Origin of the sequence: Grimontia sp. SpTr1 (assembly GCF_947387585.1) — a bacterium.
GTDB classification, from domain to species: Bacteria; Pseudomonadota; Gammaproteobacteria; order Enterobacterales; family Vibrionaceae; genus Enterovibrio; species Enterovibrio indicus.
Map to the genome: position 1 here is coordinate 57,473 of NZ_CANDOD010000013.1, position 57,671 is coordinate 115,143.

General features: G+C 50.2%; 49 protein-coding genes (2 of these 49 running past the window's edge). 40 read left to right on the top strand and 9 right to left on the bottom strand.

Annotation, left to right across the window (positions count from 1 at the left end; translation table 11 throughout):
* The 7 genes from icmH to QL223_RS17610 all read left to right on the top strand — a co-directional run.
* On the top strand, positions 1-186 hold the 3' portion of the coding sequence (icmH, locus tag QL223_RS17580) for a type IVB secretion system protein IcmH/DotU (RefSeq protein ID WP_002538789.1). It extends 606 nt beyond the left edge of the window; only the last 186 of its 792 coding nucleotides appear in the window; its start codon lies beyond the left edge, outside the window; it ends in the stop codon at positions 184-186.
* An 11-nt stretch (positions 187-197) separates the two neighbouring features.
* Positions 198-2,813, top strand: a complete 2,616-nt coding sequence (tssH, locus tag QL223_RS17585) for a type VI secretion system ATPase TssH (RefSeq protein ID WP_002538790.1) — start codon at positions 198-200, stop codon at positions 2,811-2,813.
* 3 nt (positions 2,814-2,816) lie between these two features.
* Positions 2,817-4,367 (top strand): sigma-54 dependent transcriptional regulator, encoded by a 1,551-nt coding sequence (locus QL223_RS17590; protein WP_002538794.1) that lies wholly within the window; start codon positions 2,817-2,819, stop codon positions 4,365-4,367.
* A gap of 1 nt (position 4,368) precedes the next feature.
* Complete coding sequence (gene vasI / locus QL223_RS17595; RefSeq protein ID WP_051997508.1) at positions 4,369-5,049, top strand: type VI secretion system-associated protein VasI; 681 nt, start codon at positions 4,369-4,371, stop codon at positions 5,047-5,049.
* Between the two features lie 11 nt (positions 5,050-5,060).
* Positions 5,061-6,461, top strand: a complete 1,401-nt coding sequence (gene tssA, locus QL223_RS17600) for a type VI secretion system protein TssA (protein WP_002538801.1) — start codon at positions 5,061-5,063, stop codon at positions 6,459-6,461.
* Positions 6,462-6,482: 21 nt separating this feature from the next.
* On the top strand, positions 6,483-10,028 hold the full coding sequence (gene tssM, locus QL223_RS17605; RefSeq protein WP_281545465.1) for a type VI secretion system membrane subunit TssM: 3,546 nt from the start codon (positions 6,483-6,485) through the stop codon (positions 10,026-10,028).
* A 72-nt stretch (positions 10,029-10,100) separates the two neighbouring features.
* Positions 10,101-11,375: a type VI secretion system ImpA family N-terminal domain-containing protein gene (locus tag QL223_RS17610; protein WP_281545466.1), complete on the top strand. Its 1,275-nt coding sequence runs from the start codon at positions 10,101-10,103 to the stop codon at positions 11,373-11,375.
* 42 nt (positions 11,376-11,417) lie between these two features.
* Here the strand turns inward: QL223_RS17610 and QL223_RS17615 are convergent, their stop codons facing one another.
* The gene (locus tag QL223_RS17615; RefSeq protein ID WP_002538804.1) at positions 11,418-12,089 is read right to left on the bottom strand and encodes an oligogalacturonate-specific porin KdgM family protein; all 672 of its coding nucleotides are present in this window, start codon (positions 12,087-12,089) and stop codon (positions 11,418-11,420) included.
* 493 nt (positions 12,090-12,582) lie between these two features.
* Positions 12,583-14,109 (bottom strand): DEAD/DEAH box helicase, encoded by a 1,527-nt coding sequence (locus QL223_RS17620; RefSeq protein WP_281545467.1) that lies wholly within the window; start codon positions 14,107-14,109, stop codon positions 12,583-12,585.
* A 256-nt stretch (positions 14,110-14,365) separates the two neighbouring features.
* Between QL223_RS17620 and QL223_RS17625 the strand changes: the two genes are divergently transcribed.
* From QL223_RS17625 to QL223_RS17735, 23 genes are all read left to right on the top strand, one after another.
* On the top strand, positions 14,366-15,682 hold the full coding sequence (locus tag QL223_RS17625; RefSeq protein ID WP_281545468.1) for a paraquat-inducible protein A: 1,317 nt from the start codon (positions 14,366-14,368) through the stop codon (positions 15,680-15,682).
* A gap of 13 nt (positions 15,683-15,695) precedes the next feature.
* On the top strand, positions 15,696-17,369 hold the full coding sequence (gene pqiB / locus QL223_RS17630; RefSeq protein ID WP_281545469.1) for an intermembrane transport protein PqiB: 1,674 nt from the start codon (positions 15,696-15,698) through the stop codon (positions 17,367-17,369).
* Positions 17,366-17,956, top strand: a complete 591-nt coding sequence (locus QL223_RS17635; RefSeq protein WP_281545470.1) for an ABC-type transport auxiliary lipoprotein family protein — start codon at positions 17,366-17,368, stop codon at positions 17,954-17,956. Before pqiB ends, QL223_RS17635 begins: the two co-directional genes overlap by 4 nt.
* A 72-nt stretch (positions 17,957-18,028) precedes the next feature.
* Positions 18,029-18,520 carry a tyrosine-protein phosphatase gene (locus QL223_RS17640; RefSeq protein WP_281545471.1) on the top strand — a complete coding sequence of 164 codons (492 nt, stop codon included), beginning with the start codon at positions 18,029-18,031 and terminating at the stop codon, positions 18,518-18,520.
* 438 nt (positions 18,521-18,958) lie between these two features.
* The gene (locus QL223_RS17645; RefSeq protein WP_281545472.1) at positions 18,959-20,914 is read left to right on the top strand and encodes a phage tail sheath C-terminal domain-containing protein; all 1,956 of its coding nucleotides are present in this window, start codon (positions 18,959-18,961) and stop codon (positions 20,912-20,914) included.
* 68 nt (positions 20,915-20,982) lie between these two features.
* The gene (locus QL223_RS17650; protein ID WP_046303131.1) at positions 20,983-21,510 is read left to right on the top strand and encodes a phage tail protein; all 528 of its coding nucleotides are present in this window, start codon (positions 20,983-20,985) and stop codon (positions 21,508-21,510) included.
* Between the two features lie 10 nt (positions 21,511-21,520).
* Entirely contained in the window at positions 21,521-22,327 is an 807-nt protein-coding gene (locus tag QL223_RS17655; protein ID WP_281545473.1) for a hypothetical protein, read from the top strand.
* 13 nt (positions 22,328-22,340) lie between these two features.
* Complete coding sequence (locus tag QL223_RS17660) at positions 22,341-23,177, top strand: hypothetical protein (RefSeq protein ID WP_281545474.1); 837 nt, start codon at positions 22,341-22,343, stop codon at positions 23,175-23,177.
* A complete protein-coding gene (locus QL223_RS17665) occupies positions 23,174-24,481 on the top strand; it encodes a DUF4255 domain-containing protein (protein WP_281545475.1) in 1,308 nt (435 codons plus the stop codon). Before QL223_RS17660 ends, QL223_RS17665 begins: the two co-directional genes overlap by 4 nt.
* Complete coding sequence (locus QL223_RS17670; protein ID WP_281545476.1) at positions 24,478-26,490, top strand: ATP-binding protein; 2,013 nt, start codon at positions 24,478-24,480, stop codon at positions 26,488-26,490. Before QL223_RS17665 ends, QL223_RS17670 begins: the two co-directional genes overlap by 4 nt.
* Positions 26,483-28,126 (top strand): DUF4157 domain-containing protein, encoded by a 1,644-nt coding sequence (locus QL223_RS17675; RefSeq protein ID WP_281545477.1) that lies wholly within the window; start codon positions 26,483-26,485, stop codon positions 28,124-28,126. Before QL223_RS17670 ends, QL223_RS17675 begins: the two co-directional genes overlap by 8 nt.
* Positions 28,127-28,134: 8 nt before the next feature.
* A complete protein-coding gene (locus QL223_RS17680) occupies positions 28,135-28,344 on the top strand; it encodes a hypothetical protein (protein ID WP_281545478.1) in 210 nt (69 codons plus the stop codon).
* Positions 28,345-28,968, top strand: coding sequence for a hypothetical protein (locus tag QL223_RS17685; RefSeq protein WP_281545479.1), 624 nt, complete (start codon positions 28,345-28,347; stop codon positions 28,966-28,968).
* Positions 28,969-28,983: 15 nt separating this feature from the next.
* Complete coding sequence (locus QL223_RS17690) at positions 28,984-29,328, top strand: LysM domain-containing protein (RefSeq protein WP_281545480.1); 345 nt, start codon at positions 28,984-28,986, stop codon at positions 29,326-29,328.
* Positions 29,328-30,455 carry a hypothetical protein gene (locus QL223_RS17695; protein WP_281545481.1) on the top strand — a complete coding sequence of 376 codons (1,128 nt, stop codon included), beginning with the start codon at positions 29,328-29,330 and terminating at the stop codon, positions 30,453-30,455. The genes QL223_RS17690 and QL223_RS17695 overlap by 1 nt, the downstream gene beginning before the upstream one ends.
* A complete protein-coding gene (locus QL223_RS17700) occupies positions 30,452-30,967 on the top strand; it encodes a phage baseplate assembly protein V (RefSeq protein WP_046303122.1) in 516 nt (171 codons plus the stop codon). Before QL223_RS17695 ends, QL223_RS17700 begins: the two co-directional genes overlap by 4 nt.
* Before the next feature lie 13 nt (positions 30,968-30,980).
* Positions 30,981-31,304, top strand: a complete 324-nt coding sequence (locus tag QL223_RS17705; protein ID WP_281545482.1) for a hypothetical protein — start codon at positions 30,981-30,983, stop codon at positions 31,302-31,304.
* Positions 31,305-31,318: 14 nt separating this feature from the next.
* Entirely contained in the window at positions 31,319-31,684 is a 366-nt protein-coding gene (locus QL223_RS17710; RefSeq protein ID WP_281545483.1) for a GPW/gp25 family protein, read from the top strand.
* Positions 31,681-34,200, top strand: a complete 2,520-nt coding sequence (locus QL223_RS17715; RefSeq protein ID WP_281545484.1) for a baseplate J/gp47 family protein — start codon at positions 31,681-31,683, stop codon at positions 34,198-34,200. Before QL223_RS17710 ends, QL223_RS17715 begins: the two co-directional genes overlap by 4 nt.
* 1 nt (position 34,201) lies before the next feature.
* Positions 34,202-36,886, top strand: a complete 2,685-nt coding sequence (locus QL223_RS17720; protein WP_281545485.1) for a hypothetical protein — start codon at positions 34,202-34,204, stop codon at positions 36,884-36,886.
* Positions 36,883-38,970, top strand: a complete 2,088-nt coding sequence (locus QL223_RS17725) for a hypothetical protein (protein ID WP_281545486.1) — start codon at positions 36,883-36,885, stop codon at positions 38,968-38,970. The genes QL223_RS17720 and QL223_RS17725 overlap by 4 nt, the downstream gene beginning before the upstream one ends.
* A gap of 10 nt (positions 38,971-38,980) precedes the next feature.
* A complete protein-coding gene (locus QL223_RS17730) occupies positions 38,981-42,316 on the top strand; it encodes a DUF6519 domain-containing protein (protein WP_281545487.1) in 3,336 nt (1,111 codons plus the stop codon).
* 15 nt (positions 42,317-42,331) lie between these two features.
* A complete protein-coding gene (locus QL223_RS17735) occupies positions 42,332-42,742 on the top strand; it encodes a hypothetical protein (RefSeq protein ID WP_281545488.1) in 411 nt (136 codons plus the stop codon).
* Between the two features lie 98 nt (positions 42,743-42,840).
* On the opposite strand, the gene QL223_RS17740 is transcribed toward QL223_RS17735, so the two are convergent.
* Together QL223_RS17740 and QL223_RS17745 are read right to left on the bottom strand one after the other, a co-directional pair.
* Positions 42,841-43,932 carry an arabinan endo-1,5-alpha-L-arabinosidase gene (locus QL223_RS17740; RefSeq protein ID WP_251882132.1) on the bottom strand — a complete coding sequence of 364 codons (1,092 nt, stop codon included), beginning with the start codon at positions 43,930-43,932 and terminating at the stop codon, positions 42,841-42,843.
* A 338-nt stretch (positions 43,933-44,270) separates the two neighbouring features.
* Positions 44,271-45,179 (bottom strand): LysR family transcriptional regulator, encoded by a 909-nt coding sequence (locus QL223_RS17745; RefSeq protein ID WP_281545489.1) that lies wholly within the window; start codon positions 45,177-45,179, stop codon positions 44,271-44,273.
* 405 nt (positions 45,180-45,584) lie between these two features.
* Between QL223_RS17745 and dctP the strand changes: the two genes are divergently transcribed.
* From dctP to QL223_RS17765, 4 genes are read left to right on the top strand one after another with little or no spacing between them, the layout of a single operon-like run.
* A complete protein-coding gene (gene dctP, locus QL223_RS17750) occupies positions 45,585-46,589 on the top strand; it encodes a TRAP transporter substrate-binding protein DctP (protein ID WP_281545490.1) in 1,005 nt (334 codons plus the stop codon).
* 17 nt (positions 46,590-46,606) lie between these two features.
* Positions 46,607-47,143: a TRAP transporter small permease gene (locus tag QL223_RS17755; protein ID WP_281545491.1), complete on the top strand. Its 537-nt coding sequence runs from the start codon at positions 46,607-46,609 to the stop codon at positions 47,141-47,143.
* Positions 47,144-47,155: 12 nt separating this feature from the next.
* Positions 47,156-48,457, top strand: a complete 1,302-nt coding sequence (locus QL223_RS17760) for a TRAP transporter large permease (RefSeq protein ID WP_002538842.1) — start codon at positions 47,156-47,158, stop codon at positions 48,455-48,457.
* Positions 48,458-48,462: 5 nt separating this feature from the next.
* Entirely contained in the window at positions 48,463-49,245 is a 783-nt protein-coding gene (locus QL223_RS17765; RefSeq protein ID WP_039850013.1) for an alpha/beta hydrolase, read from the top strand.
* Here the strand turns inward: QL223_RS17765 and QL223_RS17770 are convergent.
* Positions 49,242-50,132: a homocysteine S-methyltransferase family protein gene (locus tag QL223_RS17770; RefSeq protein WP_281545492.1), complete on the bottom strand. Its 891-nt coding sequence runs from the start codon at positions 50,130-50,132 to the stop codon at positions 49,242-49,244. The genes QL223_RS17765 and QL223_RS17770 overlap by 4 nt on opposite strands.
* 95 nt (positions 50,133-50,227) lie before the next feature.
* Positions 50,228-51,478, bottom strand: coding sequence for an L-methionine/branched-chain amino acid transporter (gene yjeH, locus QL223_RS17775; protein ID WP_281545493.1), 1,251 nt, complete (start codon positions 51,476-51,478; stop codon positions 50,228-50,230).
* A 186-nt stretch (positions 51,479-51,664) separates the two neighbouring features.
* Here yjeH and QL223_RS17780 point away from each other — a divergent pair, with 186 nt between their 5' ends.
* The 3 genes from QL223_RS17780 (at position 51,665) to QL223_RS17790 (ending at position 54,067) form a co-directional block, all read left to right on the top strand.
* On the top strand, positions 51,665-52,108 hold the full coding sequence (locus QL223_RS17780; RefSeq protein WP_002538847.1) for an Lrp/AsnC family transcriptional regulator: 444 nt from the start codon (positions 51,665-51,667) through the stop codon (positions 52,106-52,108).
* A gap of 319 nt (positions 52,109-52,427) precedes the next feature.
* The gene (locus QL223_RS17785) at positions 52,428-53,438 is read left to right on the top strand and encodes a D-cysteine desulfhydrase (protein ID WP_281545494.1); all 1,011 of its coding nucleotides are present in this window, start codon (positions 52,428-52,430) and stop codon (positions 53,436-53,438) included.
* Positions 53,439-53,824: 386 nt separating this feature from the next.
* Positions 53,825-54,067, top strand: coding sequence for a hypothetical protein (locus tag QL223_RS17790; RefSeq protein WP_002538849.1), 243 nt, complete (start codon positions 53,825-53,827; stop codon positions 54,065-54,067).
* Positions 54,068-54,082: 15 nt separating this feature from the next.
* On the opposite strand, the gene QL223_RS17795 is transcribed toward QL223_RS17790, so the two are convergent.
* Both QL223_RS17795 and QL223_RS17800 read right to left on the bottom strand, forming a co-directional pair.
* Positions 54,083-54,706, bottom strand: coding sequence for a heme-binding beta-barrel domain-containing protein (locus tag QL223_RS17795; RefSeq protein ID WP_281545495.1), 624 nt, complete (start codon positions 54,704-54,706; stop codon positions 54,083-54,085).
* Positions 54,707-55,025: 319 nt separating this feature from the next.
* Entirely contained in the window at positions 55,026-55,637 is a 612-nt protein-coding gene (locus QL223_RS17800; protein ID WP_002538851.1) for a TetR/AcrR family transcriptional regulator, read from the bottom strand.
* Between the two features lie 180 nt (positions 55,638-55,817).
* Between QL223_RS17800 and QL223_RS17805 the strand changes: the two genes are divergently transcribed.
* Together QL223_RS17805 and QL223_RS17810 are read left to right on the top strand one after the other, a co-directional pair.
* The gene (locus QL223_RS17805) at positions 55,818-56,831 is read left to right on the top strand and encodes an MBL fold metallo-hydrolase (RefSeq protein WP_039850015.1); all 1,014 of its coding nucleotides are present in this window, start codon (positions 55,818-55,820) and stop codon (positions 56,829-56,831) included.
* Complete coding sequence (locus QL223_RS17810; RefSeq protein WP_281545496.1) at positions 56,828-57,181, top strand: DUF5329 family protein; 354 nt, start codon at positions 56,828-56,830, stop codon at positions 57,179-57,181. The genes QL223_RS17805 and QL223_RS17810 overlap by 4 nt, the downstream gene beginning before the upstream one ends.
* Here the strand turns inward: QL223_RS17810 and QL223_RS17815 are convergent.
* A complete protein-coding gene (locus QL223_RS17815) occupies positions 57,178-57,444 on the bottom strand; it encodes a hypothetical protein (protein WP_002538854.1) in 267 nt (88 codons plus the stop codon). The two genes, QL223_RS17810 and QL223_RS17815, sit on opposite strands and share 4 nt — an antisense overlap.
* 152 nt (positions 57,445-57,596) lie before the next feature.
* Between QL223_RS17815 and QL223_RS17820 the strand changes: the two genes are divergently transcribed.
* A protein-coding gene (locus tag QL223_RS17820; RefSeq protein ID WP_002538855.1) for a GFA family protein crosses the window boundary here: on the top strand, positions 57,597-57,671 show its start. The gene runs 276 nt beyond the window's last position; 75 of the gene's 351 nt are visible here — the first part of the coding sequence; it begins with the start codon at positions 57,597-57,599; the stop codon falls past the right edge of the window.

The following is a 57,671-nucleotide window of genomic DNA, read 5'->3' on the forward strand; positions in this document are numbered from 1 at the left end:
GTCTCGCTGACAAGTGCCGCGAACAACGTGGTTTCTACCAAATACCGCCTGAGTAAGCAGGTACCGGTGTGGACGATCTTCGCAGGCTTTATCACTTTGCTTGCAGTGGTGTTTACGGGGTACTCCATCGCACTCAGCAATAAAACATCCAGCGTGCTTGAACAGCTTAATCAACTTCTTCAGTAACAGGTGAACCCGTGATCCGAATAGAACTACATACGTTAATTGGCAAACTTAACCAGCAGACCAAACTGGCGCTGGAGCAAGCGGGCGCGCTGAGTATTGAGCGACAAAATCCAGAAGTGACAGTAGAGCATCTGCTTTTCACTTTGTTGGATAACCCGTTATGCGACGTACGCGTATTGCTGAAAAGCGCGGAAGTGGACCACACGCACATTCGTCAACTGACTGGCGATGCACTGAGCCGCGAAAACGTGCCGGAAAATACGCCGTCGTTTTCTCCGCTGTTGGTTGAACTTCTTCAGGATGCATGGCTTCTGGGATCAACTGATCTGGGTCATTCGGAAATCCGCTCGGGTGTTATTTTCCTCGCGGCACTTATCCGCCCGGACCGTTACTTGCCGCTGAACCTTATCCGTCAGCTTGAAAGCGTCAATCGTGAAACGATGAAGAAGCACTTCGCGCGACTGACAGAAGATTCTGCTGAAACAGCAGTCAAATCTGATTCTTCCAAAGGAAAACAAGCGGTACCTGCTGAAGCTGAAACCGCACTGGCGAGATTCTGTACCAACTTCTCGGCAATGGCTAAGCAAGGTGAACTTGACCCTGTGCTTTGCCGTGATGACGAAATTAATCTGATGATCGACATTCTATGTCGTCGCCGTAAAAACAACCCGATTGTCGTTGGTGATGCAGGTGTCGGTAAAAGTGCCGTTGTAGAAGGCCTCGCTCAGCGCATCGTTGATGGCAATGTGCCGGACTCGCTGAAAGGCATTGATCTGATGTCTCTGGACTTAGGTTTGCTGCAGGCAGGTGCTTCTGTAAAAGGTGAGTTCGAAAAACGCCTGAAAGCCATCATTGATGAGGTAAAAACCTCTCCGGTTCCTATCATTCTTTTCATCGACGAAGCCCACACCATGATTGGTGCAGGTGCACAGGAAGGTGGCGGTGACGCGGCGAACCTGTTGAAGCCAGCTCTGGCCCGTGGTGAGCTACGCACCGTCGCGGCAACTACATGGAAAGAATACAAAAAGTACTTTGAAAAAGACCCAGCATTGAGCCGTCGCTTCCAACTGGTGAAGCTGGACGAGCCGAATGTCGAGCAAGCCGTCGATATCATGCGCGGTCTGCATGGCGTTTACGAAAAATCTCACCAAGTGCTGATCAGTGATGACGCGCTGGTGGCAGCAGCGGAGCTTTCTGAGCGTTACGTCTCTGGCCGTCAATTGCCGGACAAAGCCATCGACGTGCTCGACACTGCATGTGCACGAATCGCGATTAACCTAAGTTCACCACCGCGTCGTCTGGCAGAGCTGGAAACTCGCACCATTCAGCGTCAACGCCAAATTGATATGTTGAACCGTCAGGCTGAGCTCGGCTATGACGTTGACGAAGCGCTGCTTGCATCACTTAAAGCTGACGAAGCAAAAGATCTCGAAGAGCAGGGAGCTTTGCGTGAAGCATGGCGTGTTCAGAAAGATCTGGTTGCTGATGTGATTGAAAAGCGTCAGCAGATTCTTGCGGTGCCATCAGAAGAAGAAGAGCCACTGAGCGACGAGGATCGCGAAACCATTCGCAATGAATTGCGCGGTTTTTATGCCGAGCTTGACGCCATTCCACACACTGAGCGTTTGGTTCACCCACATGTGGATGCGCAGCAGATTGCCGAAGTGATTGGTGATTGGACGGGCGTTCCTGTTGATCAGATGAACACTGATGAGCTGAGCCGTATTACCCACCTTCCAGAACTGCTGGGTAATGAAATCAAAGGACAGGATGTCGCGTTGGAAGTGATTCACCGTCACTTACTGACTGCACGTGCTGACCTGCGTCGTCCCGGACGTCCGAAAGGGGCCTTCTTGCTGGCTGGGCCAAGTGGTGTTGGTAAAACCGAAACTGTGGTGCAACTTGCCGAGCTACTCTATGGCGGCAAGCAATTCCTGACCACCATCAATATGTCTGAATATCAGGAGAAACATACCGTTTCACGTCTGATTGGCTCGCCTCCGGGGTATGTAGGCTATGGAGAAGGCGGCATCCTGACGGAAGCTATCCGCAAAATGCCTTACTCCATCGTGCTGCTTGATGAAGTAGAAAAGGCGCACCCGGAAGTGTTGAACCTCTTCTATCAAGCGTTTGATAAAGGTGAGCTAGCAGACGGCGAAGGCCGTGTGATTGATTGCCAGAATGTGGTGTTTTTCCTCACTTCGAATCTGGGCTACCAGACCATCGTCGATTATGCAGAGCAACCGCAACTGCTGGAAGAAATGCTGTATCCAGAGCTGGCCGCTTTCTTCAAACCGGCGCTGCTGGCGCGTATGGAAATTGTGCCTTATCTACCACTTAGCGGCGATACGCTCAATGCCATTATCAAAGGCAAGCTAAACCGCTTGGTTAAAGTGTTTGCCCAGCGTTATGACGCAGAAACCGAAATTGATGATGCGCTGGTGGGAGAAATTCAACGCCGTGCTACACGCTCGGAAAATGGCGCCCGCATGCTTGAAGCGATCATCGAAGGTCAATTGCTGCCGCCAGTATCGTTGGCTTTGCTCAATAAGCTTGCCGCGAGAGAGCCTGTGCAGCGCGTTTATCTCACCGCAGAAGACGGCGAGTTTGTCAGCGAGGTGGAATAAGCAATGGCAGATTGGCTTTCACTGGCAGCAACACTTTCTGGTATCCGTGATCAGCAAACGCTCGCGGACACCTTTGTTGATGCGTTGAAATCAAACCTGCAGATCAGCAACGTGTGGGTCATGCTCCCTTGCCAGCAGGGCAGAAAGCTGTGCGCCAAGGGTAATGGCCAACATTTTGACTGGGAAGTGGACGATTTCAGCCATCCGTTTGCGCATGTTTTCCAATCCTCATCAGCCATGCTGTTGGACCCAACCAAGTTAAATTACTGGCAAGAAAATGCGGTTTTCGTTGAGCTCATGAATCATCGCAAGCGCGGTGAAAGTGTCTTGGTGATGCCGCTTCCGCCGGGCGCAAGAAAAACCAAAGCGATTCTGACTATCACAGGTTCTTCTCATCAACTGAGCAGTTTGCTGGCTGATCCTCAGTGGCAAAGCATTTGCGAGATCTTTATTAACCAAAGCCAGATTATTCAGGATTTGGGTGAAGAGCATCGCCAAATTTCAGCGCTGAGTTCATCCATCAAGCGTATTCGCAACGATGAGCAGAAGCGCGAACAAGCCTATGAACTGAAAAACGTATTGATTGGCGAAAGCCGACTGATGCAGGAAATGCGCGAGAAAGTCGTTACTGTGGCGCAATCTTCGTTAAACGTGCTGATTTGTGGCGACACAGGAACAGGTAAAGAACTGGTAGCCCGCGCGGTGCATGAACTTTCAGACCGCAAAGGAAAGCCGTTTATCGCCATCAATTGCGCTGCGATTCCTGAAAACCTTTTGGAAAGTGAGTTGTTTGGTCATGCGAAAGGTGCATTCTCTGGCGCTGATCGCGCTAAACAAGGGCTGATTGCCGATGCGCAGGGCGGCACATTGTTCCTTGATGAAATCGGTGACATGCCGTTGGCACTGCAAGCCAAACTGCTGCGTGTTCTCGAAACCCGCACCTATCGTCCAGTGGGCGCTTCCAGTGAAGTGAATGCAGATTTCCGCTTGGTAGCGGCGACACATGTGGCGATGGAAGAAAAGGCCGAAGAGGGCAGTTTCCGTCGAGACCTTTACTACCGTCTGAATCAATTCCCGGTCTTCATGCCGGAGTTGAATATCCGCAAAGAAGACGTCCCAGAACTTTGTAAACACTTCATTGCTGAATACAACAAGCAGGCAGGTGTACACATTGCTGGTATTCGCTATGCCGCGCTGGATTTACTGAATCGACATAGCTTTCCTGGAAATGTACGTGAATTGAGAAACCTCATTGAATACGCCTGTGCGCTAACAGCGAATGGTGAAGAAATTACCCCTTCCAGCTTTAGCGGTCGTGTGTTGCAGCAAACCAGCCCAGTCGCCGCGAATTCGGATGATGTGAATTCTGAAAGTTATATCGGCGTGGATATTGATGACATCAACAACCTCAAGGCTGCTGTTCAGAACTTCGAGAGCAGCGTGATTCGCTATCGTCTGTCCAGTTACGGCGGCGATCGCTCAAAAGCAGCGGAAAGCCTTGGCTTACCCAAACGCACTCTCGCGCATAAATGCCTGAAAATGGAGATTGACTGATATGACGTACCGACCAATCTCTTTGTGTTTAATGGTGGGGCTGGCGTTCTCAAGCGCAAACACGCTGGCAAACGAGACTGACAACAAGGCACTGATTCAAAGCGCCTCCGAGTGTGTGAATATTCCAGCGAGGCTCGACCGGCTGGCGTGTTTTGATGAGGTGTTCAAAACGCCGGTTTCTGGTCAGCCAGAAGCCGCTGTCATTGTGCAAAAACCGGAAGCATGGGAACGCGCAAAACAGAGCGAATCTGAGCGAAATGAAGATGAAACCGGTTTTGCGCTTCGCTACGCCAATCGGGCTGAACCCAAATCTGGCATTTGGATGACAGCGACTGCATTGCCTGACAGAAACCAGAAAAAGAATGAAATGCCCATTCTGATGTTCAGCTGTATCGACAATATCAGCCGGGTTGAGTTGATACTGCCAACCGCAACATCTGAGGGTAAAGCGGAAGTAATGGCGTCTTCAGGTTACAGTGTCACCCAGCGTTGGTTAAGCGATGACACTGGCAACATCATGCGTGCGGGTCGTGGTATTCCAGCTATTGATGTGATGAAGGCATTAATGTCTGGCCAACGCGCGGTGCTTCGCTCTGATTTGGAAGCGATCGGTAACCTGACGTTTGATACTGCCGACTTGCGCGAGAGCATCAAACCCATGCGCCAGACATGTCGTTGGTAGGGGAGCAAATCATGGATATGCAAACCTACCGAGAAAGAGTCGCTAAGCCGATTGCCGGAGAAAACCCAGTCGGTGAACGTCTGTTGGACGACGCACTGTTGGACTTTGTTGAAACCCAAATGATGAAAGTCGGCTCACTTTCTCACGCAGAAGTGCAGTGGGGGGAAGCTGAACAAAGTGCGATGAAGCTGATTGAGACGCAAACCAAAGACCTCAAACTGCTGACTCATCTTCTGCAGTGTTTGCAGTATCAGTCTTCACCGGAGCGTTTCACTCTATCGGTGTTTATCCTGGCGGATTTCATCGCTGCTTACTGGGATACTTGTTATCCCGCTCCCGGCCCGCGTGGCGTATTGCCGCGTCGTAAGTTCTTCTCCCAGATTGTTCAGCGCACCGAGAAAGCGGCTGAGAAGCTCGATTTCTCCATGTTCGATGTCGATCAGAAAGAAGAAGTGGAGAAAGCGCTAAAAGAACTAGAAGTGGCTGCAGAAGAAAAAGATCTGCCGACAGAAGGTGTGTTAGATATCGCTTCCTTGCTGAAACGAAAACTGGCAACCCCAGAGCCGCAAGTTCAACAGGTACCTTCATCGGCACCCTCTGAAACGGCGTCCTCGTCAGCCAGTGCACCTTCTCCGAAACTGGAGATAGATGGCAGCTCAGACCGCGCTGTTAAACAAACGCTGCTGAAAGTGGCTGAATTTGTCTCCGAGTTGGACGGCGGCATTGCATTGGCACTCCGTCTTCGTCGCTTTGCCGTGTGGTTCTCTATTACCTCTGCGCCGGATGCCGAGGCGAACGGTGAAACACAGCTTATGCCAGTCTCGGCAGACCGAATTTCAGAGTATGAAGATCAACTCAGCCGGGGTGCGGACCACGCACTTTGGCGCAAGGTAGAGCAAAGCCTCACTGTAGCTCCTTACTGGATTGACGGTCATTTTCTCAGTTATCGCATCGCGCTCAAACTCGGCAACGCAGAGTGGGCAGATACCATCGCTTCGGAAGTTCGCAGTTTTGTGAAGCGTGTGCCTGCGGTGGCTGAGCTTAGCTTCAAAGGCGGCATGCCTTATGTTGGCGAAGAAACACGTCGTTGGCTTGATGAAGGTGACACCACAAGTATGGGCTCAGCAACCACCTCTGATTGGGATGGAAAGCGCAAAGAAGCATTCACCCTCGCAGATGAAGGCGGCCTGTCGGTGGCGTTAGCCATGCTCAATGATGGCCTATCAACATCCAAAGAACCGAGAGACCAGTTTTATTGGCGCATGCTCTCAGCAGATGTCATGAAGCGTCACAACCTTTCTGCCATGGCAGATCAGCACTACCACCAACTTTTAGAGCAGGCCAACCATACCTCGCTCACCGATTGGGAACCCGCATTGATTCAACGTTTAGAAAACATTGCGAAGTCATAATTTAAGCAGGGATCGAAAGAAATGTTCAGCAAGTTAAAATCGCTTCTTCTGAAAATGCTACCCGCCATGAAATCGGCGTTACCTATATTGCTGGTGGCCATTTTCGTCTTGATCAATGTCGCGATATGGTGGGCGGGTCCGTGGCTTAAAATTGACGAGAGCCACCCGCTGGAGCCTGTTACAGCGCGCCTTATTACCAGTGTGATTTTCTCCCTTTTCTGGCTGGCGGCTTGGGGCTTTTTGCAATGGCGAAAACTCAAAGGCTACCATGCAGATCAGGCGCGTGAACGTCAGCTTCAGGAAGACCCAATCCAACGCTATGAAGAGCGTCAGGAAGCTGAACTCAATCAGGTGATGACTGCACTGCAAAAGAGTCTGAACAAACGAAACTACCTGTATGCCTTACCTTGGTATTTGGTTTTGGGGCCAGAGAATGCGGGTAAAACAAGCCTCATTAACCGCTCAGGTCAGAACTTTGTTTTCTCATCGGTCATGCGTGCATCGGGCAAGAAAAGTGAAAATCCGTTTTCCTTCGACTGGTGGATTGGTGATGACTCAGTACTTATCGACCCTGATGGTGAGCTACTAACCCAACGTGCAACCAGCAGCGATGGTAAAGGGGAGATGGAGCGCCGTCTCTGGATCCACTTCGTAAGATGGCTTGAAAAAACGCGAAGCCGCCGCCCGTTAAACGGTGTAGTGATTGCGCTGGATGTGGCTAAGCTTGCTACTGCAACGACGACTGAGCGCAGAGCACATGCAAATCTGATCCGTGCCCGTCTTCGCGAGCTGATGGAAACCCTTTCTACCCGTCTGCCTGTTTATGTATCGCTGACTAAGCTCGACCTGCTTCACGGCTTTGAACCCTTCTTCCGTAACTACTCCAAAGCGGAGCGTGAAGAAGTCATGGGCTTCACTTTCACATTGGATTCCGTGGACGATCTCGATAGCTGGCTGAATGAGTTTGATAAAGACTTCGGGCAGTTTGTCGAACGCGTTAACAAGATGCTGCCGACAGCCTTGATGCAGTGTTTCGATGGTGAAGATCGCACTGCTATGTACAGCTTTAGCCGTCAAATGGCAGGTCTGCATGATGTGTTAAAGCAGTTCCTTCAAGATGCATTTGGTAGTGACCAGTTTTCTACATCGGCATTGGTGCGTGGCGTGTATTTCACCTCCGTGTATCAGCAAGGTGTGCCGACCAATGCGTTTATCGATTCTGCCTCTCGCCGCTACGGTATTTCCCATGCGGTGAATACGGCACAAAATGCCGCAAACTCCACCACTTACTTCACTCAGAATCTGTTCAATAACGTCATTTATCCGGAAGCAGGCTTGGCGTCGGATAACTTCCGTGTCGCGAAAACCAAGCGCCGCGTGATTATGTTGTCGGCCGTTGCCTGTGGTATCGCGTCACTTCTATTGATCGGTTCCTGGCACAAGTACTACCTGAAAAACGTAAAACAGGCGGATGCAGTATTAGCCAAGGTCAACGAGTACGAGAACAACTATGCATCAGAGGCAATTATCGATAATGGCGTCGATATCCTCGCGCCGTTGGATACGATTCGTCAGGCCACACTGGAGTTTGGTTTCTTCCGTGAAAAACCGAAGTTCATTTCAGATTTAGGTTTGTACCAAGGCCATGTCATTGGGCCACAAGTCGAAAGCACGTATCTCAGCCTGCTTGAAAATCGTTACTTGCCAGCTTTGATGAAAGTGGCAGCTGCCGATGTTGTTGGTGCAGACGATGACGAAAACAAACTGGGTTCGCTGCGTGTTTTCCGCATGATGACGGACGATGATGGCCGTTATCAGAACATGGTGCAGAATTATTTTGCCAGCAAGTGGCAAGAACAGTACGAAGGCGACCGTGAAACACAAGAACGCTTGATGCAGCACTTGGATTACGCGATGGAGCATACCGATCTGGTGGGTGATCGTGTTGATGGACAGGAAGATGCAGAGCGGGTACTGGCGCCATACGATGGACTTATTTACAACGCTCAACGCGAACTGAGCCGTATGCCAATCGAACAACGTGTTTACCGAAATCTCAAGCAAGCATCGACGGCAATTTTAGGCTCTCCAATCAATTTGGCGACCTCTATCGGTCCTGTGTTTGATGTGGTCTTTACTGAGCGTGTTTCGGAAGCGAATAACCTTGATATCCCACGTATCCTTACCAAGAAAGGTTTCGAAACCTACTTCATTCCTGAATCAGATTCTGTCTCTGAACTGGCACTGGTTGATAGTTGGGTGCTGGGGCAGGTTGAATCGATAGATTTCTCTGATGAAGATAAGCGTGTATTGAGAGAAAAGATCCGCAGCCTGTATGTAGCGGATTACTCCGATACCTGGCGTCGTGCGACCAACGATATCGACGTGAAATCTTTCCCGGATATCTATAACGCGGTACTTGTGCTGGAAAGCATTACAGGCAACAACCAACCTCTGCATCGCTTGCTTGAAGAAGTTACGGATAACACAGACTTGTTCCCGGCTCTGCCTGAAGGCGACGCAGCGAAAGAAGAGTTGATTAAGTCTCCACGTTATCGTGTCGCAGCGATGGTTGATAACCAATTCTCTTCACTGAATGGGCTTTCGGAAACCGAACCGGGTAAACCGATTTACCTTGATGAGGTGATGGATGCGGTCACCCAACTGACTGCGTACATGAAGTCAATCAACGATGCGCCTGATGTCGGTAAAGCCGCATTAGATGCGACCAAAGCGCGCCTCTCGCTGAACAACTCTGATCCTATTTATGTGCTGCAACGCATCGCATCTGGCATGCCACAGCCTTACGACATCATGCTGAAAAAACTGGCAGATGAGAGCTGGTACGTGATTCGTCAGGAAGCGATTCGTTATCTGGAAGTTCGTTGGGCGGCAGATGTATTCAATCCGTTCCAAAGCAAACTCGCTTCGCGTTACCCGTTTAACGTGCGTTCTTCTAAAGATGTGGCGTTGGAAGACTTCGAAGCTTTCTTTGCCCCTAATGGCATCCTGAATAACTTCTACGAAAGCAACCTGCGAATGTTCCTTGAGGACACAGGCGAGTTTACTTCAGAAGAAGGGGATAAAACCCTTATCCGCCAGGATGTGTTGAATCAAATTGACCGTGCAAGAGCGATTCAAGGTGCGTTCTTCAATCGCAAGGGCGTGCTGGATGTTGAGTTCACGCTTGAGCCGATTGAGCTGAGCGCGAATAAAAGACGTTCTGTCATCAACATTGATGGTCAGTATGTTGAATACAGTCACGGACCACGCAAAAACGTAGGGTTGGTCTGGCCAAATACACTTCGTGAAGCTGCGGTCAGCAAAATCACTCTGGTTCCAGTGGCAGCGAACGCTTCGCCAAGAGGGATCAGTATTCGAGGACCTTGGGCGTTTTTCCGCTTGCTGGAACAGGCCGAGGTTGTGGGATCAAGCTCAACCAGTGTTGATTATCGCTTTAACATTGACGGTGGAAACGTGATGTACCGTGTGCACTCTGAAGCAGACAGCAATCCGTTTACTGCGTCGATATTCAGAGGATTCAACCTGTCGCGGACCCTATATTAACGACAATAAAATCAAGCCACCAAAGATCAAATGACTTTCGGTGGCTTGAATATAAAAACAAGGACAAACACAGTGTCGCAGTGGATGTTGACGGACATCGATGGCGTAAAACTGGCAGAAAATAGCGCAAAACTGCGGGACTCTTCTGACTACCAGAAAATACGCAGCGAGATAAACCGACGCTTTAACCCGCTTGCTGGCTCAACGGACTGGACCAAGGTTCGTGAGCTTTGTGAAAAAGTGGCGACAGAAGAAGGCGCAGATCTTCTCGTTGCCATCTACTTCACCGTCGCCTCGATGAAAACGCAGGGCCTATCTGGCTTTGCCAACGGTTTAGAACTTCAGGTGGCGGTGCTGCGTGCACCTGACGATGAGAATATGCCTCATGCTAAACGTGCTGAGCTCTATCGCTGGATGCTTGGACGTATCGGCGAGGAGGTTCGCGCGATTCAGCCAAGTATCGGTCAGCTTCGTGATTTATACCGTTGTGAGCGTGCCCTTGAAGCGATAGACAGAAACCTTTCCAAAAATGGCGGAGGTAAAGTCGACGATTTGGACGTACTTGGCTTTACCATCTTCGAGCATATCGATCGCTTAGAGCGCCAAAGCAAAGGTGTTGCAATTGCGCCTCCTCCCGTTGAGGTAGAAGTGAAAAAGCAAAACGCCAGTGCACTCATTTTTATGGGTGGTCTGGCCGTTGGTGCGGCACTGCTATATGGATTGTTGGAAGTGCAGGGCAGCGCAGAAACGCCTCTTTCAACCCTGACTATTGCCGGCGCTGAACCCAAGGTGATTTCCTTGGAAGAAGCACAGTCGATACGAGCGGAATATGGCTCTCAGGCTTTGAAGGAATATCAGTCACAGCTGCTTCCAAGTTATGCAGATAAAGTCTCGATACTCACAGCATCGAATATTGGCGATAACTATGCAGCGGGTATGGAGTACGCCGACAGTCTTCAATTTCTTTTCCCCGACACGCCGGAAGCGGAACAGGTGGCCAAGTCTCTTCAACACTGGCAGTCTGGACTGGTTGCAGAATTTGATGCAATGAATGAGAAATTTGAAACCGCCCGAACACGAGCTGCGAACATCAGCTTGTACGCCAAAAGTGGTCGAGCAGACCAGGTTCAAGCCCTCGCCAGAGGATTGGAAAACTACGCGATTAGTTTGTCTCCGCTCGTTGCCCGCATTTCTTTTGCTGAAAAACTGATCAGCGATGGTGAAGTTGAAAAGGCAAAAGAGGAGCTGGATATTGTTGATAAACAATTGAAAGCGTTGGTGATGAAGAAGATGTTGGTGAGAGAGACGTTGCCTGAGCTTGAGCAACTAGAAGCTAAGCAAGAGTAGGGAGCCATTTGGCTCCCTTTGTTGTGTATGTGTGAGTTGATTTTAAAAACTCAACGACGCACCGAATACAAATGCATTGTTGGTGTTATCACCTTGGTTACGATACTCAAAGTATGGTTGCACACCGCTTCGGGTCCAGGTTGCGCGAAGCTCATGGTCCATGCTGTGGTCTTTTGCATCGCCATTAGCATCGTAATCACCAGCATACATGTACACATTGTTGTAGCTCAGCGCGACATCGCTGTTTACCGCGTATGCAATGCGGGTGTCGAAGCGCCAGTCGGTGTCATTACCACTTTCTTCGTGGATGTGAGCACGGGTACGGTTGCTGATTTGTACTCCGTTATCGAAGTTGTAGCCGATTTTCACCAATGGACGGTACTGGATCGTATCGCCTTCATGCAGAAGGTGCTGGTAACCTGCAGCGACCCAAAGGTTTTCGTTGATGCTGAATGACTGCTCACCGCCCAGTGTGATGTATGCAGAATCAGCAGTATGAATGTCGCCAATCTGAATGCCGTCAAACTCGGTATATAGGGTAAAACCACCCATATCGTTATTAAAGGTATGGCCTGCTTCTAATGTTGAAGTGGCATCTGAACCATGCATTTTGTCGCCATGACTGTGGAACTGCAGGTTACCAGTGACGTAAGAAGAAGCCATAGCGCCTTGAGCCATAAAAAGTGCGGCAGAAGCAATAACAACACGTTTCATAAAATATCTCCTGAATGGGATTAAACAATCCCAAAAGTTGAACGGGGCTCTTCGCGCTATTTCTGAGGGATGGTCCGTGCGTAAAATGAGTGACCACCACGCTTATATTTTTCAGCCGTCAATAATTGTTTAGAGCTGTAAATCCCTGCGTTTTTCTTTTCCTTGTAAATAGCGAGACAATCAGAGCACCCAAGCGTTAAAAACGAAAGTTGGGTCTAACAACTTGTTTCGTATGCAAAGTAATGGATGAAACTTAACGCTTCCTGAATAACTTTTCGGTATTGGAGATACTATAAATCTGTGAATTACCTCACCTTAAAAGCGAAGCGAAAATTGATGAATGTCATTGGCGTTGGAAGGTGATGTGTGGTTTGAGAACGCGGGAATACCCCAAATATGAAGTACAAAAAAGCCAGACGTCCGTCTGGCCTTTATACATAAACTCTTTGAATCCTGTATCTTCAGGTTGATTGAAGATAGGGTTATTTGCGAATCAGTAATTGCCCCAACTGACTTTTACGCTATCACCAGAAGATTTTCGGCGCGATTGGTTAGGTTTGCGATTATTCGGTTTGTTTGCATTCCCTTTGCTGCCATTGCTGTTCGCATTGCCTGCGCGGCGTGGCTTACCTTCACCATTGTTGGTGCGGTTATCGTTTTGGTTAGCTGCAGGCTTTTGGCCTGATTGTCCACCATTACGCGGCTTACCCTTGAACGGCTTTTTCTTCTGAGGTGCTTTGTCAGTTTTTGGCTGACCGTCTTTGGCTTTTGCTGTGCCGGATTTTGGCGCCGCCTTTGCTTCACCATTTTGTGCTTTTGGCTTCTTAGGCTTTTTCGGTTTCTTTGGTTTAATAGGGCGAGTATCCAGCGCTTTCTCTGGCAGCGCATTGGTTGGCTTGAAGCCTTCCAGTTCCTCACGGCGCAGAAGCTGCTGAATCAGACGCTCGATGCCAAACAGATCATCTGTTTCATCCGCACACACCAATGAAACCGCTTTGCCAGGCTCACCCGCACGACCGGTACGGCCAATTCGGTGAACGTAATCTTCAGCCACATGTGGAATTTCAAAGTTCACCACTTGTGGCAGCTGGGGAATATCGATACCTCGGGCTGCAATGTCGGTTGCAACCAGCACGCGAACATCACCCGATTTAAAATCTGCCAGCGCTTTGGTACGGGCGCTTTGGCTTTTATTTCCGTGAATCGGTGCGGCGGTAATGCCTTCGTCGTTCAGGAAGTGGGAAAGCTTGTTGGCGCCGTGCTTGGTGCGGGTGAATACCAGTACCTGTTTCCAGTCGCCATCTTTAATCAGCTTTGCCAGCATTGCCGGTTTCTTTTTCTTGTCCGCAGGGTAAATCCACTGCTCTACAGTGCGCGCTGTTGAGTTCGCAGGTGTTACTGAAATCTCGACAGGGTTGTTCACTAGACCTTTGGCCAAGTCGCGGATTTCATCTGAGAAAGTCGCAGAGAACAGTAGGTTCTGGCGGTTCTTCGGCAGCAGGTCGAGGATCTTCTTGATGTCGCGGAAGAAACCCATGTCCAACATGCGATCTGCTTCGTCCAGCACCAGTACTTCAAGTTGCGAGAATTTGACGGCGTTTTGTTGGTACAAATCCAACAGACGACCAGGAGTCGCCACTAGAATATCTGAGCCTTTACGCAGGTTCATCATTTGCGGGTTAATCTTCACACCACCGAAAACCACGCTAGAGCGCAGACGAAGGTGACGGCTGTAAACCACGGCGTTTTCGTGGATTTGTGCAGCCAGTTCGCGGGTTGGCGTTAGGATCAGTGCACGAATATGGTTTGGACGAGTACGTGAGCCTTCGCTCAAACGTTCAAGGATTGGCAGAACGAAGCCCGCAGTTTTACCTGTACCTGTCTGCGCAGCGGCCATGACATCCTTTCCTTCCAGAACTGCAGGGATAGCCTGAGCCTGAATTGGAGAGGGGGTGTCGTAACCTTTTTCCTGAATAGCACGGAGGATTGGCGCAGAAAGACCTAGATCGGTAAAACCCATAAATTAACTTCTCGGTAAGTGAGTGCCCAAAAGCAGGCTTGGTCGGCAAGTGTGCCGACGACTGGGACAAAGGGGCGCTATTCTGCGCTTTTACCTTGGATAGGGCAATGAATATCTGAAAATGGCCAGACTGGATATATGTATGTGACGATTTACGGGCTTTGTCAGTCGGAATTCGTAGTACTGCTTCAAGGATAAGACGTTGACGATCAGTGCGCTAGGTATACTCAGTTGAATATCCATCCGGACCTATCCTATGCAGAAACCTTCGCCATTACTTATCGCATGCAATGAATGTGGATTGGTTTCTGCGATTCCGCCTATGGAAGGAAGCAGTAAAGCGAGTTGTCCTCGATGCGGGCATACGCTGGTTCGTCAAGTGGAAAACAGCCCGGCGAAAGTGCAGGCTTACGGTATTTCCTGTCTGGTTATGCTCACGCTCAGTTGCGTATTTCCTTTTATGTCTTTCAGTGCCAGTGGCATCAGTAACAACATTTCGTTGTTGGACGCACTCAAGGTTTTCCATAACTTCGACAACAATGCTCTCGCTGCCATGTTGCTCATCACAATCATTGTTTTGCCAGCCATATACATCAGTCTGGTGATGTTCCTTTTTCACGTTGCCAGCAAATCTTCAAAGGGAAGGGGTGCCAACACACCGCCTTCACTGTTGAAACAACTTAGCCGCTTGGTATTTCGCGTAGAGATTTGGCTGCTGGTAGACATCTTTCTGGTGGGGGTAATTGTCAGTCTGGTGAAGATTGCCGCACTGGCAGACGTTGAGCTGGGCGCTGCTTTCTGGGCTTACTGTGCTTACAGTGCGCTGGTGGTGTTTTTCTCCCGGGCGATTGATAAAGAATGGCTTTGGGAAAACCTGTTTCCCTCGTATCCCACCGGCAAAGTGAAACCGGGAGACACTCATCTTTCTGGCAACCATGTTGCCTGTCGGGTGTGTCAGCAAATCAACGACCCACACCACAAGCATTGCCAGCGTTGCGACAGTCGATTACACCCATACAACCCCGACATGAATATTGGCTGGGCATGGTCATTTCTTATCAGCGCGATCATCTTCTACGTGCCTGCCAACCTTTACCCCATGATGTATACCGTGAGCCTCGGCAGCACCGAACGCTCAACCATCATGGATGGAGTCATTCTGCTTTGGAACCTCGGTTCTTACCCCATAGCGGCCATTATCTTTATTGCCAGTGTTTTCGTGCCGATGACCAAAATGCTCATCATGATTTGGCTATTAAGGGCGGAAAAGCAAGGGAAGGAAGATGACACTAATGCGTTGAAGAAACTGAAGTATTACCGATTTACCGAATTGATTGGCCGCTGGTCGATGATTGATGTGTTCGTTGTCGCCATCCTTTCTGCGTTGGTCAACTTAAAGGGTTTGATGAGTATCAGCCCTGGCCCCGCCGCATTTTATTTTGCCTTGGTGGTTTTCTTTACCATGTGTGCCGCTTTGATTTTTGACCCTCGTGTGTTCTGGGGCCCACTTAGACACCGTGACCCTGCGGCAAGCCCACCAGTCTTACCAAGCGCTGCACAACCACAAGAATAAGAGATAAAAACGTATGAGTGAGGAAGAACAAGTCACCGCTACAGTGAAAAAAGGACGCTCATTTTCCGCAGTGTGGATTCTGCCATTGGTGTCTCTCGCGGTCGGTATTTGGATGTTTTATCAATACGAAAGTAATCAAGGCACCTTGATCACCTTACATGTTCAAACCGCTGACGGACTGGAAGCAGGGAAAACCGAAATTCGCGCCCGTGATGTCAAAGTGGGTGTGGTGACAGATGTCCAGCTCAACAAAGATTATTCAGCCATCGTCGTGAAAGCGAGGATGGACAAAAACGCCGATCGCATGTTGCGGGAAGATGCCACATTCTGGGTGGTGAAACCTCGCATCGGCAAAGAAGGTGTATCAGGCCTTAGTACCTTACTTTCTGGGGCATACATCGCTCTGCGTCCTGGCGTGTCGGAAGAATCTCAGGATACCTTTACCGTGCTCGATATTCCGCCGATTGCCCCACCAGATGCCAAAGGATTACGGGTTGTATTAACGTCGCCAAGAGCAGGGAAGTTGTCAGTGGGCGACCCCGTGCTTTTTGAAGGTTATACCGTTGGTCGGGTAGAGAGGGTTGGGTTTGATTTGGAAAAAGAAAAGGCTACCTATCAGCTTTTCATCTTCCAGCCATACGATGCGCTTATCCAGAGTGAAACCCGTTTTTGGTTAACGTCAGGTCTGGATATTCGACTCAATGCCCAAGGCTTTGCGGTGCAAATCGCCTCTCTGGAGTCACTGGTCAGCGGCGGCGTGAGTTTTGGTGTGCCTGATGGGCAATCAAAGGGATATCCCATTACAGAGCAGATGACCTTGTTCAAGCTCTATGACGACCTGAAGCAAGTTCAGGAGCAAATGTTTGATAACTACATAGAGTACGCCTTGCTTTTCAGTGAATCCGTCCGCGGGTTAAACCCCGGCGCACCCGTGGAATACCGCGGTATTCGGATTGGCACGGTGGAGAAAGTGCCGCTGCATCTGACAGATAAAAAGCGGGGCTTTGCGTCCAAACAAATTCCTGTACTTATTCATATTGAAGTTGAGCGGATCCTCGAGCCGGACGTTGAAATCACGCCGTCAGAGTTGAAAGAGGCTTTCGCAGCCGAGTTCAAACATGGCCTGCGTGCCACGCTAAAAACCGGCAATCTGCTGACTGGAGCGCTGTATATCGATACGGATTTCTATCCCGATGAAGCCAACAAAACGTATCAGACGACTTATCGGGGCTATAACTTCTTTCCGTCTGTTTCGGGAGATTTTGTTCAGTTCCAACGGCAGATCGGCGGCATTCTTAACAAGATTAACAAGCTCCCTGTCGAAGGTGTGCTGACTTCCCTAGAGGAAACACTGGATGCTTCCCAAGAAACCATGGCGACACTGAATTCTGCGGGTAAAGAACTGGATAGTCTGATTCAGCGTCTCGATGGCTTGCTTGCACAGGATGGTGCCCAAAAGCTTCCTCAAGAGCTGAGGGATACACTGGAAGAGCTTCAGCGAACCTTACGTGGCTTCAATCCTGATTCGGAGTCCTACCAGAAACTGCAAGAAGCGCTGACAGGTTTCAACGATGCCATGGATGGATTCAGTCCGTTAATGAAGAAACTTAACCAGAAACCAGACTCTCTGATTTTCGGTGAAAGCCAGTTGTCAGATCCAATTCCAGTGAAGGGAGAGCGCGAATGAGAAAATCATTGCTTAGCTGGCTATTCGTAGTGGTGATAGCGGGGTGTAGCAGCGCGCCTGACACCGCAACCAAAACGTATCTCTTGCCTCAAGCTGAATTGAAAGAGACAGTGTTGCGAAAAGAACAGCCCATCTTGCTAATCCAGCCTGTGAAAGTTGCGGGGTATTTAGCAGGAGAGGGAATTGCCTACCAAACGTCACCGTCCGAGATTGTGATTGCGCAAAATAACCTCTGGGCTGAAAGCCTTTCCCAACAGGTCACAGAACGTTTGGTTAATCAACTGCGTACGCCAAAAGCAAACTATTGGCCAATGTATCCGAATGCTTCTTTGAACAGTGCAAAAATGCCTAGACTCCAACTCAACATCAGCCGGTTTGATGGTGATTACCAAGGTAACGCAACCGTGGCAGGAGACTGGGTGTTGGTGGATGGCAACGGTGATATCGTTCAATCCCAAACCTTCTTCGCGCAGTCGCCATTAGAACAAGAAGGGTACCAGGCGCTTGTTAATGCACTCTCCAAAACGCTGGATAAGGTCATAGGTACATTAGGCTTTGACTTATCTAAGGCAAAAATCGGGCAGTAGGCGCACTGTCATCCAAATGTCATAATTCATCCCCAAGATCCTGCACCGAAAAATAGAATTAGGGAGATTCGGATGACACATCCAACTTGGGAATTGCCAGTGGAATCTGGCGCTTTGATTTTAACCCCTTGCCCGGGAACCAAAGACCTGTCACTGTTGGAAAGCCTTCAACAGCTAAAAGCGCAAGGTGCGGTTGCTGTTGTGACTGCTATCAATGAAGAAGAAATGGCGTCAAAAGGCGTCGAGCAACTGGGCGAACTGGTTCAGGAACTTGGCATGAAATGGTTCCACATTGTTATCGAAGACGATGAAGCCCCAGACGCTACTTTCATGGCAAAGTGGCAAGCCAGCCAATCAGAATTGCACCAAGCCATTGCAAATGGCGATAAGGTTGTCATGCACTGCATGGGCGGTTCAGGCCGCACTGGTTTATTGTCTGCTCACCTTCTGCTTGAGCGCGGTTGGGAGTTACAAGACATCATCCGTGATATTCAGGCATTGCGCCCGGGTGCCTTCACCAAACAGCCTCAAATTGATTATATCCACGCTTTTGTGAATCAATAATCCTGCAAGAAATGAACCCGAACAGCCGAACACAAGGGCTGTTCGGAGATATACCCAAACAACTCAATCGTACGAATACTTTCTTTCTCTGTCTGAAAATGCATACCAAGCAAGGCAGTCGACACTATTTTTGTTTAAAAAAAGCGCATCAGATATAAGAACGATTACATTTTTGCTAATACTCTGAAAACTGGTGTTTAGAACGCTCGTGCTTTTTTGACGCTTTCGCCCACATGACCAACCCTCTCTTGTTTTTGCGACACACTGTCACGCGATAGTTAGCCATCATCCTTTGTGTATTGCAGCACTGATACTGTGTCTGTGGTGGCATATTCTGAGCACGGCGATTTAGTCAAAATGCGAATGAGTATTGTCAGACCGCTGTGCCGCTCCCAACGCCAATTTATACGAGTTCTGCCATGGTTGAGGAGGTCACTCATGCCCGTTGCACTGACATATCCCGGCGTTTACATCCAGGAAATTCCCAGCGGCAGCCGCTCCATCAGTGGTGCTGCCACATCTATCGCTGCGTTTGTTGGTGGCTTTTCACGAGGGCCGATAAACACGCCCGTGCGCATGTTCCATGTCGGAGATTTTGACACCCATATGGGCGGCGTTCATACCACCAGTGAAACCAGCTATGCAGTGTCGCAATTTTTTACAAATGGGGGCGGTGAATCCTATGCTGTCCGTGTTGGAGGAGGAACCAATGGCAGCGTGTCGGTCGATAGTTGGAACGGCCCCACAACTACCACACTGGTTTTTAACGCCGGGCGTCAGTTTCAAGGTGAGCCGGTTGAAGATCCCGGCGCATGGAATAATCACATCCGCATTGATGTCGACTACCTGACCACAGATCCCTCATCACTTTTCAATCTTTCAGTGACCGAAATCAGGCATGTAGATGGTCTTGAAGTGCCCGTGCGAAATGAGACTTACCGCAATGTGTCTATGGTCGCGACTCATCCTAGGTTTGTGCAAAGTGTTGTCAACGACAACTCGATGATGGTTCAAATTCCGGACTTTGCCGGCACAGATATGCCTGCGCCAACAGGTTATTACTCCGGTACACAGACAGTCGCAAATTACGCCGCAATGGCTGACAACAACACCATGGATATAGATCTAGGCGATGGCACTGTGCGCTCTGTCGTTGTTGACGTGACGACGAAACCGACAACTATCGCTGGCGCTGCGCTCATGCTGCAGAACGCGATTAGAGATACTCACCCAGCGGATCCGCTGTGGGCGCAATGTCAAGTTGTTGCTCGGGGGGACCGAATTGCCGTCTACACCGGGCGCAACAGCACCGCTTATCGAGCTGGTCACATGGTGTCAATTACCGACACGGCAGGGGACTTTGCAGTGACGACCGCTTTGGAAGGCAGTGCAGAGGCCAACGTTCAGCAATACGCCATGAATACGGCTGCAGCAGCAGGATTTCAGATCGCGCAAACTGCGGGCGCTGATGGTGGTACACCGACAGCGGCGCAATTACGGGGTAACCGAAATGCCCGAACCGGTATATACGCACTGGAAGATGTCGATATTTTCAACCTGCTGCTTATACCGGAAGCGTCAGATCTGAACAACGGTAATGTCGCGGACATGTCGACCGTGATTAGCCCTGCGATTGCTTACTGCGAAGAACAGCGGGCATTCTTGCTGATTGACCCGCCAGAGAACGTGAACAGTGCGGAAGGAGCGATTGAATGGTTGGATGAAGTCGCTGGGGCAGGGCTTCGTCACCGTAACACAGCTGCTTACTATCCCCGCGTTCAGGTGCCGGATCCCAATAACGACAATCGCCTACGGACTATCGCGCCAAGCGGAACCGTCGCTGGCGTCTATGCCCGCCGCGATTCGGAAGCAGGGATTTGGACAGCAGCTGCCGGTATTACTGCCAGCCTTCGCAATGTGATTAGCTTCAATCACAACCTCACCAACAACGAGATTGGTCTGCTTAATCCCATTGGTTTGAATTGCCTGAGAAATGGCGGCATCAGCGGCAACATCGTCTGGGGGGCAAGAACGTTGCGTGGCGCAAATGAACTCGCCTCTGAATGGACATATATACCCGTTCGACGCACGGCGCTTTTCATCGAAGAATCCCTGTTTCGCGGTTTGCAATGGACCCTATTTATGCCCAATGACGAGCCGCTGTGGTCAGAAATTCGCATTGCGGTGACCAGCTTCATGCAAGGGCTTTTCCGACAGGGTGCATTTCAGGGAAGCTCACCGGATCAAGCCTTCTTTGTGAAATGCGATGCCGAGACGACCACTCAGGCAGATATCGATGCCGGCGTCGTCAACATACTGGTGGGTATGGCGCCCCTTAAACCTGCGGAATTTGTTGTCGTCAGTTTCCAACTGATGAACAACAGCGGCAGTTAATCTCTCCGCCGATGGCGGTGGCTGTCGGCAACTTCAATGTATGACTCGATAGGTAGCGAGGGGGCGTTATGTCTCAGCTCAATGTGAATGGCCAGCGGGTGGTCCCGTACCCTGGGTACAAATTCATCATCAAAGAAGCCGGCGGCGATGTGCTGGCGGCGGTGCAGAAAGTATCAGGTCTCAGCCGCACGGTGGAAGTGAATGAATACCGCGCAGGTGGCGACCCATCCCACACCCGTAAATCTCCGGGTCAGGTGAAATTCGAAGCCATCACGCTTGAACGCGGTGTGACGGAAAATCTCCAGTTCGAACAGTGGGCAAATAAGGTTTGGCGAATCGGGACTGAGCCAGGTGGTGAAGTGTCACTGGCAGACCTCCACAAAAACCTGATTCTGGAAGTGCTGAATGAGGCGGGTCAGAAGGTGCTGAGCTACAGCATTTACCGCTGCTGGGTATCGGAATACAAAGCGCTGCCGGGGTTAGATGCATCCAGCTCTGCGTTCATGATTCAGTCTATCAAACTTGAAAACGAAGGCTGGGAGCGCATGGCGGTGACCACGCCGAAAGAACCCAGTTTTGTTCATCCTGAGCAGTGAGTAGACGCTGATGGCCATGGTGTTGCAAGCATTGAACGATAACCGTCAGGTGGAAGTGTGGGAAGCCGCTTCAGCCCGTCGCGCGCAGGAGCGAGCGGCAATACTGGCGGGCGCGTTTGTCCCGGATTCGTTGAAACCGACATTGCCTGATTGGACAGTGGCAGGTCGCGATCATTTACTGATGCTTGCTTACCAGCGCCAGTTTGGTGATGCCATCGAAGTTGAAGCCAAATGCGGTGAATGCGGTGAGAAAACGCAGCTTTCGTTTACCGTTTCGCAAGTGTTAGGTACCGCGTCCCCTGAACTCTCCAAAGCCTGGGACGCGGTGCACGCTTCACTGGATACGGATGTGTATCTCCCCGTTTATCACGATGTGATTTTTGAAGGGATCCCATGTCGGTTTCGTTTACCCCGCATTGCGGACCTGAACATGCTGGAAAACAGCGAAGTCATGCTGTTTCAGTTTGCACAAAGGGTTATTGAACCCGAGGATTTCCCGCGAATCCGTTCAGCGCTGGCAGAAAAAGAGAATGCGCAAGAAGCCTGGGAAATGCTGTTCGAACAGATCGAACAACAGATGTTGGACTCTGAACCTCTTTCCATTGTGTCGCTGAATTCAGCCTGTCCGGATTGCGGCGCCGAAACCTTGCACCAGTTTGATATTGCCAACCAGTTTTGGGCGCAACTCTCCGCCAGTGTTGAGAAGCAGTTGTGGGACGTGCATTTGCTGGCAACGGCCTATGGCTGGTCGAGTCAGGATATTCTCGCCATGAGTCCTGCCCGCCGTCGTCGTCATATTGCGATGATTATTGAGTGAGGAGAGGAAGACGATGAGTCAAGGTCTCAGCCAATTTCTTCGCCGAAATGTCTCGGGTGAACAATCGCTTAAACCTGTGGTGCGTTCTTATTATTCCCACGTGAGTGATGACTCTTCGCCCACATCACCTCAATCATCAAGTGACACTGTCACCGATTGGTTGGTGCCAGAACCAACGAAAACAAATCTCAAACCGACTAAAAGTGAACGGAGCGAATTTTCATCATCAGTGCGACCAGAAAAAGCAGCCCACTCTGACCGGAATCTTGAATATGGTTTTAACAGGGAGGTTGATTCCTCATCCTCCCCAGTTTCGCCAGAGAGCGTTGAGAGTCGCCCAGCCCAAAAGGACTATTCGTCAAACATCGAGGCGGATTTTCCTGACCATAATGCAGAGCCTGCGAGCCAAGAATGGCAGAGAGAAGCGGAAAACAGATCGACGGTTTCCGCTAGATCAGATGCACCATCAAACGATGTAAGCCCGCATTCTGCAAGCGCTATGACCCTCGCCGAGTTAAGAGATTTAGAGCAGGAATCTTCCACTGTCTTACCTGAGAATCGGCAGCAACCTACGAAACGCCGTGACTTTACTAAGCAGGTTGCCGCATCAATATTGGGAGACGAAAAAGAGTCGCCCATTACTGAGCGATTGGCCTCTGTGATCCCCGTTGAATCAGCGCTCTCTCCAGAAAAAGAAGGGAGTCCACAAGATCATCTCGAAGTATCTGTCACCATCGGTCATGTTTCGATCGTGCCAGCACCCAAAGCCCCAGAGAAAAAAGCACCAAGCTGGAAACCACCGGTAAGCCTGACTGATTACCTTCGTGAACGTCAGGAGGGCAAACGATGAGTAGCGCGCTGGCGATAGCAGGTATCACTCAACTTCTTCGTGATTTGTTGAATGATGGTCTGGTCGATCACGATGTGGCAACCGTGGTGAATACCAATGTGCCTGTTCACGCGCTTCCACCCGACCAAATGCTGGCGCAGGAAGAAGATAACGCGCCTGCGCTTAACGTGTTTCTCTACCACACCGAAGTCAACGCTGCCTGGGCAAACCAATGTTTGCCAACCCGAAACAACGACGGCGATAGAATCAATAACACACCGCTGCCGCTGGATTTGTATTACATCGTGAGTGCCTATAGCACCGCGGATTTGCACAACGATGTATTGCTTGGCTATGCCATGCAAATTCTTCACGAACATCCGGGGTTTACCCGCGCAGAAATTCAAACTGCGCTAAACCCTTCACCCGCCATTGCTGCGGGCCTTCCCCCGCTTCTCCAAGCGCTGGCAGACACAGGTTTGGCTGATCAGGCTGAGGCGATTCGTATCGCGCACCATCCAATGCCCGTGTCGGAAAAATCCGCGTTATGGAGCGCATTGCAAAGTCAGTACCGCCCCTCCGCGACTTACCGCGTATCAACCGTGTTGATGCAAGTTGAACAGGGCACGCGGGAAGCGCTCCCGGTATTGACCATTGGCCCCGGTAATACAGGGCCCGATGTCCAGCCAAGTCTGGTTCCGTCAGTCCCCCAACTGGCGCGCATTATCCCTCCCGCCTTGCAGCCCAGTGCAAGGTTGGGAGATACCCTGGACACCGAAGGGTTTGCGCTGGATGGCGCGAATCCTCGATTTACGCTCTCTCATATCTCACAGGAGGTGGAACATATAATCAATGCAGAGGCGGGCGGAACAGCACGCGCGCAGTCAGTGACACTGCCGAATGCTGCAGCCAATTGGGCAGCAGGTATCTATTCACTATTCTTTACTGCTGACGTTGGTGGTCAACCATTACAATCTAATCAACTTTCCGCCCAAATCGCCCCAGTAATGACCTTGCCACCCACCAGTGTGGTGCGAAATGGTCAAACTGTGGTTGTTACGTTAAGCGTTACCCCGCACGTTCATCCCGGACAACAAGCCATGATGTGGCTCGGTTCAGAAGGGGCGACGGCGGAATCTGTCGCTGTGGCGACAAACAGCCTCGTTTTTATCTTTGGGCCGCTGGTTGCAGGCAGTTACCCAGCCAGATTACGTGTTGATGGTGTTGATAGCTGGTTTATCCTTCGAGACAGACCACCTGTTGCTCCGGACTTCACCCCAAGAGCGCCGATTTTCGACCCAACTCAGGTAGTGGTGGTGCCATGATGTCTGAGTCCATCCAATTTTCTGTTTCTGAGCAGCAACAAGCCAAAGAGCTGCAATCTCTTGAGCGTTGGCAGGCGTTGAATAACGCGCATTTGTCGGCAGTCGTGGAGTGGGCTAGTGCGTTGCTTTCAGACGAAGCGAACACGACGCCGCCGGAATCCATTACTACTATCAACAACCGTTTCCGCGCTGAAGCTGAAGGCGAAAATCCAAGTTCCATCAATGTATTGAACGATCAGTTTGGACTTAACGAAAGCGATCAGAGCGTATTGGCTTTGGTGGTTGTCGCAGCGCTTGAACCCTTGGTAGCAGAGCGATGCGCCGCTCTTTCTAGCAACCGCTCAAATACATTTCCAACTGCGATGCTTTGCGTGTCACGCATTCCGCAATGCGACTGGAGCAGCTTTTCACCGCATTCTCCGCTTCGTTATTGGTTGCTGGTGGAATGGCAGCCATTAGGTTCTGGCGATGGAGTATTATGTGCCGATGAGCGAGTGGTGAATTTTGCCCGCGGTCTGAGCTACATCGATGAACGTCTTTCCGTATTGCTTGAACCTGCCGATGTGGAATCAGCCGTTTCTCTCATGCCATCCCAGCGCCAACAGTTGGACGCCGCATTAAATTACCTTTCTCAAAGCCAGCATTTCGAAATGAATAACACGTCGACCGTGTTTGAGCTTTTTGGAGATGATGCCTTCGCTAAGCGCACAATGGCAGTCTCTATTTCGACCGAATTAAATATCGGCTTGCAACGCATCAATGCCGCTAATTTACCTTCCCGCGCGAACGATTTGGATGCCCTTGCAAGACTCTGGCTGCGGGAGGCGAGCCTTTTACCCATGATTTTATTGGTCGAAGAAGCGGACGATGCGCCAAAGCAAAAGCTGGCAGCGCAGTTTATTGCGAGAATGCGTGGACTGGTGTTGATTGACACAGGACGATCTCCCGCGGCCCTTTCGACCAGAAGTTTTCCGCTTGAAGTGAAACGACCAACGGTGCAAGAGCAGGAGTCGATATGGTCAGAATTGCTTCCGGTTGAAGACAAACAACTTCCTGCAAGACTGGCCGAACAATTTTCGATGAGCGAGCCCGACATTTTCCGCTCTGCCTCAGTGGCTGCTGCACAAAGTGGCGCAAATAATGACTCAGAATTTGAAAAAGCACTCTGGCAAATCTGCCAACGTGGCGCGTCTACTGAGCTTTCAAAACTTGCCCAACGTATCGAATGCAAAGCCAGCTGGGAGAATCTGGTGTTACCGGAATCTCAAACCAAGATGTTGGAGCAGCTTGCTTCTCAGGTTGCTCTTCGTAGCCGTGTTTATCAGTCCTGGGGATTCCGTGAACGCATGAGCCGGGGCATGGGCATTAGCGCCATGTTCAGTGGCGAAAGTGGGACGGGGAAAACCATGGCAGCAGAGGTGATTGCCAATACCCTGAACCTCGATCTTTACCGTATCGACCTTGCCAGTGTGATCAGCAAATACATTGGTGAAAGCGAGAAGCAAATGCGGGCTTTGTTCCAAGCAGCTGAGCGCTGTGGAGCCATCCTCTTCTTCGATGAAGCTGATGCGCTGTTTGGCAAGCGAAGCGAGGTGAAAAACAGCAACGATAGATTCGCCAACATTGGCATCGATGACTTGCTGCAACGGATTGAAATGTTCAACGGATTGGCGATTCTCGCCACTAATCTAAAATCTCAAATCGACAAAGCCTTTATGCGCCGCCTGCGTTTTGTGGTGGATTTCCCATTCCCTGCACCAGCGGAAAGAGAACGGATCTGGCTTTCTGTATTCCCGCCTCAAACACCGTTGGCCGAGGACGTGAACCCAGCACGGCTTGCGAAGCTAAATCTTACTGGCGGCAGTATCCACAACGTTGCGCTGAATGGGGCTTTTCTCGCTGCGCAGCATGATGAAGCCGTGTCGATGCGCTGGCTGATGGAAGCAGCGGCGGCAGAGCTTCAAAAACTCGAACGTCCCATCAAAGCGGGGGATTTGAATTATGGCTGAATTCACTCCGCTGACACCGCAGAAATCTCATGCTGAGAAAGCGGCCAATGCTCCGCGCAACGGCTTTGTGATTCAGAAAAAATGCGGCTGTGGGAATGCAGCACCGACAGGAGGCACTTGTTCTGCTTGCGCCGCCAAAGCAGCTGCGAACAGCCCAGTTTTGAAAAAGCCTGCAGCCAGCTCGAGCACAACCCAGCCAGACGGTGCGATTCCACAATCGTTAAGAGAGCGCGCGGAACAAACCTTCGGTACAACGCTGCCAGATGTGAATTTCTATACCGGCGGCATGGCGCAAAACTACGCCCGACAGCTTCAGGCCAAAGCCTTTACTGCGGGTAACGACGTGTTTTTCGGCAACGGATTCTATCGTCCAGACACGCCAGAAGGCTTGCGTTTGATCGGGCATGAGCTGACGCATGTGGTGCAGCAGCGCCGCGGGCTCGCGTTCTCGAAACTTCAGGGCGCGGGTGACACTTACGAGCAGGAGGCTGATCGGGGCGGTGATGCATTTGCTGCAGGGAAACGCTTCAACGTGTCGTCACCACAAGGTTCAATCGGACGTTTCCCTCAAAGGATGGGGGCGGCAGAGTCTGCGGAAGTCGTGGGCTCTGAATCACCTTCTCACGATCTTGAATTTCTTGGCGAGATGATGGATCAGTCTGAGGTTGAAAGCCTGTTTACTGATTTGCAGTCGCTAGAGACACCAGAGAGCAAGCTCTATTTGATCCCAGAGTCTGCGGTGGAATCCTTTGGCGATAACCGACCCCAGCCATCAGCACCTATTCCCCAAGCTAAGTTGCTGGATGGCGTGTCTCGACAAGGAAGACTTCCAGTAATCCAGAGGGCAATCGTAGCGGGTTGTGACGTGCCGACCATGACAATGGGGCAGATTGGTGTCGCTGCACACCGCCAGATTGGCGGATTTTGTGGCGTACTTCACCGAGCGATTTCTCCCACAACACCTTGTTTGGGAAATGGTCACCCCGGCTTTCAAATTCCCGGCTCAACGCGACCTGATATGGTGAAGCAATGGTCTCAAGGGCCTTTTATCGATGAAGTTGGCGAAATAAAACCTGCTTCTTGGTTAAACGGCCGTCAGGTTGATGCTGAAGCCCAATTGAACCGGGATATTGCCAATTATCAGCGCATCATTGGTCCAGCAACCACCATGTGGTCTTACGCCTTTCCGACCATGCCATTTGTGGCGAATCCTCTGCAGAACATTGATGTTTGGCCTGCTGTGGGTGGTTCTGCTTCCAATGGTGTTTATTACTATCGCTGCCGGAACACGCGCAGAAGAAGGGCACCGCGCAGAGTGCGAATCCGGGTTCGTTTACCGGTTCCAGTGTTGCTGCCGCGCACTGTGCCTAGGGTTGTCCCGCAGCCAAATCCACAGCCAGTGCCTTCACCAAGGCCCGCTCCGCGCCCAACACCAAGACCTGTGGAGCCGCCTTCAGAACCTTGGCGTATGCCAGAGCTTCCCGAAATGCCGGATTTGCGTCCAGCCGTTAAACCTGTGGTTGCAGGGGCTGCTGCCGTTGGTATCGGGTATCTCATTTATCGCGGTGTTCGGATGATCCCATCATTAGCGCCACCGCTATGGTGGACCATTCCTGGCAATCTCGCGGTGCCGTAGGAGGTTGAATGAAAGTCACGATTAGGTTCGATCACATCGACATCGCTGAAAACGCTTCCTATCGCGAAATTTATCGCGTCATGTCTGATGCCGTTCGGGAAAACTGGCCGGGTATGGGCTCCGTTTCAGCCGAGCATCAAAGATTGGCGCAACAGCAAGCAGCGGCCTCAGCAGCCAGACATTTAACCCGGACGGTTGCATCAAGGAGGGCGCACTAAATGCTGTCTTCCCAACCTAACTACCTCAAAGCCGGAATTGTGCTGCTGGATCCACAAAGTGCGGAGCCAATGAGCGCCATTCCTTTGCTGATTAATCCGGACTCACTCAATACCCAGTTTGAGGTGAAATCGCCGTCGACCTCTGAAACCCGCAGTGAACAACTGCGCCTAAATGGTCCGCCAAAAGAAACCATTACGTTTGATGCGATTCTCGATGCGACAGATGCCATGTCGCGGGGTGACGAAGACGCAGTGAAATACGGAATAGGGCATTACATCGCAGCGCTTCGAAGCCTGATTTCGCCAACCAAACGCCAGCTTTTAGACAATGACACGCTGGCGCGACAAGGCAAGCTCACCATTATTCCGATGACCCAGCCTTTGCCTGTTTTCAGCTGGGGATTGCGTCGAAGAATGCCTGTTAAAGTCAGTAGCCTCTCTGTGGCCGAAGAGTTTTTCAGCGCGCAGCTAAATCCTATCCGCGCCAAAGCCAGCCTGTCACTGCAAGTATTGTCGGTCGATGATTTAGGCTTTGACCATCCTGCTTCGTCGCTCTTCCTGCACTACCTTGATGGCATCGAGAAGCAGGCAGCGAAAGTCATTAAACCCGCGGTTGATGGATGATTAGGGGCGAATAGCATGACTGATCTTACCCAGTACCTTCTCAGCAATACCGACGAAACTGCGGACTTTACGCCAAGCAGTCGTTATGCGGGTGCGCCTTTAAAAGTGATGACGGACAGCGATGGCACAGAGAGAGTCTTTGTCAGTCGCCGTTTTGTTCCAGAGCCCGCGGCAGAAGGTACCGCACCCATGCTTTTGGTCAGGGAAGGAGACAGGTTGGATTTGCTGGGGGCGGCTTATTACGCCGACACATCGCGGTGGTGGCACATTGCGGATGCCAACCTCGAATACTACCCCGGTGATTTGGTGGCAACACCGGGCCGGAAAATTGCCCTTTCTTCGGGCAATGGGGAGGGCTGATGTCTGATGTTGTCATGAGCCTCTACATTGGGCCTGTTGCGCCGGTTCCGGTTTCAAAAGCCGTTATCAACGCCTTTGTTTCCTGTGAAGTGCAATCCAAAACCGAGGGGCCTTCTGGTTTTCAATTGGTGTTTGAAATTGACAACAATTCGCCGCTGCAAACCATTTTTATGCTTGCCAGTAACAATCCTATCCCGTTGGTGCGCACCGTGATTACGGTGGAAATGCACGGCAAGCAAAGCGTGTTGATGGACGGTGTTATCACTCAACACAATGTCAGCCCTGCCAGCGCTCCGGGCGTATCTCGGATGACCATTACAGGGAAAGACCTGACTCATGTGCTCAGCTATCTTGATTTCAGCTTTATGCGCTTTCCCGCCATGCCCGACTTTGCCCGAATTAATCTGGTACTGGCGAAGTATGCGTTCCTTGGGCTGGTCCCAAAAGTTATCCCGTCTGTGCTGATTGATGTACCAGTGCCGACAGACCGCATACCCACTCAGCAGGGAACCGATCTCGCCTATATCCAATCGCTGGCCGACCGCGTTGGGTATGTGTTCTACACAGAAACCACGGATACCGTTGGTGTGTCTGTCGCGTATTGGGGGCCGGATGTTCGAATCGGCAAAGTGCAGAAACCGCTCAATGACGACTTGGATGCCAACCGCAATGTGATTTCGCTGTCTGGCTCATATGATGCGCAGGAAGCTTACATTCCGCTGATCACCATTCAGAATCCACAAACCAAAATGCCACTGACGATTCCAGTGCCAGATTTCAATCCACTCAATCCTCCACTGGGTTTGATTCGCCCCATCACTTTAAAGACCAAAAACATCTATGAAACCGCTAAATACTCGCCGGTTCAGGCGGCCATGATCGGCATGGCGAAAGCGGCACAATCTGCGGTGCGTGTGTTGAAAATGACAGGGTCGTTGGACGTGTTGGCTTACGGTTCTTTGTTGATGGCAAGGCGCTTGGTGTATGTGCGAGGTTCGAGCCCAGCATTCAATGGCATTCACTATGTGGAATCTGTTACCACAACCTTTAAGGAAGGCGAATTGAAGCAGGATTTTCAACTGAGTAGGGACGGTTTGCTGTCGACTGTTAACAGGGTATCCGCATGACGACACCTCTTTACGGTAAATTCCGCGGCACCGTGGTCAACAATGTCGACCCAATGCAGCAAGGACGGATCCTCGCCACGGTTCCCAGCGTGTCGGGCATGGTTCCCGGAAGCTGGTGTATGCCTTGTCTGCCTGTGTTGGGCTTGAACTCAGGGATTTTCTCGGTACCACCGATTGGCGCAGGCGTGTGGATCGAGTTTGAACAAGGGGACGTGGATTACCCCATCTGGACGGGATGTTTTGCAGGTTCGCCTTCGGATGTACCGACGCTGGCGCGAACCGCAGTGCCGCCCATTTCAGCCATCACGCTGCAAACCATGGCGAAGAACGGCATTGTGATTTGCGATATTGGCGGGCCAATGGGCATGGGCGGTATCACGCTGCAAACAGCAACAGGGGCAACGCTGTCAGTGACTGACGCGGGCATATTCATCAACAACGGCAAAGGGGCGCAGATATCTATGGTGGGTCCAACTGTGGATATCAACAATGGCGCGTTGACCATCACCTAAGAGGAATTTAGCAATGCCAGGAGCGATTCTTCATGTTGGTGCCACAGTCACCTGCGCCCATGGTGGGCAGGCGACACCCACTGTGCCTAATCCAAGGGTGATGGTGTCGGGACAACCAACTGTGTTGCAAACCTCACCTTATGCCGTCGCCGGTTGTGCCATGCCACCGCCGAACGCTGGCAATGGTCCTTGTGTGACGGGGCAGTGGCTTTCAGGCTCAGTACGCGTGTTGTCATTGGGGCAGCCTTTCGCGTTGCAAACGGGACAATCTGTTTGCGCACCCACTGGCACGCCTATGCTCCCATCCGTGGTTCAACCGCGTGTACTGGCGACCTGAGGGAATGAATCCTTATGACTTATCCCGATTTTCCTTATCGCATTGATACCCAAGGCCGGACAGCGACCACGACGCGGCTGGATGTCATTCGCGATCGTATCGAGCAGGTACTTTTCACTGAGCCGGGCGAGCGGGTGATGATGCCAACATTCGGGTGCGGGCTGAACCGTCTTCTTTTCGCGGGTGTCAGCGAAGCGGTGATTGAGAATACGCGGAGTCTGGTAGCGACCTCGCTGCAAACCTGGATGCAGGACGATATCGATCTTTCTGAGGTAGACGTCTATTTCGACAATGGCGCGCTTTTCATCAATGTTGCCTACATCGTTCTTCCTACCGGAGAGTCACAACAGGCAACGTTTGAGCGTGAGGTGTCAGCATGATCTATTTTTGCTGCGACCAACGCCGACGTGAGGCAGTGCGCCAGTCAGATTTGAATGGCATCGATTTCGTTGAAGTCATCGATCGTGAAGCTGCGGTGGAAACTGATCGTCAACGGTTTCTTCACTTACATCTAGTCAATGATCCCGGCGCGTTTGTTTACACCGTCGATAACATTCGCATTGAAGGGCCGAATGCCATTGAAATAGTCAATGTCACGATGGGACTGGACGGACAAACCAATGTATTGGTGATTGAAGTCGCCGAGCCCGGTGATTTCTCGCCTTACAGCATCAACATCGTCACCAGCGCATTAAATCCGTTGCCACCACCAGAGATAGATCCCGCGCTGGCATCGGTTAGCTTCTCTTTCAAAGTAGAATGCCCTTCGCCATTCGACTGTCAAAGCAGTTGCGATTGCCCTGAACCTGAAACCCTTGATACAGAGATAGATTACACGGCGAGAGATTTCTATTCCTTCCGCCGCATGATGCTCGACAGGCTTTCCGTGACGGCGCCAGCCGCGGCGACCGGACACCCCGCAGACCTTTCTACCGCACTGGTGGAAGTGCTGGCCTATACCGCTGACCAACTGGCTTACCAACAAGATGCCGCCACAACGGAAGCCTATCTCAATAAAGCGCGCTCGCGGATTTCGCTCAAACGCATGACAAGGCTGGTGGATTACAGCGTGGATGAAGGCTGCAATGCCCGCTGTTTTTGCTACTTTGCTGTGTCGGCAGATGTACATCCTATTGCCCCAGCCACCTTGGTCATTCCCCAAGGCAGCGCGGTGTGTACCCAATTGAGTGAGCAACCTAGAACCTTTGCGAGAGACGACGCTTTGCTCGCGCAAAGTGGTGCTGTGTATGAAACCTGCCATGACGTACCTGCACTTTTTAGCCTCCACAACGAAATCACTTTTTATACCTGGAGTGACGCCCGTTGCTACCTGCCAAAAGGCGCTATAAGTGCCACTTTAGATGGCCACTTCCCTGATTTAGAAGCGGGCATGTATCTGGCGTTTGAAGAAGTGCTGGGGGCACGAAGTGGCAGTCAGGCTGACCGACAACTGTCGCAACGCCAGGTGGTTCTCCTGACACAAGTGCAGGCATTTGATGCAGATGGTGAACCACTCCTCGATCCGGTAACGGAATTACCTATCACAGAGGTTGTCTGGCATGGCGCCGATGCCTTGCGTTTCCCAATGTGCATTTCATCAGAAACTTCCATTGAGGAAGGGCGCCGATACCTTGAACCCGTCACCGTTGCCCGGGGTAATATGGTGCTGGTGGATCATGGTCAAACGATCTCTGGCGAGCGTTTACCAGAAGTGCCACTGCCAACGCTGAGTTGGGCGCCGGGGCAGGGCATGCAAGCTGATAGTGCTAAAGGAGCAAGCTGCGCGGAAGCCAATTGCGAGCAGGAACAGGCTGAAACCATCACCCCAAGATACCAGCCGACTCTCGCCAATCGTCCACTGACGTTTTCCCCTGACTATACGTTGGGCGCGCCTGCGACGGAGCTTTTGCAAACACCTTCACCGAGCGAAACATTCGCCAGTGTCTCTCTTGATGCTGATGATGGCGTAGAAGTGCGTCCTTATCACGTGATCAGGGATATGCTCGCAGCAGACGATTCGTCCTTGGTATTTACCACTGAAATCGAGCGGGATGGTAAGGCGTCACTTCGCTTTGGTGACAACGTTTACGGTCGTCGCCCTTTGCCTGAAACCCAGTTTACAGCCACCTATCGGGTGGGCGTTGGGTCAGCAGGTCATATCGGCGCAGACAAGCTATATCATCTCGCTTTGCCTATTCCAGAAGTAACGGAAGTGCGCAATATCACGCCCGGTGAAGGAGGGCGAAACCCAGAAACCAATGCGGAAATCAGAAAACGTGCGCCTTTCCTGTTCAAAACACAAGAGCGGGCAGTCACGCGGGAAGACTATCAAACGCTGGGTCGACGGGTGGCCGGTATTCAGGACGTCAGTTGCGCCTACATCCATACGGGCAGTTGGATGACGACCTTTGCCTTGCCCGATCCAGACGACAGGGTAGAAGTGTCTGACACATTGCGAACCACGCTTCGAGACCATTACGAGAGATTCCGCCTCGCAGCCCATGATGTGGAAGTGTCGTCACCAGTTTATGTTCCTCTTGAAGTGACGCTTCATGTTTGTGTTGCGCCGAATGCGTCGAAATCCCATGTACGCCAGTGCCTGTTGAAACTCTTCTCGCCAAACCGTTTGCCTGATGGCGCTTTAGGTTTGTTACACCCCAATCGGTTCCGTGCTGGAGAAACCCTTCATCTCTCACCTTGGTTGGCTGCCGCTCAGAATGTAGAAGGAGTGATAGCAGCCAAAGTGACAAGGTTCCGCCGTTTTGGGGACCCAAGAACCAGTGGGTTGGTAGACAGAAAGCTCGAATTCGACCGCACGGAAATCGCACGGATTGACAACGATATCAGTCATCCGGGCAATGGCGTGTTCCTTCTCGATATGGATGGAGGGCGTTGATATGGCAAACCATGAATCCCATTGTGGCGCTTGCAGCGGCATTGAGGTGCTGACACCGAAAGCACCACAAAACACCCAAGGTTTATCCCGAATCGGTTATCGAAGCGGCGAATACCACGATTTTTTCGCCAGCATGACCGCGAGACTTTCTTCTGCCAAATATGGCGCTTTGGGTGTACTGACTTCCCGCGATTCTGGCGATTTTTCGTTGGCACTCATTGATGCCTGGGCCGCCAGTTGTGATGTGCTGACCTTCTACAACGAAATGTGGTTGAACGAAGCCTACGTTAACACCGCGTTGGAAACCGGTTCACTTCATGAAATGGCGATGCTGATTGACTATGCGCCTCATCCTGGCGCAGCAGCGATAGCAGATCTGGCTTTCACCATCGCTGCGGGTGAAGGAATACCGGAAGAAATCACAGTGCCAGCAGGCACCAAAGTGCAGAGTACGCCAGGGCAGGACGAGAAGCCTGTTATCTACGAAACCCTGGAAGACCTGACAGCGCGGGCAGCTTGGAATGCGATGCGTCCTAGGCTCACTGCGCCACATCCATTGACGGCAAGCACGACTCGTATTCCATTGCCGGGTACCAATCTCAATTTGAAACCGGGCGACGCCGTGTTTTTTGTCTCCGACGATGAGCAGCAGGTCTTTGCCACCATCAACGCAGTGACACCTGTGTTAGCTGACATCGCCACAGACCCAGATGCGAAAGATCTTACCTGGCTGGACATATCGCCAGTCGGTGAAGGGCCATTGGTTACGACACATTCCGGTGCGACGGGTACCATCACCACAGTATTTGCTGCCGAAGCGGGGGGGTATGTCGATAAAGCCATCAACGGAAAAGAGCTTCGCACCGTGCTGATGGAAGAAAAAACCAGTGAGAAAGCCTTCTTTTCTGCGTTGGCTGCGCAATCTAAAACCGTCAGACAGGTTCAGGTATTCCGAACCAAAGCGGCGATTTTCGGCCACGCTGCGCCACCGCTCGATACGCTCCATTATTCGTTAACGGGGACATCGCCTGTATTCGTCCTAGATGAGGATGAAGCAGTTGTTGACGATGTCTTTCCTGGTCCTTACGCCGGGTTGGAAGATGCTCAGTGGGCGGATGGCATGCTCAATGTGATGGATGAAGACGACAGCAACCATGTCTATCTGGAACGTGCGGTGTCTGAAATCAGCAAAGGCAGCACGGTTGTTCTGAAAGACGGTAGGAAATGGTCGCGTTATAACGTGACAGACACTGCCGAAACCTCTGCTTCATTCTTTTCTGTTACGGGTAAAAGTTCGCGTTTAACTCTAAACGATGATGATCACTTTGATGATCTATCTATCCGCGGAACCACGTGTTTTGGTGCCAGCGAATGGATTGATATTGCTGATCCGCCTATCACTGAGCCATTGGATGAAAACAGTATCTCGTTGGAGCTGAACAGTCTGTTTACTGCAGAAGAAGGGCGCAAAGTGATTCTGAAGGGTCAAGCTGATGGGTTTGGGGAAGAGCCTGTAGTGACAACACAGATAATCCAATCTATCACGCATGAAAACAGCACATCTACACTAACGTTCTCCGCGCCGATTGGCGTTGCTTATTTGCCACAAAGCTTGCGCATCCACGCCAACATCGCCGATGCAACACAAGGTGAGTCAGTGGCAGAAGTGCTGGGTGATGGCAGTGCGACGCCCCATCTAGCCTTCACTTCCAAACAAACACCTCAAACCTTTGTGCCAGCAGCAACAGCGACAGGCGTGAAGCCAACGATGGAAATCCGCGTTAACAAGATCCTGTGGAAGCAGGTGCCGCACTTCCTCAATGCTTCACCAACAGATCGGGTTTACACGTTACGCATCGATGAAAACGGCTACAGCCATGTGGCGTTTGGTGATGGCGTGATGGGGGCGATGCCGGGCAAAGGGCAACAAAATATTCGAGCCAGCTATCGTAAAACCTTGGGTTTGGAAGGACGGGTGAAATCAGGGCAACTTAATCTACTCATGTCCCAATCTTTGGGTTTGCAAGGCGTAAACAATTTACTTGATGCGGAAGGTGGGGCTGACCCTGAAAGCTTCGATGAAATCCGCGTCAGTGCGCCACTTTCCTGCCGAACCTTGGGACGTGTGGTCTCCCTGACAGACTACGCCGATTTTTCCCGCGCCTATGGCGGCATCGCCAAGGCGACATCACAATGGCTGCATCTGAGCAGTGGGCCTCAAGTTGTGGTCACCGTGGCGGCAGAAGAAGGCCTTCAAGTGCCTGAAGGTGGCGATTTACACGATGCCTTGACGGAAGCGTTGGTGGCGGCTGGTGATCCATTCGCCCGTTTTGTCTTGCGCAGTTTCAGGCAAACGTTTTTCCGCCTAGGCATCAAAATCAAAGTCAACGAAGACTATCTTGCTGATGATGTCATATCCCGTGCGGAAAGCCAGCTTCGGGATTCGCTTTCCTTTGAGGCCCGCGATTTCGGCCAGCCCGTCTTTGCCAGTGAAGTGATTGCTTTGCTCCACAAAGTAGATGGCTTAGATGCGGTGGTGGTTGACAGACTCTACACCGGAAACACGCCGACACGTCATGACGCTATTGCCGCCCCCGTTGCCGAACTTGCCTCGGGGGAAGTCGTAGGTGCCACCATTTTAAGCCTGCACCCTGAAGCGCTTGATTTTATGGAGGCCAGCTTATGAGTAGCTTGTCACCGGAATCCTTATACAACCTCTTGCCTGAGGTTTACCGTCGGCGTGATGAAGAGCAGGGCTTCCCGCTCAAAGCGTTGATGGAAATATTGGCTGAGCAGGCGGCTATCGTGAAGCATGATATCGACCGGCTTTACGACAACCAGTTTATTGAAACCTGTGACGAATGGGCGGCACCGTATTTGGGCGAGTTGGCGGGTTATCGGTATGGTCCGGAGATCCCTGGTGTCAGCCAACGCGCGTCTGCTGCCAATCAGATTCGCATCACCCGCCGTCGCGGTGTTGCCTTAGCCTTAGAGCAACTGGCGACTGACACGACACGTTATCCCGCCAGAGTGGTGGAATTCTTCCGCTTGCTGTCGAGACCTGAGCATTTGGCAGCACTTCGTCCAAACAATCACTACACCTTGAATGTGAGAAACAGCGCCAAGTGCGAATCCATCGGCACAGCCTTTGATTCTGCCAGCTATAGCACCGCAGTAGGTCGAATCAGTCAGGGTGAAGGGCTACATCATTTCCGGAATGTCGGTGTATTCATGTGGCGTCTCGCTCATCATCGTCAATCCATTGTGCCTGCTTATCAGGTGGATGCGCGACGCTACCTGTTCAATCCGCTGGGGTGCAATACTCAATTGTTCAATCAGCCTATCCCAGAGCCAAATATCAATCATCTCGCCGAAGAAGAAAACCTGCCTGTGGCGCTGAAACGAAGAAGCATTGCAGGTTCGCGTTTGGCAACTTTTTATCCTCATGCTTTTGCCGTGGTGATTGACGGAATTTTGCAGACGGCTGATCAACTACAAATCTGCAATTTGAGTGATGACGGCGCTGACTGGGCGCATTCGCCAGTCGATCGTATTTCCGTTGATCCTGAGTTAGGCAGGCTATCACTTCCGACCTCAATACCCGTGCCGGACACCGTCGAAGTGACCTACCACTATGGCGCAGCCGCAGATATTGGTGGAGGGTCTTACCCTAGAAGCGAAGGCTTTATCGTCTTCAATACGCCATCCCAAGAGATTGGTGAAGGCGAAGCTATTCAGCCTGCGCTGGATCTGATTCAAAACGGCGGTGTTGCCGAGATCGGTGTTTCCCATGTATTCACCGAAGCGCTTAATGTATCGGTCAATGCCGACCAAACATTGTCCCTGCGTGCGGCTGACGGTCATCGCGCCTTTGTTGATCTTGATGGCGATGACATGACGCTGATTGGCGGTGAAGAAGCAGAGATCGTCCTTGATGGATTGGTAGTGACAGGTGGTCGTTTGCTGATCCCCGATACTGGCGACAACGCACTTCGCCGTTTGGTGCTGCGCAATGTCACGCTTGTGCCGGGGCTTTCGCTGGACATTAACGGAGAGCCGACTTCACCAGAGCAGCCTTCGCTGGTGGTTGAAATTCCCAATGTGACTGTTGAAATTGAACGTTCCGTTCTCGGCGGAATTCGCACTGTCGAAGGCGCGTCTGTGACGATAAAAGACAGCATGCTTGATGGGAATTCTCATACCCGAACAGCATTTTCATCGCTTGATGGTGCCAGCCATGGCGGTGTGCTGACACTTTGTGAAACCACTGTGATTGGCAAAATAGGTGCCCGCTCATTCCCCTTGATTTCCAACAGTATTCTGGATGCGGCGTTAGCGGAAGGCGACGATTGGACTGCGCCAGTCTGGGCACTTCAACGACAGACGGGCTGTGCGAGATTTTCCTTTATTCCGCCAGATTCGAGAGTGCCACGTCAACATCGTTGTCAGCCACAACTTGCGGCATTGAAAGCGGTGGAAGCAGAAGAAGTCAGGATACGGCAGGAACTTTCGGATTTGGCGCGTTCCCATATCGTTCGCGGTGTTCGCGCGCGCGTTGTGCCTGCGTTTACGTCAACCCGATACAACGACCCTGCCTATGGTCAACTGTTGCTTTCCGCTCCTGAGGAAATTCGGCGCGGCGCGGACAGTAGCAGTGAAATGGGCGTTTATCACCACCTCTATCACCCGCAGCGGCACGATGCTTTGCTGTTTCGTCTCAATGAATTTCTACCCATCGGCCTTGATGCGGGCTTGATCTACGTGACCTGAGGAGGAACTCATGGCTATAGATATTTCAGGAAAAACGTTTGATTCACGCCATAACTACTCCGAACTGGTGTCAATGCAGGGAAGGGTGGTGTCGGATACGCCACTCAATGAGGGCGCGGCGATTGTGGATCGACGCTTTCGTGCAGAAACCATTGATTTAGCCGGATTCAGAGGATATCCGGCTCATCTGCCGGACAGTTTCCGGATTGAAATCTCTGGTGGAGAATTGCTGATTAACCCAGGCCGCTATTATGTCGATGGCTTAGTGGCAGAAAACTTCGGTCATGGGGAGCACGACTTCTATCTTCCATTGGAAGAGTTGCGAAGCTCTGAACCTGTCCCTTTTGATGCCCAGCCTTATCTTCCCATTATGGAACCGCTTGAGCTGGAAGATGGTCGCTATTTGGCCTTTCTGGATGTTTGGAAACGTCCGGTCACGTTTCTTGAAGATCCAGAACTCATCGACCCGGCCATTGGTGTAGATACCAGCGCGCGGGTACAAACCGTTTGGCAGGTAAAACTCTTTGCTGTGGATGACGGTGTCACCTGCAATACCGATGATGAGGATATTGAAGGATGGGAAGCGTTTACTGAGCCTTCTTCTGCACGCCTTTCTACCCGTGCAAATCCAGCTTCAGCAGTCGATGATCCTTGCTTACTGCCACCAGAAGGCGGTTATCGAGGTTTGGAAAACCGCACCTACATGGTGGCCGTGCATGACACTAATGAAGATGAAGTGCCACTGCTGAAATGGTCCCGTGTTAATGGTGCGTTTGCCGGACGAATCCTCGCACAACCTGCAAACAATACTCTGACGTTAGAGCAGGTAGCGAAAGACGATTACCTCAGATTCAACGCGGGAGATTGGGCCGAAATAACGGATGATGTGCGAGTGCTGGAAGGTAACCCTGGCACCATGGTGCAAATCCTTTCTGTGAATGATGCGACCAATACCGTTGTACTCACAAACCCCTTAGGTGTTGGCGAAATTATGCTGATGCCCGCATCGAATGCCGCTAATCAATCTATTCATCCAATACTGCGCCGCTGGGATCAATCTGGCGTGGTTTTGGACACTGACGGTAATGAAATCGTTAATCTAGATGCGCCGGAAAGTGATGGTTTAATCCCAGCACCAGAAGGCACATTCATCGCGTTGGAAGATGGCGTGGAAGTGGCTATCTCGCTGGAAGGTGGCGCCGGAGAATATCACGTCAGCGACAACTGGAGCTTTATTACGCGCTATGCAGACAGCTCGGTAGAAACGCTGACAGAAGCGCCTCCACAGGCCTTCCATCACCACTACTGCCGACTGGCGGTTCTGGATGTACTGGGAGGAGAGTTTGTTGAGCCGATTTTTCAGGACTGCCGTGACCCGATTGGCACAGCCGGCTGCTGCACCGTCGTGGTTCGTCCGGGCGAAGATATTCAAGCCGCGTTAGATAGCCTCTCCCCAGAGTTTGGTGGTTGCGTGTGCCTGAAAGTGGGTGTTCATACCATTCGTCGAGCACTCCGAATCCGCTATCCAAACGTGACGCTGCATGGGGAAAGCCATGGTGCGCAAATCAGAAACCTTTCCGGTGAATCTGCTATTGCTGTCCGTTCGGACGATGGAAGCGTGCTCGCTGGTATTCATCTCTCAACCGTCTCCATCATGAATCGCAGTGCGACGGAGAAACCAGAAGGCATCATATCGATAAGAACAGCTCAGGACAGTCTAGTCGAAGATTGCCGAGTACAAACGCTCGATGGGAGTGTTCAATCGATTGATAACCCGGCTGTTGGTTTGTTTGATTGTCAGAGGGTGAGGGTCAGCCATTGTCAGTTTGAAGGCTCACCTATCGGTGTCTGGATTGGTGATGGTGGAGAAGATCTGACTATCAACAACAACCTTGTCCGTTTCAATGCTGAGCAATTGCCCGGTTTGATTGGTGTTGCTGTCACCAGGATCTCGGGCAGGGCGAGGATTATTGAAAACGACATCGATGGCTTCGCTCAAGGGGTGGTGATCAATAACCAGCCCGGTGGCGCTTCGTTCTCAACGGCTTCATACAGCGAAGTCAAAGGAAACCGAATCACATTGAGCCGAATGGTGGGTGAGCTTGATGCGGTTGCAGTGGAATCAAACTGTGCATACGGCACGGTGTCTGAAAACCAGATCCTCCTGTTGGCGGAAGAGAGCACTGGCATCATGGTTCGTGGTGTTGGCACCTTGATTGAGCGCAACCGCATTCAAACCGAAGAGCAGGTTGAAACTCAAGTCGCAATAATGATCGGCAGTGACGACGATGAACTCTTTACTGGTGGTATCACCGCCGCGCAAAACTGGATTAGCGGGTGTAGTGGTGGCGTCGTCGCTGAGCAGGTCGTTGGGCTACGTGTCGACAACAATGACATTTCAGGCGACAGAGGCACTGAACTCGCGGTATCGGCAACGCAATGTACCTTGGTCAGTATCGAAAACAACACCATGGTGACCGTTACATTGGCAGTGTTTGCCAGTGAGTGTGAAGACGTTCAAATCAACAGCAATCAAATCCGTGATGATGGTGCCGCGATTTTCTGTGAGCGCTGTGTGCGTGTTGATATCACCAACAACCAAATCGCTAACTGTACCCATGGCGGGATAGTCGTTCTTCTGTGTATCGCGAGAGCGGGCATTATTGGAAACCGTCTCAACTACGTGGGTGTATCAGGCGCAAATATTTTTGCTTCTTCCATCATGAGCCTGTTCCACCTCGGTGAATGTCACATTGAATCCAATGAAGTGTTGAACACGGGTGTGGGTCGAGACGACGTGGTGAATCAGCAAAGAACCGTCGGCATCGGCGCGCTGTATGTGCTTGAAGCCCGTGTGGAAAGCAATCTGGTTTCCTACTCTGATTTGCTGACGCGGGAACGTGTTTTGGAAGATCGCGCCTTGTTGATGCAAGGATTAATGGAAATTTCATTCCCTTTTGGCGACAGACGCGTGGTGTTTCTCGGCTATGCCTGTCAGGTAGCCAACAATAAATTCCTTGGTCGTGGTGCTGACACCTTAGTGGAAATCCTTTCAACCAGGCTGAACGACATTATTCGTGTTCGTTTTGAACGTGTCCTATTCAACAACAACTTCATCGAGCACGTCGGAAACAACGACGACAACATCGCGAACGGCGCAACAGTCATCCTTAATGGCAGCCAAGCATCAGTGATGGGTAACCACGTCAAATCCGGCACTTTTTTTCTTCCTTCGTTCGACTTCAATGGCATGGAAGGGCCATTTATCGGCAACGTCGTCCGCGGCTCAATCATCAATCACCCTGAATTCCCTGCGCCTGAGTCTGGCTTCAATACTCAGGCATAACCAAGGAGCGAAATCATGGCAAAGGCAAGTACAGTATTGAAAAAACACCTTTCGCTCATCAGCGAAATGGAAAAGGCGGGTCAACCGAATAACGTGAAGAATCCGGTAGTGAAAACCCGCACTGCCGCTGCGGCCAAAAAGGCAAAGGTTGAAAGTCGTATCAAAGAACTGGAAGAACAACGCGCAGCGTTCAATAAGAAAATGGACGAAGCGATAACACTAGAGAAAAAACAGCTCGTTGAGATAGAGCGGTTCGAAAAGATGGTCGCGGAGCCAGAACAACCCAAAACCGAAGAAAAGCCGAAACCAAAACCCAAGCCTCGCGCACCAAGAACACCCAAGGTGAATACCGATGCGGTGATAAAAGCAACGACGAAGAGAAAGGTTTCACCGACTACACCGAAAAGAAGGCCGACGAAGAAGTGATAATTAAAAGCCTTTCGAAATGATTTGATTCAGAGGGTTTCGTGCAAAAAGCCCTCTTTTGAGAGGGCTTTGTTACTAATCAGCCATATTTTTCAAAGTTACTTATCGACCCACTTGTTGCATACCTTTGGCCAACCTTGCTCCCACTCTATCTGTCTGAGTTGCAGTGTTGGTTTGTAGTTATTAGTAGAATCATAGGCGTGGTGCACCAGCCAGTCTTGATTGTCTTCTGTGAAGACATCGTTGTGGCCTGTTCCAATTTGCTCACCATCTTTGTCTAGTAGTTTTGTGCCGCCGCCTTCATTCAATAGCCTTCCATAGCTATCTACATAAGGTCCTTGTATATCTTTAGAACGGCCTACCCTGATTTCATATTTTGTGTCTGGGCCTTTACAACAACTGTTGTAAGACATGTACAGGTAGTAAAAACCATTTTTATACTGGATGAATGGTGCTTCAACCACAAATTCGCCAGTGGAAATATCGGTAATGGGACGGCTGGCTAAAGTGATCATTTTACTGGGATCGATTGGCTTCAGGGTCTTAGGATCAAGTTCCAAGAGATGGATACCTCCCATGTAAATTTGAGGAATAACACCTGCAAGCGATATGTCACCCATTGTAGAACCAAATACTAACCAGGGTTTTTGGTCGTCATCGACGTAAAACATGGCATCGATAGCGTTATAGTGCCTGCCATAACCGCCACAAATGATCTCTCCCAATAAAGGTTTTGAACGCAGTATTTCACCATGATCCACCCATTTGTAATCAGGCGCTTCTGGGTCAAGAGTGGTATTTGTCAAAAGGCCAGTGGCTGCATTGCATGTGCCTGATTTATGTGACTGATAAAAGTAAACGTACTGCCCGTTATAAAATGAAATATCTGGAGCGCCGATGTGATCAAGGTTCTCGATGGAATCTGTCAGCCATACAGGTATTTCTGAAAATACATTGCCACGATAGTCCCAGTTGACTTTATCTAATGAGGAATAAAATGCGCCGAGGGGACTGCTGGAATATAAGTAGTAATATGAGCCCTGCTTTTCCATGGTGGGGTCATGAATGTGTTCGCTTATGGCTTGATAATTCGCGATATTTGGAGTGGCATCAATACAGGTTTGATTATCGTTACATCCTTGAAGAAGAGCGGCAGTAAGTAGTGTGTACGGGATAAGGCGAGGTGTCATTTTTCGCTCCTATATGACTATGTTGTTGATACTTTTTTTTAGACTAGGAAAAAAGACTAAGCAGTTGTTTCATTACTGGGCTTTAATTGAATGTATTTACCTCATTTGATGGGTTTTGAGAGGCAATCTACGAATCAAGGTTTGGTTGACCTTTTGCTGTGCTCAAAAGACAGCAGCAGTTCATCTGGGTTTCAATAGTTCTTTGAGGGGTCATGTTTAACAAAGGGTATTTAAAGTCGTTGGGTGGAGATGAACGCAAAAAGTACTGCAGTGGAGATAAGTAGTTGAATCTGCGGTTTGTGGGTTGAATAGCGCAAAAAAGGCAGTAGTTTCCCCACCTATTTAATGCTGGTCATCTCCGTCATTCCTTCAGAAATGGTATGAATCGCGTGAGATAACGAATCATCGGGCTTTCTATAAAACAGCCTGACTTCAAACGGGATATTCCATTTTTCATCGCCTGCCAGTGCAAGCTCTCCACGCACCAATTCATCCTTCACAAATGAATATGGGAGCCACGCCAGGCCATAGCCGCCAAGCACCATGGATTTTAGCGTGTGGGCGAAGGGGTTTTCATAGCGTCTGTTCAGGTAACACGCTTCTTTGTTGAGCAATTGGTCGATTGATTTACCAAATATAGACTGATGGGTGTAAGCCACCAAAGGAATTGGGTTATTGGCTTCACCGGGTAGATGAAACATGGCTTGCTTGTTGGTTGCTAGGGAGACCGGAACCAAGGTTTCTTGGCCAATGACAGTGCTTTGAAAACGGTTGTCATCAATAGCGTTTCCAAGCTCGCTGTGGGTATAGCAAAGCAGGTAATCAACAGACCCATTTCTGAACATTTCTACGCAATCAGCGAGACGATCGGACGAAAGTTTTACATAAACAGGGCCGACTTCTTTTTCGATTTCATGCATCCATGACATAAAGACCGTCTGAACGATCGAGTTCTGTGCGGCGACGGAAATCTCATTGGTTCGGGTTTTCTTCAATGCCCGGGCAGACTCTCTGGCGAGATGCAGTCGATTGAGGATCTCTTCCGCTTCAACCAAAAAGGCTTTGCCTTGTTCCGTGAGTTCCAGTTGCGGAGAGTCGCGGTTCACGAGATCTGTGCCTACCCATTGTTCCAAGGCTTTGATGCGTCGACTGAACGCGGGTTGGGTGACAAAGCGTTCCCTGGCGGCAGACGTAAAACTGTTTGAATGCGCCAGACAAACAAAATCTTCCAATAGTTTAAAATCCAATACTCCCTCCGAGCCAGTTACAGCATGGCTTGGTGCCAATGTCGTTCGTGAACTTCATTCCTTCGATTTATTAAAGCTATCAGAAAGCGTTCTTTCCGTAGGCTTAAAGATAAGAAAATGGCCTATTCACCACCAAATTTAAGGATAAGTGTGAAAAGTTTTTCTTTTCTAGGGTGAGTGAAGTTTCGGTGTTTAATACTATGAATTTATGGGAGTTATTTAGGGGCATAACTTTTCGGCATGTAGGGCAACCGAATTGGCATGATGCAAAATTAGCTCTCCTGACCATGCTTAATTGAGTGTTTTTAGCCGCACGCTACCTCGGCGGCCGAAAACCAATATGGATGAACCGCAGCGAATGTCCAGCGCTGCAAAGCATGGAAAATCAGACTAGGGAGAAGTCTCATGAAGTACCGCAACAACGTCAGTTCTTTTCTGAAAAGCGCATTAAGTGTCGCCATTGTCGGTGCCTTACCTTTCACCGCTCAAGCGGCAGAAACCATTCGCCTGTCCACTTATGTCAACGAGTCCGACATTCGCTATCAAGGCTTCCAGAAATTTGCAGAACTTGCGGCAGAGAAAAGTAATGGCGACTTGAAAGTTCAGGTTTTCCCTTCCGGCACCTTGCATGGTTGGAGCGAAGGTGTGGATGCGGTTCAAGGCGGCGTATCGGATATCAGTTGGATTCCTGCCGATAAGCGTTTGCCGTGTTATCGCGTCACTTCGCTGTATCCCGTTGCTATCAATCTTGAAAAACAAATCGAGCTTGATGCTGATTACGCAGCTTTGATTGAAGCGGAAGCGGCGAAAGCTGACCTTATTCCTTTGATCAATTCTAACTATTCCTACGACCAAGAGTGGTGGTTTGAAGAGCCTGTGTCAGATATCGGTAAGCTGAACGGGAAGTTGGTTCGCTCAATCGGTCCTCTGGTGAGCCTGATGATCGAAACCTGGGGTGGCAAGCCAGTGTTCGTTGCACCGAAAGAGGTGTTCCAGTCAGCAGAGCGTGGCGTGGTTGATGGCATCAACATGGGCGTCGCGACATACAGTTCATGGAAACTTTGGTCGGTCATGCCTTACATGGTTAACGCCAACATGTTCTACGGCAACATCATCTACATGATGAACAAAGACAAGTTTGATGGCCTTAGCACAGATAACCAGAAAGCGTTGAAGGAAGCGGCGAAGGAAGCCGAGGCCTGGCTGAAACCGCGCTATGAAACTTGGGTTGATGAGCGAGTCGGCAATGCAGTGATGGCGAACGGCGGTTCAGCGGTTTCCATGTCTGAAGAACGTACCGGTGAGCTTCTCGCGGGTATTCAGGAGAAATGGACGCCGGAAGTAAATGGTGCCTGTGGCGTGCCACTGGCTGACAAAGTCCGGAGCTTGTTTGCAGCGCACAGCGAATAATTGAAGAGGTGCGCAGTATGAAATCAAACCTGTTAAAGGCTTTGAACTGGCTATCTCTAGCGTTGCTCTACTGCGGTGCCGTTATCGTGCTGATCCAGGCTGTCTGGATCAGCTACGGTGTTGGAGTTCGCTATATCCTCGATTCGCCAGATGGCATGGTGACAGAAGCCACCGCGCTCCTGCTGGTACCTGTCGCGTTTCTCGGTATCTCGTATGCGCTGTTGAATGACGCCTACCCCAAAGTGGGGATCGTGCGTGACAAGCTGCCCGCGACCCTGCAATTTTGGGTCGACAAGCTGAACATGTTGGTGATGTTGCTGATTGGCGCATTCTTCTTTACTGCATCAGCGAAAGCCATGTTCAAGTCGATTGATTCCGGTGCGGCATCCGAAATTCTTCTCTGGCCGCGATTCTATTTTTGGATCCCCGTCGTGTTATCCCTGTTGGTTTTCTGCCTGACAGCAACCTATTTGCTGTTGGCTGGCAGGCCACCTCGTAAGCCGCAAGGAAGAGCGGCAACGGATAACGCTGAACTCAGCCAAAACAAACAATAACAAGGAAGTGTTATGGAATGGTACGTTGTCGGGCTAGGTATGCTGGGCTTGTTGATGGGGTTCATCATCATTGGCTTGCCGATACCCTTTGCGCTTGCTGCTGCTTCAATCCCATTTTTGCTGGATATCTTAAGCCTGAAATCCTCCTTGGTGACGGTAGAACTGAAACTTTGGGGCGTGTGGTTTGACTACATTCTTCTGGCGGTTCCGCTGTTCGTTTTTCTAGGAGAATTGATAGGCCGCTCTTCGATTGGTCCCAACCTTTACTGGTTTATGCACAGTAAGCTTCCGCTACGTGGTGCAGCGGCGTATGGCAGTATTGGTGCGTGTGCAGGTTTCGGTGCTGTATGTGGTTCGAGTATGGTCGGCTCGCTCACTATCGGTGGTGTTGCCTTGCCGCAAATGCTGAAGCTGGGTTATGGGAAACGCCTGTCGAGCGGTGTATTGGCTGCTGGGGGGACGCTGAGTGTTCTGTTGCCGCCGAGCTTGATCTTGCTCTTCTATGGCATTGTGACAGACCAATCCATTGGCTCGCTATTTATTGCGGGTGTGGTACCCGGGTTGGTGCTTGTGACGATGTTTTTCATTATCGTCGCTGTCTGGGGAAAAGTAGCGCCGCAGGACATTCCGGGACAAGAGAGCATCCAGCCGATCCCTTGGCTGGTGGCTTTGTCGGCGCTGACGCCAGTGATGATTATCGGCTTGGTCATCACCATCTCAATCTATGCAGGCATCGCGACGCCAACAGAAGCGGCGGCGGTTTCTTCGGTCATCACCCTCATCATGGCTTTTTGCTTTGGTGGCCTTCGTTGGGAAGGCCTGCTCGAATCCCTCAAATCGACGATGCAGACCATGGGATACTTGGGCTTGCTACTGTCATCAGGGGTGTTATTTGGCTTCGTGATGACCTACCACCAAATCCCACAGCAGTTTACCCAGCTGTTTGTTGAAATGGATTTATCACCTTACGCCGTGCTGGCAATGATTGTGGTCTTCTACATCATTCTCGGCATGTTCTTAGAACCTGTCTCCATGACTTTTATCACTCTGCCAACCCTGTTCCCTTTGGTGCATGCGGCAGGCTTTGACCTGATTTGGTTTGGGGTGGTTTACACCATCACCATGGAGATAGCCGTACTGACACCGCCTGTCGGGCTCAACCTCTTTGTGATACAGAGTCTCGCCAGAGATGACGTGACCATTGGGGATGTGATCATTGGCTGTGTTCCTTTTATTTTCGCGCTTGTGATTTTGCTGCTGTTGTTGGTCGGACTGCCTGACACAGCGCTTTGGCTCCCTGAGTTAATGGAATAATAACGATGAATTGTATACGTGTAGGAACCGGACCCACGTTGGTACTGGTTCATGGGTTTCTCAGCAGTTTGACCTATTGGGAAAAACAGATTGAATTGTTTTCAACGCGCTTCGACGTTGTCGCGTTCGATTTGCCGGGCTATGGGGGAAAGGCGAAAGAAACGGGTCTGGACAGCGTTGAAGGCTTTGCAGATTTCGTATTGGGAAAACTGGATGAACTCGGTATTGACTGTTTTCATCTGATGGGACATTCAATGGGAGGAATGATTGCCCAGGAAGTGGCAATAAAAGCGAAAGACAGGGTGATGGGGTTAGTGCTCTACGCAACCGGTCCGAATGGTCGCTTGCCGGGGCGCTTTGAATCGCTTGAAGACAGCATGGCGCGCGCCGAAAAAGAGGGCACAGAGCAAGTGGCTCGGGATACCGTCCGAACTTGGTTTTCTGAAGGGGAAGAGGATCCTGATTTTGTTGGGGGAATGGCACTTGCTGAACGTGTGTCCACACAAACCTATATCAATGGACTGCGTGCGATGGCGGGGTGGAAGTCTCTGGGACGCCTCGAACAGATTGAAGCGAAAACGCTGGTTTTGTGGCCAGACAGCGATCGCTCGTACATGTGGGAGCAAACCGAAACACTGTGGCGAGGCATAAAAGATACTAACCTCGCCGTTGTGCCGCTGGCGGCGCACAACACCCACCTTGAGAAAGCGCGGATTTTCAATCTACTGGTGATTGAATTTTTGCAAAGTGACAAAGTGAAACAACGTCAGTTGGCAGTGACGACCTAGTCGTGACTCTTCCGGAGTGCATCCAAATAGGCGATGTGCTCCGGAAAAATTGCACAGCATCCACCCACAATATTTGAACCCGCATCCAGCCAGGCACGAACGAACGCTGCGTATTCATCAGCCGGTAAATCACGAACTGTGGTCAGCGAATCATTGGCTTCATGGTCTTGATGGATGACCGTAAACCCATTGGCGTAAGCACCAAGGGAGATCTGTTTGCCGCTGCCATCAATGATCGCTTTTGCCACAGCAATAGCGTCGAGCATCACTTCAGGCTGTGAACAGTTAAACAGCACGCCATCAACGCCTTTTTCACAGACAACGCGAATTGCATCTGCCACAGATTCACCAGAACGTAATCGAGGTTGATCGATTTCAGTGTCCATTAAGCTGAAGGCAAAGTAGGCAGGTTGATTGGTGGTTTTGAGTACTTCGAAAATCGTTTCGAATTCCTCAATCAAGCTAATGGTTTCAGCTATCCAAATATCTGAGTAACCCGCTTGTGCATCAACCAATGTTTGAATAATGGGACGCGCTTTTTCTGCTGAGAAAAGATCAGGACGGTAGGAACCCAAAACTGGAGGAATACAGCCCGCAACGTTGACTTTCTTCTCGCTGTCATCGGCAGCACGACGGGCAATTTGCGCGGCAGACTCGGCCAGTTCAAAGCCTTGTTCTTGATAACGTTGCTCGCTCAGGTGAAAGGGCACACAGGCATAGCTGTTGACCGTAATGACGTCGCATCCCGCGTCAATAAAATTCTGGTGCGCCTGATAAACACAATCTGGCGCTTCAATCAGCGCTTGAGCGCTCCATAAAGGCTGGGAAAATGGGGCGCCGATACGTTGAAGCTCTCGCCCCATGCCGCCATCTAATAAAACAAACATCCGTGATCGCTCTTTCTTGTTGTACCCCAAATAGATTTGGGTATTTCAAAACTTTTGCGAAAGGTCTCACAAAATATTTGCGATGTCTAGACGAGTTAGATGGCTGCTTTGGTGGTGTCTTTTTTCCCCTGGAACATCAAAAGACCAAATACGCCCAGCGCATATAGCATCGACCAGCCAAGGCAGACGAAAACAATCACACAAAGTGCCAGTGCGATGCCCGCCAACCATCTGGCTGCGCCTTGAAGCAGTTTTAATGCTGCCAGCATCGCCATCAGATAAACCAACACGAACACACTGTTAGCGAGCTTGAGGAAGAACTCCAAATCCAAGCCTGACCAATATCCGATGATGCAGGAAGCCGCCAGCACGCCACCGACGCTTAAGGTCGCATTCTGGGGGACGCCACGGCTCGAAACCTGAGCCATTTTTCCTTCAGGCTTGTTCTCTCGCGCTTGCGCCCAAACCATACGTGAAAGGCTTTGGGTGTAAAGATTGACACTCGCGAAGCAGGCCGAGAAACCAATCACACTGATCAGCATTTTAAAGTTCGGACCAAACAGGTTCTCACTCAACCAGGGGATTGAAGCGCTATCAAACTGTGGGGTGCCGTAAGCGCCGAATTTCAGTATGACGACTGACATGGCCCAGTAGGTCGCACCCGCTACGAAACAGCCCGCGATAATGGCGATAGGGAAATCTCTTTCTGGATTTTTAAACTCTTCTCCCATATGGGCGAAAGCTTCGATACCAACAAAGCACCAGAACATCACACCAAGCGCAGTACCAATAGGCCACAAGGATTCTTCACTGATGGTGGGCATGGTCAAATCGGTGACACCAACGTCGCCTTTCCACAGAAAAGCGCCGACCAAGAGAAAAATGCTAATCGCAATAAGGGTTTGCAGCTGACCCGAAGATTTAGCCCCCATCAAATTGACACCCACCAAGAGCGCGACCGTAAGAAGTTGAGCTGTCAGAGAGCCATTAATCGGCTCAGGCAAAAGCTGTTGCAGAAAGCCTGCGGCAAGCGCAACGGCTGCTGGAACACCAACGGGAATCACGCTGACGAACAGCCAGGCTACGCTGCGCTCTAACCTTTTATCGAAAGCTTTGCGGACGAAATAAGCGGTACCACCTGCATTCGGGTAGCGCTTACCTAATTGGGCGAATGTCAGGGCAATCGGGCAAATCGCGACGAACAGGAAAAGCCACGCCCAGAGGGAAAACTCACCAGCAATGCCTGCCGCAATAGCAGGGATCATAAACAGCCCGGTACCCAAAAGGGTGGTGGAAAGTTGGCCGATACCGGACAGTAATGTGATTTCTTTTTTGAGTTGATTCATGGGGCGTCCCAGCCAGTATCTGTGAGTTGACTATTGATGTCAGATTAAAGCTGATTGATTGAAAAAGCATCGCGCAAAGTGTCTTTGTTCAGCGTCAGATTGACGGTTTTTATTGCTGAGGCTGACAAAGTGACGGTTTTCGCGCAGAATTCAACGAGTTTGTGAAAAGAGAATCGAAAGAAGAACATGGATAAGTTCGACCAACAAATATTGGATATTCTGCGCGTGGATGCACGTCGTTCCGTCAGCGAAATCGCGCGGGACGTCAACTTGTCGCGCTCCGCAGTGACAGCACGAATCAAAAAGCTTGAGCAAGACAAAGTCATTCTTGGCTACCACGCCGACGTGGTGGAGAACAAAAGCGTTGAAATGGTCTGCGCTTATCTTGCGCTGAAATATGACACCTCCACCAGCCAACACTATTGCGAAGCATACGCTGACACTATACGCCGTATTGAGGGGGTGAAATGGTGCCATGCGATCAGTGGAGAAACAGATATGATGCTGTATCTCGAAGTGCCTAGCATGAATCGCATCAACAAAATTCGGGAAGAGATTCAGGCGATTCCTGAGATGAAACAAGTCGTCACCCATATCGTGCTGACTGAGTTCTTCAATACGACCAAGTAAGTGAAATTTGTTTGTTCATTCACGTTTTTGCACTGCCATTAGATAAAGCCTTCATCATTTTAGGGTATCTCTTCTTAATGTAACTTTGGTCACAAAACATGCTGCTGCTGTTTTTGATAAACGTTAAATGTTACTAAACGGCAGAGCACCGTGGAGTTAACTTAATTCCAAATAATCAAAGTATTAGCGAAGTTACGCTTTCGCTATGCCGAAAAGTAACCGGGGCCCCTTCAATATAGGTATTGGCGTAAGTCAAAAAAGTTTCTCAGTCTGAAATAGCAATGAATTTTTCTATTTTTTAACTGTTAGGGACAACGACATGCACCTTTCACGATTCCCACGTTTGCGCTTTGCGCATCTACCTACACCGCTTGAGCCAATGAAGCGCCTTTCTGAAGCTTTGGGCGGGCCAACAATCTGGATCAAGCGCGACGATTGTACAGGTCTGGCTGGCGGTGGTAACAAAACCCGCAAACTCGAATTCCTGATGGCAGACGCACTTGAACAAGGCGCTGACACTATCATCACTCAAGGCGCGACCCAAACTAACCATGGTCGTCAGACAGCAGCAATCGCAGCGAAATGTGGCTTGGAGTGCCATATTTTGCTGGAAGATCGAACCGCGTCCGAAGACCCGGATTATGTACTCAATGGCAACGTGATGCTGGAACAATTGTTTGGCGCATCACTCAGCAAATATCCAGGCGGTACAGACATGAATGCTGCGATGGAAGATGTTGCTGCCACACTGCGTGCCGAAGGCAAAAAACCTTACATCATCCCGGGTGGTGGCTCGAATGCGATTGGTGCATTGGGTTACGCCAACTGTGCGTTGGAGCTGGTCAACCAAGCCAATGAGATGGGCCTTAGAATCGATCACCTTGTCCACGCCACTGGCTCTGCCGGTACACAGGCTGGCCTAGTCACGGGTCTTGTTGCGACTAACAGCCAAATACCTTTGCTTGGTGTCGGCGTTCGTGTGCCTCAACCACAGCAAGAAGGGAATGTTTTCAAGCTGGCAGAAAAGACCTGCGATTTATTAGATATCTCTGGCGCTGTTAAACGTGAAGACGTGCGTGCTAACTGTGATTACGTTGGAGATGGTTATGGCATTCCCGCGGAGAGCACCATGGAAGCGATAGAAATGTTTGCCCGCTACGAAGGCATTTTGCTGGACCCAGTTTATTCCGGCAAAGGCGCGGCGGGACTTATCGACCTTATCCGTAAAGGCGAATTCAAAGACTGCGACAACATTGTGTTCTTGCATACAGGTGGTGCTCAGGCATTGCCGGGCTATCGCGAAGCCTTTGGTTTCGAAAGTTATAGTTAAATATACCCAAACAACCTGAAGATGCTCGCATTCAGAGGTCATCAATGCGTTCAATTCGAGGCAAGTTTCGCGAGGAATAGTCATTCTATTTCCGTGGAGTTTAACGAAGAAGTGGGCGCATTGAGGGCCTCCCTTCGGGCGAGTTGACTGACGCCGTGCTCTTTGTTGTTCCTTTTTGATGGAGATGACTACACCTGCAAAGGAACGCCGCGATCACAACGCCAGTCAATCTCGCTGAATCATGCATCTTCAGGTTGTTTGGGTATAATACTGGTGCGAAGATCCCTATTATTGCTAGGTGGAAATAATCTGTTCCTGATTTGGTGGATTATCAAAGCTCAGATTGAAATCTATACTCACTTCATCACTGAAAGAGGAGGTGAGTTATGGATGAGCAACGTGCCATCAATCTTTATTATTTCCTCAGATCCCAGAATGCACCGCAGTCTCAGATCAATGAGGTCGTGGAACGAATCAACCAATCTTACGGTATCAACCTGAGAAGCTTAGACACCCAGTACCGTAAGCAAAGAGGTTATTCACCCAATCGATATGATATCAACACCTATGGAACGGCGGGTTCGAGAACCATGAACCAAACCCGCCAAATGCAAAAGCCAGCACATTAGTGCTGGCTTTATTATTTATTCAGCTACTTTAAATAAGGTGCTGCTATCAGTATGTGAAAAGTCGCTGCCATAAATATTTAATGCGGTATTTTGAGAATATGTCAACTTATCGTCTTCGATATTAATCGTCATCGTAAAGTCAGTCGTGGTAGCGTTTTGCGTCATATAGTTTGACTCTGCGATACCGCGGTTTGATGCCTTCAATGTCATCGTCTTACCAGCTGTACCTTCTGCAGTTACACAAGTAGTACGCGGAACACAGAACGAGTTATAGACGATTTGGTTTTCCTGATCGTAAATAAAGTATCCACGTTGGTCGTGGAACTTAGAGTCATCTGATTTACGGAAAACTTCCTGCTTATAGTAAAGAGCAACTAGACTCTGATCGCTCGCGTTAACTGCGTCGGCTGCCACTTCAAAAGTGATGGTTTCGTAGAATGGCGTAACAGCAGGTGCGCCTTTACCTTGTTCAGTACCTTCCTGAGCCGGTGCGACATCAACGCCGCCTGTTTCAATACTTTTCCAAGTACCCACAAGAGAGGCTAGAGGACCAAAGTCCATACCATCGATAACATTATGATCGGCAAATGCTGGCATTGCGACAGCAGAGGCAAGAATTAGCGTGCTCAATTTTTTCATCATTACTTCCTTTTCTAATTTGGCTTTGGAAAAGGAATATAGGTATGTATCGCAAACTATTTTTGAGCTGGATCATTTTTAATCAGAAACTGAGAGCTTGAATGTATGAAAAGGTAAATTAAGTGAGAAATATTATTTTAGTGTAATGATATATTAATATCGCGATAATGATTGTATTATCACTAATTTCCCTGGTGATGTTAGCATGCGTGGTGATTGAAATTATATATATTTATCTTTGATAGTTGCAATGTGTATATTTTAAGTGGTCAATAAAAAGCGCTGATTAGCAGCGCTTTTTATTAAATTGATAGTGAGTTTATTTCTTGTAGTGACTAAGGAATATTGCAGCTGTGTTTTCTGCCAGAGCTTTTCCTTCGCTTTCATTAAGGGGCTGACAAGCACCAATCAACTGTGGCCAAAATGCTGAGCCTTTAATCAAGTTGTGCAGTTGAGTGCGCGCCAGCTCTACACTCTCCATTCTCAAGGTGCCGATTCTGTCTTGTTCAACCAGCCAGGCATGTAAGGCGGTATCTTCCTTCGACATGCTCTTCATTTGTTCCTGCAACGCTTCTGGCTGGAACAGGAAGTGACCAAAAGCCACTTTTGCCATGTCGAGATAATCTGGCTGGGCAATCACTGCAATTTCCTGATAGAGCAGAGTAGATAGCTGTTCAGACAGTGGCAGTTTCGACAGCTCTTCAAGGCATTCTGGCGTGATGGAGCTTTTCCAAAGCACTGAGAGGAGTTCCATCACCAGTGCTTCTTTAGAGGGAAAGTGGTTGTAGACGGTTCGCTTGGAGACATTGGCGAGCGCGGCAAGCTTATCCATGCTGGTATTTTGCACGCCAAACTCCTGAAAAGCCTGACGCGCGGCTTCCAGAATGGCTTCACGCTTTATTTCGCTTCTGGTTTTTTTCTTCACTGTCATTGGGTTAGGTGCCAACTCAAAAAGTAACGGTGACTATATTACACTAAGCGGTTTACTTTTCATTGTTCTTTTGTAAACTACACCGAGTAGTTTACATCAAAATTCATCAATCAACACGTGGTCGCTATGGACAGAAACCTTTTGAAACACACCTTACTGACGACACTAGGAGTGATTGCGATGAGTTCAACAATGCTGTCTTGTTCCAGTACTGATGGGCCAGAAGCGGATTATCCAGACAAATTTGTAAATAGCGATCCGGCGTTCGAAAGGCAAAGCAACCCTTTTGAAATCCTTATGGCTTTCATTAAGGCGGAAGAGAGAACGCCCAAGCCGACGTTTGATTTTCCAATGCATACCATTACGACCGAGCAGCTGATCGATGAGCGTGAAGATGTGGTTTATCGTCTTGGCCACTCGAGTATGTTGATGAAACTGAATGGTAGTCTTGTGATGACTGATCCGGTATTCAGCGACCGCGCTTCACCAGTGCAATTTATGGGTCCTAAGCGCTTCCATCCAGCACCGATTTCAATAGAAGATTTGCCTGAGATCGATGTGGTTGTGATCAGTCATGATCATTACGACCACTTGGATAAAATGTCGGTGAAAACGTTAGCAGACAAAACAGGACTGTTTTTAGTGCCATTGAAGATTGGTGCAATCCTAAAGGATTGGGGTGTGCCAGCAGAGAAAGTCGTAGAGTTGAAATGGTGGGAATCGCGGGTGGTCAATGGTATTGATTTTACCCTGACACCAACGCAACACTTCTCAGGCCGAGGCCTAACCGATCGCGATTCTACACTTTGGGGAAGTTGGGTAATGCTCTCCCCTGAAAAACGGGTGTATTTTAGCGGCGACTCAGGCTACTTCGATGGTTTTAAGGAAATTGGTGAGAAATATGGCCCATTCGACCTTACCATGATTGAAACTGGTGCCTATAACTCTCTTTGGGCGAACATTCATATGTTCCCGGAGCAAAGCGTGCAGGCACACATTGACCTCAAAGGTAGCGTGATGTTGCCCATTCACAACAGTACTTTCGATCTGGCGATGCATGACTGGAAAGAGCCGATGAAAAAGGCGCTGGAAATCAGCAATGAGCGTGGCGTGACCATGGTTAGCCCAGAGATTGGTCAGCGTTTGGCTATCGGTGAGGCGTTGCCAGTGGTTGAATGGTGGAATCAGGAATGATGAAAAAATCAGGACTTGCGGCGGCATTGGCTGTCGCTGCCTCAGTCAGTATCCCAGCTTCCGCATCGGTAAAAAACGATGTGGAATACCTCATTGCGCAGATGAAAAGCTCGGATTGTACCTTTGTACGCAATGGTTCTGAATACGACAATCTGCAGGCGGCCGAACATCTTCAGAATAAGTGGGAATATGCCGAAGACAGGGTGGAATCGACGGAAATGTTTATTGAAGAGGTGGCTTTCAAAAGCTGGTTTACTGGCCGCGCGTATCAGGTGAGATGTGGCGAAGAAACCCAAACCAGCCAACAGTGGCTAACCGAGAGGTTAGTGGAAAAAGAAAAGTCAGATTAACGCCTATTTCCACCGAAAAGCTCAGAAAGATAAGCAGAAATCACGCTGCTGAAAATCCCGATAATCACTGCAACAGCAATGACCACCAAAAAGGTAATCACAGCAATAAAAATAGAGCCGATAAAAAGGCCGACTAACGGAAGAATCACAAAGAAAACAAAAGCAATGACCAATGCGGCAACGATTAATGCGCCAGCTTGAAGCGCCAAGATGGCAACCGGGTTGGAGATTTCTTTTCCGTTAATGACCACTCTTCTGTTCATCTTCCCCTCCTCAATGTTATGCCAACAGAATAGCACTTCGTTTCGCCTAGTTTTTCAGACCACTTAACAATCCTTGATTGAAAAATAACCAGCTTGGCGTGTTAATCTGGTAAAGCTCAAAAAATAATCATAAGTACAGCTGGGAGAAAGGCATGAAATATACAGGAAGTTGTCACTGTGGGTCGGTGACGTTTGAATTCGAAGAGCATGAAATTAAATCAGGGTTG

What these genes read in the sequence shown, in the direction of transcription:
- tssM (WP_281545465.1), top strand. Translation starts at nt 6,483, where the DNA reads ATGTTCAGCAAGTTAAAATCGCTTCTTCTGAAAATGCTACCCGCCATG.
- QL223_RS17665 (WP_281545475.1), top strand. Translation starts at nt 23,174, where the DNA reads ATGAGTAGCGCGCTGGCGATAGCAGGTATCACTCAACTTCTTCGTGAT.
- QL223_RS17805 (WP_039850015.1), top strand. Translation starts at nt 55,818, where the DNA reads ATGAGTTCAACAATGCTGTCTTGTTCCAGTACTGATGGGCCAGAAGCG.
- QL223_RS17755 (WP_281545491.1), top strand. Translation starts at nt 46,607, where the DNA reads ATGAAATCAAACCTGTTAAAGGCTTTGAACTGGCTATCTCTAGCGTTG.
- QL223_RS17815 (WP_002538854.1), bottom strand. Translation starts at nt 57,444, where the DNA reads ATGAACAGAAGAGTGGTCATTAACGGAAAAGAAATCTCCAACCCGGTT.
- pqiB (WP_281545469.1), top strand. Translation starts at nt 15,696, where the DNA reads ATGAGTGAGGAAGAACAAGTCACCGCTACAGTGAAAAAAGGACGCTCA.
- tssA (WP_002538801.1), top strand. Translation starts at nt 5,061, where the DNA reads ATGGATATGCAAACCTACCGAGAAAGAGTCGCTAAGCCGATTGCCGGA.
- vasI (WP_051997508.1), top strand. Translation starts at nt 4,369, where the DNA reads ATGACGTACCGACCAATCTCTTTGTGTTTAATGGTGGGGCTGGCGTTC.
- QL223_RS17730 (WP_281545487.1), top strand. Translation starts at nt 38,981, where the DNA reads ATGGCTATAGATATTTCAGGAAAAACGTTTGATTCACGCCATAACTAC.
- QL223_RS17620 (WP_281545467.1), bottom strand. Translation starts at nt 14,109, where the DNA reads ATGGGTTTTACCGATCTAGGTCTTTCTGCGCCAATCCTCCGTGCTATT.
- QL223_RS17760 (WP_002538842.1), top strand. Translation starts at nt 47,156, where the DNA reads ATGGAATGGTACGTTGTCGGGCTAGGTATGCTGGGCTTGTTGATGGGG.
- QL223_RS17785 (WP_281545494.1), top strand. Translation starts at nt 52,428, where the DNA reads ATGCACCTTTCACGATTCCCACGTTTGCGCTTTGCGCATCTACCTACA.
- QL223_RS17810 (WP_281545496.1), top strand. Translation starts at nt 56,828, where the DNA reads ATGATGAAAAAATCAGGACTTGCGGCGGCATTGGCTGTCGCTGCCTCA.
- QL223_RS17675 (WP_281545477.1), top strand. Translation starts at nt 26,483, where the DNA reads ATGGCTGAATTCACTCCGCTGACACCGCAGAAATCTCATGCTGAGAAA.
- QL223_RS17720 (WP_281545485.1), top strand. Translation starts at nt 34,202, where the DNA reads ATGGCAAACCATGAATCCCATTGTGGCGCTTGCAGCGGCATTGAGGTG.
- QL223_RS17695 (WP_281545481.1), top strand. Translation starts at nt 29,328, where the DNA reads ATGTCTGATGTTGTCATGAGCCTCTACATTGGGCCTGTTGCGCCGGTT.
- QL223_RS17705 (WP_281545482.1), top strand. Translation starts at nt 30,981, where the DNA reads ATGCCAGGAGCGATTCTTCATGTTGGTGCCACAGTCACCTGCGCCCAT.
- QL223_RS17735 (WP_281545488.1), top strand. Translation starts at nt 42,332, where the DNA reads ATGGCAAAGGCAAGTACAGTATTGAAAAAACACCTTTCGCTCATCAGC.
- QL223_RS17655 (WP_281545473.1), top strand. Translation starts at nt 21,521, where the DNA reads ATGGCCATGGTGTTGCAAGCATTGAACGATAACCGTCAGGTGGAAGTG.
- QL223_RS17685 (WP_281545479.1), top strand. Translation starts at nt 28,345, where the DNA reads ATGCTGTCTTCCCAACCTAACTACCTCAAAGCCGGAATTGTGCTGCTG.
- QL223_RS17590 (WP_002538794.1), top strand. Translation starts at nt 2,817, where the DNA reads ATGGCAGATTGGCTTTCACTGGCAGCAACACTTTCTGGTATCCGTGAT.
- QL223_RS17725 (WP_281545486.1), top strand. Translation starts at nt 36,883, where the DNA reads ATGAGTAGCTTGTCACCGGAATCCTTATACAACCTCTTGCCTGAGGTT.
- QL223_RS17635 (WP_281545470.1), top strand. Translation starts at nt 17,366, where the DNA reads ATGAGAAAATCATTGCTTAGCTGGCTATTCGTAGTGGTGATAGCGGGG.
- QL223_RS17650 (WP_046303131.1), top strand. Translation starts at nt 20,983, where the DNA reads ATGTCTCAGCTCAATGTGAATGGCCAGCGGGTGGTCCCGTACCCTGGG.
- QL223_RS17625 (WP_281545468.1), top strand. Translation starts at nt 14,366, where the DNA reads ATGCAGAAACCTTCGCCATTACTTATCGCATGCAATGAATGTGGATTG.
- QL223_RS17765 (WP_039850013.1), top strand. Translation starts at nt 48,463, where the DNA reads ATGAATTGTATACGTGTAGGAACCGGACCCACGTTGGTACTGGTTCAT.
- dctP (WP_281545490.1), top strand. Translation starts at nt 45,585, where the DNA reads ATGAAGTACCGCAACAACGTCAGTTCTTTTCTGAAAAGCGCATTAAGT.
- QL223_RS17700 (WP_046303122.1), top strand. Translation starts at nt 30,452, where the DNA reads ATGACGACACCTCTTTACGGTAAATTCCGCGGCACCGTGGTCAACAAT.
- yjeH (WP_281545493.1), bottom strand. Translation starts at nt 51,478, where the DNA reads ATGAATCAACTCAAAAAAGAAATCACATTACTGTCCGGTATCGGCCAA.
- QL223_RS17795 (WP_281545495.1), bottom strand. Translation starts at nt 54,706, where the DNA reads ATGAAAAAATTGAGCACGCTAATTCTTGCCTCTGCTGTCGCAATGCCA.
- QL223_RS17800 (WP_002538851.1), bottom strand. Translation starts at nt 55,637, where the DNA reads ATGACAGTGAAGAAAAAAACCAGAAGCGAAATAAAGCGTGAAGCCATT.
- QL223_RS17645 (WP_281545472.1), top strand. Translation starts at nt 18,959, where the DNA reads ATGCCCGTTGCACTGACATATCCCGGCGTTTACATCCAGGAAATTCCC.
- QL223_RS17790 (WP_002538849.1), top strand. Translation starts at nt 53,825, where the DNA reads ATGGATGAGCAACGTGCCATCAATCTTTATTATTTCCTCAGATCCCAG.
- QL223_RS17670 (WP_281545476.1), top strand. Translation starts at nt 24,478, where the DNA reads ATGATGTCTGAGTCCATCCAATTTTCTGTTTCTGAGCAGCAACAAGCC.
- QL223_RS17715 (WP_281545484.1), top strand. Translation starts at nt 31,681, where the DNA reads ATGATCTATTTTTGCTGCGACCAACGCCGACGTGAGGCAGTGCGCCAG.
- QL223_RS17780 (WP_002538847.1), top strand. Translation starts at nt 51,665, where the DNA reads ATGGATAAGTTCGACCAACAAATATTGGATATTCTGCGCGTGGATGCA.
- QL223_RS17770 (WP_281545492.1), bottom strand. Translation starts at nt 50,132, where the DNA reads ATGTTTGTTTTATTAGATGGCGGCATGGGGCGAGAGCTTCAACGTATC.
- QL223_RS17640 (WP_281545471.1), top strand. Translation starts at nt 18,029, where the DNA reads ATGACACATCCAACTTGGGAATTGCCAGTGGAATCTGGCGCTTTGATT.
- QL223_RS17690 (WP_281545480.1), top strand. Translation starts at nt 28,984, where the DNA reads ATGACTGATCTTACCCAGTACCTTCTCAGCAATACCGACGAAACTGCG.
- QL223_RS17710 (WP_281545483.1), top strand. Translation starts at nt 31,319, where the DNA reads ATGACTTATCCCGATTTTCCTTATCGCATTGATACCCAAGGCCGGACA.
- QL223_RS17615 (WP_002538804.1), bottom strand. Translation starts at nt 12,089, where the DNA reads ATGAAACGTGTTGTTATTGCTTCTGCCGCACTTTTTATGGCTCAAGGC.
- QL223_RS17680 (WP_281545478.1), top strand. Translation starts at nt 28,135, where the DNA reads ATGAAAGTCACGATTAGGTTCGATCACATCGACATCGCTGAAAACGCT.
- QL223_RS17660 (WP_281545474.1), top strand. Translation starts at nt 22,341, where the DNA reads ATGAGTCAAGGTCTCAGCCAATTTCTTCGCCGAAATGTCTCGGGTGAA.
- QL223_RS17740 (WP_251882132.1), bottom strand. Translation starts at nt 43,932, where the DNA reads ATGACACCTCGCCTTATCCCGTACACACTACTTACTGCCGCTCTTCTT.